This window comes from Acetobacterium bakii (genome assembly GCF_001263355.1).
GTDB classification, from domain to species: Bacteria; Bacillota; Clostridia; order Eubacteriales; family Eubacteriaceae; genus Acetobacterium; species Acetobacterium bakii.
In genome coordinates, this window is sequence record NZ_LGYO01000019.1 from 1 (window position 1) to 43,143 (window position 43,143).

Here is a 43,143-nt window from a genome sequence, read left to right on the forward strand (position 1 = left end):
ATAGTATGAAAATACTATAAAAGGATGAGTTTTTTGTTTTTAAATGGGAAAGTAAATTAATGAATCGAACAATAATTGCTTTGATGTCAGTTTCCACAAACAATTTTGTAACGTCGAGGCGGACATCTCGGAGAGTGTCCGACGGAGAGTGTAAAAATTGTTTAGTATAAACCCACTGCGGGGAAACAAAAAGTATTTTCTAAATCATGGTATAGCCGCCGTCAACGGCGATGGTCTGTCCGATGATGTAGTCACTGCCGGAGGAACAGAGGAAAGAGACGATCCCAAAGAGATCTTCCTCGGTGCCCAGGCGTCCGGCCGGGGTGTTTTTAGTATGTTCGGTCAGAGCGTATTTAGGGAAGTTGGACTTGGCCATATCGGTTTCAATTACTCCCGGTGCAATGGCATTTACCTGAATATTAAGCCGGGCCGCCTCCCGTGCCAGTGCTTTTGTAAAGGCGATCACACCGCCTTTGGCAGCGGAATAGTGGGTGAAGCCGTAACCGCCGACCCGGCCGGCAATGGAAGCGACGTTGATAATCTTGCCGCTTTTCTGTTTTTCCATAACCTTGTAAACCGCATGGGTGGCGATGAAGGTACCGTTGAGGTCAATATCAATGACCTCCTTCCAGTCGGCGAAGGTCATGGCAGAGAAGGTTTTAACCGGAAAAATCCCGGCGTTGTTGATCAGCACATCAATTTTTCCGAAGGTATTCATAACCGTTTCCACCATGGCAATGGCATCTTCTTCTGAGGAAATGTCACAGCGCACCGCTATGGCTTTGGTGGGCAGCTTTGCGGCGGCGGCATCGGCAGTTTCCTGGTTTCGGCCAATAATAACGATGGTGGCTCCTTCATTGCTCAGGTATTCGGCAAAGGAATAGCCGATCCCTCGTGAGGAGCCCGTGATGATGATAACTTTATCCTGATGTAAGCCTGCCATGGAACTAGCCCTCTAATTCGCCGACGATTTGACCAACCAGAGTACGGTCGCCTTCTTCGGCTAGAATTGCGGTGATCTTTCCGTCGGCCGGGGCTTCAATGTAAATGGCAATCTTATCCGTGGCTGCTTCGGCAATGTTGTCGCCTTTTTTTACGGTATCGCCCACGGCAACCATCCATTGACGAATATTTATTTCTTCAGCACCTTCAGCAAATTCAGGTACGATAATTTCATATTTCATGGTAATTCTCCTTAAATTTTATTGATTTCTGCGATTTTTCGTTCGGCGGTTTGGGTTCCGAACATGTCATTAAATGCCAGTATAAAAGCATTTCTTATTTCGATAAGGGGGGGGGGGACGACACCGAATTCTGCCATGGAGGTTACCCCCAGGTCTTCAATGCCGCAGGGAATAATCAGGGAAAAATGGCTGAGGTCAGGATTGACATTAATCGACATCCCGTGGAGGGTTACCCCGTGGGATACTGCAATTCCCAAGGCGGCGATTTTTTTATCCAAGCCTGTTTGGGGATCCAGTACCCAGACACCGCTGCGACCTTTAATGCGTTTTCCAGGGATGCAATAAGTATTCAACAGATTGATCACGATCTGTTCCAGGCAGCGCACATATTGGTGAGCGCCTTTGACATAGCCATCAAAATGAAGAATCGGGGAGATAATCAGCTGGCCATTGCCGTGATAGGAAATATCCCCGCCCCGGCTGACTGATGTGATGTCGATTCCCCTGGCATTTAGTTCTTCCGGTGTGTGCAATAGGTTCTTTTCATGACTGCCGCGGCCCAGGGTGATAATGGGGTGATTCTCCTGGAAGAGCAGGGTATCCTCCCAGACACCGGCCACACAGCCTTGGTGAAGCTTTTCCTGGATTTCAAAGGCCATCTCATATGAAGTTAAGCCAAGATCAATCCAGTTCAGTTTTTTTTTCAAGGCTAATCCTCCAGATGATAGAGTTTCATTTTTCGATAAAGGGTGCTTCGGGATATGCCTAAAAATTCAGCGGCTTTTTTCCGTTCAGAAAAAAGTGCCAATGCTTTTTTAATGGTAATAAGTTCGAGACCCTTTAAGTCGACACTGGATTCCTTCAGGATTGGATCGGTTTGTTTTATTGGCGTTAATTCTTCGTCTAAATTCGGCAAATAGCTGGTGATAAAATACTCGTCAATCCGATTGGTTTCGGTGAAATTCACGGCTTGTTCAATGGCATTTTTAAATTGGCGGACATTTCCCGGCCAATCGTATTCTTGCATGGTAGCAATAGTTGAGGGGTGAAGCGGTTCAATGAATTTTTTGCAATCCGCCGTAATTTCATTGAGAAAAAAGCTTGCCAGCACCGGAATATCTTTCTTTCGATTCCGCAGCGGCGGGATATTTATCTGGAGAACATTGAGTCGATAGTAAAGATCTTCTCGAAATTTCCCTTTTTTCACTTCATCGGCCAGGTTTTTATTGGTTGCCGCAATAATGCGAACGTCAATGGGAATATCGACAGCGCCGCCAATTCTCTGGATGTACCGCTCCTGCAATACTCGCAGCAGAATGGTCTGGGTATTAATGGGCATTTCCCCAATTTCATCGAGAAAGATGGTGCCATGCCGGGCCAATTCAAACTTCCCCATTTTTCCATGCTTGCTTGCCCCGGTAAAGGAGCCTTCTTCATAACCGAACAACACACTTTCGATGAGTGTTTCGGGAATTCCGGCACAGTTGATGGCCACAAAGGGTTTGTCCGACTGATAGGCATTGTGAATCGCTTGGGCAAACATCTCTTTGCCGGTGCCGCTTTCACCCTGTAATAAAACAGTGGCGGTACCTTTGGCGGCGATCTGTGACAGATGCACCGAGCGGAGCAGGTCTGAACTGTCACCAATAATATCATCAAAGGTAAAACGTGTTCCTCTACGACAATTCTTTTCCTGATTAAAATCAGCTTTATTAATATCGGTGAGTTTTGCAACGGCGCCGGCAACCTTACCATCGTCATGGAGAATGAGTTTACTGTTAACAAGACAGTTGATTTTTTTACTTTTGGTTACAACATGTTTTTGTTTTTCCTCAGGCGATGTTGGCGTATTGCCATTGTGATCGAGAATGGTTTCACCGTCCATAATTTCCAGGATGTTTTTTCCATAGGAATCAAAGGTGGTGGTTTTGAGGATTTTGGCGCCCTGGGAATTGATGCCAATAATTTTCCCTTTGACGTCAACGGCTACCACACCATCAGACATGGAATCAATGAGGGTGCTGAGATAATGATTGGTCAAATCAATTTGGCGGTTGGACTCGGCAATACAAAGCTGTCGGGTAATGGCTTTGGCGGCGGCCACAACCATACCCAAGGTATGTGGATAGGCCAGTTCTTTTGGCCCCGTCATATCAAGTGTCCCTAAAAGTTTTCCATTTTCATCGAAAATCGGTGCTGCGGAACAGGTCAGATCATGATAACATTCATAATAATGCTCAGCACCGATGACCTGTATGGGTTGGCGCAGATCAAGGGATAAACCGGTGGCATTGGTTCCAGCCATAGATTCATTCCAGATGCTGCCGCATACCAGATTTTTTGTAAAGGCCTCCTCTAAAATTGACGGATCACAGATGAGTTCAAGAATAACCCCGTTGGGGTCGGCAAGGGTTGTTGAAAAGCCTGATTTATTTACAAATTCCTGTAATTCGACCATAAAGGGAATGCTGACATCCAAAAGAATTTTGTTGCGCTTGAGTCGTTTTTGAAAGTTTTCCTCACTGACAGTGGGGGTTCGGTTTGAATCTCTGGGATCAAGACCGGCTGACTGACAGCGGATCCATGAATCGATAATCGGTTTGCGAATATGAGTGCCAACTGTGCCGGAATTCACGAAATCAGTCCAGGTACTCTTCATTAATTCAAAGTCTGTATGAATTTTCAAAGCCTTCACGCTCCTTTTTTATTTAATTAAAATAGAGAATACCGGTCATAAAAAAAGGTGGTGTCGTCAGTGCATACAGACAATAGGCCAGGGGAATTTCACCCCTGGCATCAATTTGATAAATATTATTTATTTGGGGCAGGGGAAGGTGTAGCAGGCAGCTGCTAATTTTTGCAGGTCGGCATTGAGTTGAGCAAAGATGTAAACAGGCGCACACCCTGGGTAATAGGTAACTGATCGTGCAAGAGCCGCACCTTCTTTAACCTTATCGACAGATGGGAAAAGTTCCCAGCAATCGCCGCAAATAAATATGTCTTTGTCTTTACACAGCTCCGGTTCGAAGTCAGGAACACCACCGGAAATAACAATAACTTCACCATTTTTTTCTAGGAATGTTTTCATATCAATGCCGCTGAGAGCAAAGGAATCAAGAGCCCCACGAACATTTACAAAACATCCGGGACAGGTTTGCTGCATTGCACAGGTTAGTCCATTATACATACCAATAGGGTCGCCGTTGGGACGTTTGAAATGTTTCATGACGGATTCAATGGAATTGCCGACCACATCAATTTTTTCAAGGTCGATTTCACCCAATCCTTCAACTCCGGCACAGCGAATGGCAGGAATTTCCATGGGTTGGAAGCCCATAATGGAGGCGGCAACGGAATCCACAGCAACCGTATCGGTTCCTGCTACAATCAGGTTCATTTCGATGGGGCTGCCAGCGTGAGGTCCCTGACCTTCCATTCCAATTACCGAGTCAACGATGACAAGATCCGCTTTTCGAATTTTGTAGAGATCTGCCATTTTCTGGCCTAAATCAATACGGTGGGCGCCCTGTTGCTGATCATTGGGATGACAGTTGGGAATAATACCATTCCAGTTTTTAAGTCCCAGAGTAACGGTTCCAGCTAAATGAACTTTCATTTTAGGAAGGTTGATAACAACGTCGGCGTCAAGGAACGGTTTGAATACAGTTGCGTGTTTGAATACTACTGCGCCTTCAACTTCCACAGGAACGACTTCAGTTTCATCAAAGTAGATGACTTCATCGGCGCCTCCAAGTTTTGCCGCTTCTTCCATTTTGGAATCCTTAAAGGCCGGTTTTGCACGGCCAACATGCATGCCCAAAGAGGGATTATCGCCAACAACAACCTTGGCTGCTTTGGAGTTTTCTTTAATGTAAGAGACAACAGCTTCAATGGTTCGGGGATCAACAACCGCAAAGCTTTCTGGTGGAGCCTGGAAAGCAAGATTAGGTTTGATTAAGACAATATCACCTTTTTTAATAATAGTATCAAGGGAACCAATAGCCAATTCAACTGCTTCTGCAACAGCAGCTTTAATTTTTTTTACATCTTCTTCATTGCGAACATATTTTCCAGCCATGAATTGAGCGTTACCTTCAGGTTTTTCAACCTTTACAACGGATACTTTTGTTTTACTCATGATAATCTCCTTTTGGTACATTTAAACCACTTATTTATCCAAACACATGGATACTATTATAAATAAGCAATTTTTATGCCAAAAAGAAAATTCCAGAAAAACCTCAAAAAACAGACGTTTATGATCACGAAAAAATAGAAAAATCTGCGTCATGTCTCATATTGGGACAGATTAATGTGTCAATATGAGACATGACACATTAATGTTTGATTACGAACCATCGTATCATGTTGATTCCATTATAATCCAATTAGGGGGTATTCTACCAGAGTATTCTTTGTTATAATTAAAATGCAATAAAATTCGAAAGCAAAGCGAAAACAAAGGAGGAAAAATGCATAATATATTAGTATTAAATGGCAGTCCTAAAAACAATCAAAGCTTTACCATGAAGCTAGTGGAACGTTTTCTGAGTGGGGTTTCGGATATTGCTCAGGATGTGAAAATAGAAACTATCAACCTCAATGAGAAAAATATTAACCCATGTACCGGTTGTTTTGGCTGTTGGACCATAACTCCAGGGCAATGCGTACAGGAGGATGACATGGATGAGCTTCTGCCCATGTATGAAGAAGCCGACATCGTCATTTGGGCCACACCACTTTACCATTATGGGATAACAAGCAGTATGAAAAAATTTATGGAACGTACACTCCCGGTATTTTTACCATTCATTGATCCAGAGGGTGGTGGTATGTACGGACATCCTTATCGAAATCCTGAAAAAATGACCGATAAAAAGCATATACTCATCAGCACCTGTGGATTTCCTTCAGTGGAAAACAATTATGAGGGTGTCGAAAAACAATTTGATAATTTGTTTGGCCTTGGCAAATGGGAAAAAATTCTTTGTGTTGAAGGTGAACTGCTGGGAATATCCCAGTTAGACAATTTTACCGGACCATATCTTGAATTGGTTAAGGTTGCTGGCAGAGAATATATTGATCGGTTAAGTATCTCAGATAGTATAAAAGAAGGCTTGACAAAGCCTTTTGTTGATATTCCCGCATTTTTAGAAGTATCTAATCTAAGTTGGGGTGTTGAGGATATCCGCGAAGCGGAATCAGATGGTGGTCTCATTGCCTGGAGTTTTATGAAACAAATGCGTGCTGCATTTAACCCAAAGATTCGTCCCGGTCTTGATGCGGTTTTACAAATGGATTTTACAGATCTTAAAGAAAGCTATCAACTTGTGATTAATGATGATCAGTGCACACTTTTAAAAAATGACTTTACTCAGGAAACCACCCGGATTACTACCCATTTTACAAATTGGGAAAGGCTTTTAGAAGGTAAAATTGATGCGGCTGAAGCATTAATTGAGAAAAAATATATGGTTGCCGGAGACTTTGATCTGATGAATGCTTTGATGGACGGGTTATTTGGAAATTTAGCCCTGTTCCCGGAAAAACAGAAAAAACTCATCCCCGTTGTCTTTAAAAATACCCCTTATTGGTTTATTTTAACCATGATTCCATGGCTGGCCTGCTTTTTTATCACCGAAAACAATCCTTTTCTCGGGGTCATCGTTCCCTTACTCGTTAGTGGAATCCTATGTTCCATAAAAAAGGGCTCAGAACTCGTTTATTTTGATAAAGCGACACTGTTGTTTTTTTCAGTATTCACCCTGATAACAGTACCCTGGAGCATTGGCTATAACAGTGTTACCATTGCTTTTTCAGCCTTTATGGCATTATTTGTAATTTGGATGGTCTCGGCCTTTAAAACGGTGCCTTTAACCGCGGATTATACTCATTTTTTCAGTGGCAGAAATGCCTTGAAAAATATTTTGTTTCTTAAAACAAATCGCATACTCACCGTCATCTGGGCACTGCTTTTCCTGATTCAAGGAGGCATTGCCCTATGGTTAACGAGTACGGCAATGGAAAGTTATGCAGCAATTCTGCCACAGCTGCTGCTAATCCCCGGAGTTTTCTTTTCAGTGTGGTTTATTAATTGGTACCCTGCTTATTCAGCGAAAACAGAGTAAAAAAGGCCTTGGCCGCTGACAAAACCGTCCTGGGGACAATGGTAAATCGTTGTCGGCTGCATGATCGGACAGGCTTAGGCCTGTTCGCCATGATGCCGACAACTGATGTTACGATTGTCCCCAGGACTTACTTTTGTGTTATTTCTATAGTCTGGAGTATGTTTTACTGGCAAACTCGTCCAGAGGACAACGATAAATAAATATCCGCGACGAGGTTTGTCGACACACGTAAGAAGGCCACGGCCTTTTTTTTATTTTGCCAGAGTACCAAATAGGGGTATAATAGAGGTTCATATAGGAGGAAGAGAAATGTTAACACTTGATAAAATTTACCACGCATCATTCACACTTAAAAAATACATCCGTCCCACGGATTTGATTCATGCCCCGAAAATTCATCCGGGCAGCGACATTTACTTAAAAACTGAAAATTTGCAGATTACTGGGTCCTTCAAGGTTCGGGGTGCCTGTTATAAAATTTCCCAGCTCAGCGAAGCGGAAAAGGCCAAAGGGGTTATTGCCTGTTCTGCCGGAAATCATGCCCAAGGGGTTGCTATGGCCGCTGCTATCAACAATATCAAAGCTCTGATCTGTCTCCCGGATGGGGCGCCCATTTCCAAGGTTGAAGCAACCAAGGCTTATGGTGCCGAGGTCTGTTTGGTTGAAGGAGGATATGACGAGGCTTATGCCAAGGCCCTGGAGCTTCAAAAAGAAAAAGGGTATATATTTATTCATCCTTTTGACGATGAAGATGTTATTGCAGGTCAGGGAACCATTGGCCTGGAACTGCTTGAAAGCCTGCCGGAAATGGACGCTGTCATCGTTCCGGTGGGCGGCGGCGGATTAATTTCGGGGATCGCTTATGTTATAAAATCACTGAAGCCGGAAGTGAAAATTTACGGGGTTCAAGCCTGTGGGGCGCCAAGCATGTATAACTCATTGGCGAGCAATGAAATACAGCGCTTGTCTGAGGTTTCTACTATTGCAGATGGCATTGCGGTAAAGGAACCTGGGAAAAACACCTTTGAACTTTGCTGCAAATATGTTGATGAGATTGTGACTGTCACTGAGGATGAGATTTCAACGGCAATTCTTACTCTTATTGAACAGCAAAAACTTATTGCCGAAGGTGCCGGGGCAGTGGCGGTTGCCGCCGCCATGTTTGGAAAAGTTCCGGTTGCCGGGAAAAAGGTGGTTTGTGTGGTTTCCGGAGGAAACATTGATGTTACTATTTTATCCAGGATTATTAAACGGGGTCTGCTTACCTCGGGGCGAACCTGTTCTCTGAACATTGAACTGCTTGACAAGCCCGGACAACTTAAGAGTGTATCTCAGATTATTGCGGACTTGGGTGGCAACGTCATTTCAATTCATCATGAACGGAGCAATGAAGCATCGAATATCAATGGCTGCTTTTTACGGGTTGAACTTGAAACACGAAACTATGACCATATTGAAGAAATTCGAAATGCTTTGATAAATAAAGGATTTCGCCTGGAATCTTAGTTCATAAAGATCTTATTTTACTGTTTGTTCTCAAGTTGAAAGGGTATAATAAAATTAGAGTTGTATTAAAATATCATTGAGGGGTGAAGAAATGTTAACGGATATTAGCGAAGATTTAAAAAAAATATTTTTGTTCGGTGTTGGAGCGATGGCAATGACCGCTGAGAAATCGAAGGTTCTTATTGAGGAATTAGTGGAAAAGGGCGAGCTGACCGTGGAACAGGGCAAAATTCTGAATGAAGAATTAAAACACAATATTAAAGAAACCATCAAAGAAAATACTGCTGCAAAAAAAGCGGAAGCCAAACCGTTAGTGGACGAAGTTGCGGCGAAATTAGATGATATGAACATCGATGATCTTCAAATTCTTAAAGAAAAAATAGCAATGCTGGAAAAAAACGCAATGTATGAAAAAGAAAGTGCTTCCACCGAAGAGGATCAATAACAGCAATGGTTTTTAGCATGGTTAGAAAGCGCAAAAAAGAAAAGCCAAAAAAAACCAATGGCAAAAGGATGAAAAAAATCCTTTCGATTTTGGTTAAGCAGGACATTACCAAAGGGTTGACCCCAGAGAAATTGCGACTAATCCTCGAAGATCTGGGGCCGACCTTTGTTAAAGTCGGTCAGATTCTTTCCATGCGACAGGATGTTTTGCCCAGAGAATATTGCAAGGAACTGGAAAAGCTCAGGACTCAGGTGAAACCCATGGCCTACGAAACCGTCATCGGTGTGATGGAAAACGAATACTCCAGGTCAATGGCAGATATCTTTCTGGAATTTAATAAAGAGTCCCTGGGATCGGCATCCATTGCCCAGGTTCACGCCGCTGTTTTAAAAGACGGATCCAAGGTCGTGGTTAAGATTCAAAGACCTGGCATTTACGATGTGATGGCCCAGGATATTGTTTTGCTCCAAAGGGCCGTGGGGGTGCTGAATATTGCCAGCGGTATGGGCAATGTAGTGGACTTTCGGATGATTTTGGATGAAATTTGGAATACTGCTAAACTGGAAATGGACTTTCTTAATGAAGCTCAAAATGCCCATCGCTTTTTTAAGCTGAATCAGGATATTAATTATGTGAGCTGCCCGCTGATTTATGATGAATATACCACATCAAAGGTATTAATCATGGAGTACATTGAGGGCATTGAAATTGATCAGACAGAGGCCTTAATTGCAGCCGGCTATGATTTAAAGGAAATTGGTATAAAATTTGCGGAAAACTTCGTCAAACAGGTCATTGATGATGGATTTTTTCAGGCGGATCCTCATCCCGGCAATATTATCATTCGCGATGGACAAATCATCTGGATTGATTTGGGAATGATGGGGACCCTATCTAAACGGGATATGGGCCTTTTCCGACGGAGTGTCAAGGCCATTGCCATTAGTGACATTGAATCCCTGGAAGGGGTTATCTTAGCCATGGGGGTCCATAAAGGACCGCGTATCAATCACGCTAAACTCTATGAAGATATTGATATGATGCTTCAGGAGTATGGCACAGAAGATTTGAGCAATGTAAATATCGGCAGGGTAATGGAAGAAATGATGCGCATTGCCGGGGATAATCATATCGCCATGCCCAGCGGCATCAGTATGTTAAGCCGTGGTGTGATTACCATTGAAGGTGTGATCTCCGTAGTTACTCCGGAAATTAATATTGTCAGTATTATGACAAATCATATGACCGGCCAAGAATTAAAGGATTTTGATTTACAAAAGTTCATTGAAACCAATGGCCGTAGGTTTTTAATCTCAGAAGATAAGTCAATTGACATTCCCGGCCAGATTTCCGATCTGCTCAGGCAGACAAATAAGGGTCAGCTCAAGGTTAATTTAGAGCTGTTGGGATCTGAAGAACCCTTGGGAGAAATTGATAAAATGGTAAATAAAATTGTTACATGTGTGATTACAGCCGCCTTGCTCATCAGCTCTAGTTTTATTGCCACTACAGATATGACCCCGAAAATCCTGGGAATCCCAGCTTTGGGAGTTATCGGTTATTTTGTGGCCATGATTTTAGGTGGCAATCTGATCTATTCGATTTCTAAAAAAAAGAAACAGCGCTGAAAAGTGGTACGGCATGAAGATTTTAAGCAAGTTCTGAAGAAACCTTCTATTTCCCCTATCAACTAATGTATAATAAAGAAAAAACAACATCGGATCGGGGGCATTATGGGCATTGGCATAGATTTAGGCGGGACCACCATTAAAGGTGGGATTGTCAGTTCACAGGGTGATATTTTAGAAGAGTGTTTTAAAATGACTGAAAGTCACCGGGGATACGCGAGCGTACTGGATGATTTAACAGATTTAATTAACTGCCTTCTGGAATTAGCACCAGAGGAAATGGTTGTTGGCATAGGGATTCCCGGAATTTTATCCCAGGATGGCAGCACCGTTTTGTCCTGTCCGAACCTTGAATGGAAAAATGTGGCATTGAAAAAAGACTTGGAAGCCAGGTTAACAGTTAAGGTTCTACTCGTCAATGATGCCACTGCTGCCTGTATTGCCGAGTCCGCTTTTGGGAGTCTTGGCGGTAAGGCCAATGCCATGATGATTACTCTGGGTACCGGGGTTGGCGGCGGTCTTATTCTTAACCATAAGATCATTACCGGAGCCCACGGTGTTGCCAGTGAGGTCGGGCATATGGTTATGGGTAAGAATTTTTATTCCTGTGAATGTGGGAAAAATGGTTGTTTGGAAACTTTTGCATCAGCAACCGCTTTGGTGCGATATTGTGATATGAGACTAAAGCAGGGAGTGCGTTCTTCTCTAGAAAAAGCGAAAATGATGGATGCGAAATTCATTGTAAATGAGGCGAAGTCCGGGGATGCGTTGGCACTGGAGGCCATTGATCGGTTGGCTGAATACCTGGGTATGGCAATTTCCAATATCAGTGATCTGGTGGATCCGGAAATTTACGCAATCGGCGGCGGATTGTCGTATTCGGGAGAATTTCTGCTTGAAAAAATTAGTCTGGCCACAAAAAAATATTTAACCTATCCGGATTTTGCCACACCGGAAATTGTTCTGGCCAGGTTTAGAAATGAAGCCGGAATTATCGGTGCGGCAAATTTAGTTAACTATATTTAGAAAATTAGATTTAAGGAAAATAAAAGTTTTCAATAAAAAGATTGAAATTTATTTGAGAATGAATATAATGAATTTATAAATCAAATTTATTAATAAAGGAGAATTAAAATGCAAAAATACGAATGCGACGTATGTGGCTATGTTTATGATCCTGAGGTAGGTGATCCAGACAATGGTGTGACCCCGGGAACAGCTTTTTCTGATCTTCCCGATGATTGGGTATGCCCAGAATGCGGTGTTGATAAAAGTGCCTTTTCACCACTAGCCTAGTATCAAAAAAAGAGCTTCGGCTCTTTTTTTTTGATTTAACCAGAAAGCTGAAAGAATCGACTAACACGATCATACAAATAATAGCAAGATTATACCTTTTAATAGTGGTTGAAGTGTTATACTCTTAATATAAGAGTTTTATACGTTTACAATATGTCGATTAAAGGAGTAAAAGAAGTGAAAAATGAATTGCATAAGAGAAACTATGGAGCTTTATCAAGCAGGGATCATTTATTACAACTTGTCGACAAGGAAGTGATTATAAAAATACTGGATGCTTTCACAACCGTAACCGGGATGACAGCTAATATTGTTGATGTTGAAGGCCATTCGATTTTTTCAAGAAGAGATGCCCAAAAAAATTGCAAATTTTGTCATATGATCTGGAAAATGGAAAAAGAAAAAGGTATCCATCGTTGTGTGGGATCCTATGCCAGAGCAGGCAAGCAAGCGGCGATTTTTGATGAACCCTATATTTTTAGATGTCCGGCCGGTTTGATCGAATGGGCAGCACCGATTATTATCGATGGAAAGAATTTAGGAACCATCATCTGCGGACAGGTTTTAATGTGGGAACCCGAAGAATTTTTTTGGATAGAACTTGAAGAGATGAACAGCTGTCTCACCGATGATTTCAAGGAATTATTTAAAGCCGCCAAAGAGCTCCAGGTTGTTTCCGGTGATAAAGTCCAAAGTGCCGCTTCATTGCTTTATCTCATTGCAAACTACATTGTAAGAGCCGGATGGGAAAGCATTCATCATAAGAAAGAACTGGAATTACAGCAATTTTTACTCAATGAAGAAATACAGACCCGTAAAAACCTTGAAGAAAAATTAAACAGTCAGAGTTTAAATTTCTTTTTAGAAAAAGAAAAGGCCTTAATCGGTAAAATCAAATTAAATGATTTAAAACAGTGCCGGCAAATATTCAAGGTGATGGTATCGGATATTTTTTCCGAAAGTCATGGAAAAATTCAAATTATTAAAGGACGTATTTTTGAGTTGGTAGTGGTTATGTCCCGGGCTTCCGTGGAAACTGGGGTTGATCCGGAAAAATCCATTAGGCTCAATGCCAATTTCATGCAGGAACTGAATAACGCCTATAGCATCATAGAAATTAATATGGCGGCATCATCGATATTAGAACTGTATTTAGAAGAGATCCGAAACCAGAGTAAATTGAAAAATCGGATCACTATTGAAGGTCTTAAAGGCTTTATCAGGAATAATTATCAAAAAAATATGACCCTTGAGGAGATTGCAGACTCTGTATATTTAAGTCCTTTTTATGTGAGTCATATTTTTAAAGAAAGTCAAAACATGACAGTGATGGAATATATGACAAAAGTAAAGCTTGACGAAGCAAAAAAAATGCTGCATAATCCTCGCTTTAAAATCGAAGAAATTGCATCAAATCTTGGTTACACCGATGGCAGCTATTTTTCAAAAGTTTTTCGTCGAAATGAAGGAATGACGCCAACACAATTCAGACATAGCCTTTAAAAGTATCAGGTGATTAATAAGAGGAGAAATTGATGGATGTTTTAATCAAAGAAATACAAGAAGGCCTAATTGATGGTAATGCAGAGCTTGTCAAAAACAAAACCGAAAAGGCGCTTCTAGAGGGTATAAATTCGGAAATCATCATAAAAAAAGCACTCATTCCAACCATGGATAAAATAGGAAAGGAATTCAGAGCCGGGAATATTTATATACCCGAGGTTTTGATGTCATCTCGGGCCATGCACGCGAGTCTTTATGTTTTGAAGCCTTTGTTAATTGAATCAGAATTATCGAAAAAAAAGGGCTTGGTCGTAATTGGAACGGTTGCCGGTGATTTGCACGATATCGGGAAAAACATGGTATCCATGAGCCTCCAGGGCGATGGTTATGAGGTTGTGGATTTGGGTATTGATGTTCCGGCAGATGATTTTATTTCGGCGATTCTAAGGTATAAACCGGATGTTCTGGCCATGTCGGCACTACTAACCACTACCATCGGCGAGTTTAAAAATGTTATTAAAGCATTGATCAATGAGGGATTACGGGAGAATCTCAACATTGTGGTTGGAGGAGGTCCGGTGACCCAGGATTATGTTGATGAAATTGGGGCAAATGGTTTTGGAAAAGATGTTTTTGGAGCCATCGATATAGTGAATGAACTTTTAGGGAAGAAAGAGGGCTATTTTAATGTTTAAGAACGAGGGAGAGATAAAAAAAGGACGACCGGAAATTATTCTGTTTACGGGATTTCTCGGTTCGGGAAAAACTACGATGCTGATCAAAACCATTGAAATGCTGGCTGAAAAGAAAAGGAAATGCGCTATTATTATCAATGAAATCGGAGATGTGGGTATTGATAATCGTCAGATGCGAAAACTTGGGTATGATGTATTGGATTTGTTCGGCGGTTGTGTCTGCTGTACATTGAAGGTAACCCTGGAAGCTACCATTAATCATCTATTGGAGGATTGTGAGGATCTGGATTATATTCTTTTTGAACCGTCTGGAATGGCAGATCCATCTGCTATGTATCCGGCAATTACAAATTGTGGTTATGATGTGAATGAAATACATAACATCTTTATTTTTGACCCGCTTAGGGTTGATCTCTATGTTAATAGCTTAAACAAGTTGTTTAATGACTCACTGAACCTGGCTGGAATGGTGGTCATTAATAAAATTGACCATGCAGCACCGGGAATGGTTAAGGATGCCATGAAAATGGTAAAGGATACCAGGCCTGGAATTAAATCGTTCCAGATGAATGTAAATGATGGCTTAACACCTGAATTTAATCAGGCGTTAATTAGAGAAAGGCGGCAATAGAATGTATCAGAAAGATTTTATTCCAATTGTTTTAAAAGTTAAATTTAAATCCGAAGAACCAATAGCTATTGAAAAGTGGAAACAACTCATTGGTGATTTATTTCTTGGATATGCACAGCGCATAACAGAAAAAGGCGATTGTTTTATTGGACATATTAAGGCTCTTGCTGATATTTCAGAATTTTCATATATTAAATTCAGCTGTATTAACGCTTTGGCCGGAGTTAATTCAGAATTTCATGGTGAGCTCCAAAGTAATTGTAAAATAAACATGGTAATTAACTCTCTGGTTACGAATATGAGTAATCATGAAAGTCGAAAACTTTTGAACCAGTCCTGGTTATTGACAATCAATCAAGAAGAAAACATCAAAATGCAGATAGAAGATGAAACACCTGATACCCTGGAAGAACACCATCACCATCATGAAAATGAGCCATGTCCAATATGTGAAAACAAACATCATATTCACTAAAACATAAAAACAGTGCTATTTACGAAAATAGCACTGTTTTTATGTCTTATAATATAATAAAAATGTAAAAAGCAATATAATACCTAAAAGTATAAGGATCGTCTAAAGACATAACGCCTCATGCAAGGTATTATAATAGCATAAATATATATTTACTAATCCTGTCAGGATAAAAGAATAAGCATTTTTTTAAAGAAGTGTTTTAATTGGTTTAGAAATAACATTTGAAGGTTATTTCAGATTAAGGGAGATTTTATGGATCTTTTAATATTAACTAGTCTTATGAGAAATCTTGAAGAAGAGGAGATTATGAAACATCTGGACAACTTTGTTGCTGATAATCCAACAAAGGATCAAGGCATTGAAGTCATAAAAGCGTGTCAGAAGGGGACAAAAGAAGTTGGAATGCTATTTGAAAAGGGTGAGTACTTTGCAGGGGATATATTATTTGCAGGGAAGCTCCTGAAAGAGGCAAAAGATAAACTGCATCCAATCATTGGCGATGATGTTGACCGCTTTAAATCCGGATGCATCACTCTTGGTTTTGTGTACGGAGATACACATGACAAAGGGGAAGAGATTTTTGAAAGATTAGTAAAAAGAGCCGGATTTGTGGTGATCAATCCACAATTCAGAGCTTCCTAAGTAAACGATTAGCAATTAATAAATAATTTGGAGGAAAAAAAAATGGTAAAAAAATTTAATCAATTGGCATACAGCAATTTAGATGATTTTGTATACGGTTCCTGTCCAAATCCAGTGACCACAAAAAGTGGCATGGTGATTGGTGGCGGGACAGTTTATCCGGAAATTAACTTTACCCTGCCAGGAATGGATATTAATGATACAACCATTAAAAAGGCCTGTACCATTTATTCCAATATTATTGATGGTGTCTTAAAGCGTGCAGCTGAATTATACGCTCCGGGGGTATTGGTAGAATTTGAAACAGTTCCTGACTTCACCGAAAATCCTAAATACGGGATTGAAGTTAATCGCATTCTTTTGAACAGTATGAAAGAAGCCAGTGAAAAATACGGTTTGAAATCCGCTATTCGAACAACACCAAATGATTTAAGAGAATTTAGCCGTCCACCAATCATGCGCCACGGAAAATATTGGGATACCATGCTTGAACTTTTCGAACAGTGTGCAAAAGATGGCTCCGATTTTATTTCAATTGAATCAACCGGAGGTAAGGAAATTCATGATGGGGCCTTAGTAAAAGCTGACATTCGCACAGCGATTTTTGCTTTGGGCGTGCTTGGAGTTACTGATATGGAATTCCTTTGGAAGCATTTAGTAGGTATTGCCAAAGCCAATAACTGTTATCCAGCTGGTGACTCTGCCTGTGGTTTTGCCAATACCGCCATGGTATTAGCGGAAAAAGGTTTTATTCCCCATGTGTTTGCAGCTGTTATTCGTGTCGCTGCTGTGCCAAGAGGTTTAGTTGCCTTTGAACAGGGCTGTGTTGGCCCAGGCAAAGATTGTGCTTATGAAGGACCATATATTAAAGCCATTACAGGATTACCAATTGGTATGGAAGGTAAATCAGCAGCCGGTGCCCATTTAAGTCCTATCGGTAATATTGCTGCGGCACTTGCCGACACCTGGAGTAACGAATCTATTCAACAGGTTAAACTCTTATCTGAAATGGCTCCTGTTGTAGCCATGGAACAATTGATTTACGATTGTCGTTTGATGAATGCTGCAACCAAAAAAGGCCAGCAGGTCATGTTTAGAGATTTACTGGTTGATTCGGATGCAGCCCTTGACGTTCAGGCTTATGTGTTAAGACCGGATGTTGTTATGAGAATCAGTGCTGAATTAGTAAAAACCCAGGATAATTTCCTGAGAACTAAAATAGCCGCTAAACTTACCGTACAGGAATTAAAGAAAGCTATCAATGAAGGCATTGTAAAAAGTGATCGACGTGATATGAAATGGCTGGATAAAATGGATAAAGCCATTGACAGCATTCCCGATGATGCCGGAGAATTTTACGAACAAATGAAATCAGAGCTGGATATGACTAAATTTATTCCAAGTGAATATGGTTTGAAATAAAATTGTTGGCAAAATTGATGATATAACATTTAAATAAAACCTTTAAATAAAGATATAAAAAAATAGAATTTCAGGAGGCTTATAATGGCAACTTTAAACGATGTTTCCCAATGTGTTTTAGACGGTGAATTAGACGAAGTAAAGGCTTTGGTTCAGCAATTAATTGATGCAGGAATCGATCCGATAACGATTATCAATGATGGTTTAATTGCGGGAATGAATATTGTCGCACCCTTATTTAAAAGCGGTGAAATGTTTGTACCCGAAGTCATGGAATCCGCAGATACCATGAACGAAGGCATGAAACTTTTAAAACCATTAATAACAGATGGAGATATTCCCAGCAAGGGTAAAATAATTATTGGAACCGTTAATGGCGATTTACATGATATCGGTAAAAACCTGTTGATTATGATGATGGAAAGCCGTGGTTATACGGTGGTGGATCTGGGCGTTGATATAAAAGAAGAAGCTTTTGTTGCAGCGGTTAAGGAACATAAACCTGATATTGTGGGGATGTCTTCATTGCTCACAACAACCATGATGAAGATGGATTCTACTATTAAACAACTAACGAAAGAAGGGCTTCGTGATCAGATTAAAATCATTATTGGCGGGGCTCCAATTACCCAGGAATTTGCAGAAGATATCGGCGCAGATGGTTATTCTGAAGATGCTTCCACAGCGGTTGAATTATGTGACCGCATGATGACTGCTTAAATAAATTAAATAGGTAATTGCGAGACTAACATGAGCTTCGCTGCCAGTTTACACGAAACAATTTTTACACTGCACGGCGTACAGTCTGTCGACTGTTCGCCTGCACGTTACAAAATCGTTTGTGAAAACTGACATCAAAGCAATCATTGTTCGATTCTTTTGAATTTGGCGATTACTTATAAATAAATTAAAAGATAGGAGACGCATAATATGCTGACAATTGTAGGTGAATTAATTAACACAAGCCGTGCTGCTGTAAAAGAAGCGGTTCTCAATAAAGATGAGGCTTATATCCGGGAATTAGCCAGTAAACAAGCGAAATCCGGGGCAACTTATATCGATGTTAATTGTGGGAATATGATTAATATTGAGGAAGAAACAATGAAATGGCTGGTGAATATCGTTCAGGATGAAGTCGATATACCCCTATGTATTGATAGCCCTGACGCAGAAGTTCTGGATGTTGGTTTGTCATTATGTAAAAACGGACGTCCGATGATCAATTCCATTTCTGATGAGGACGAAAGATACGCCGCAGTGCTGCCCCTCATTAAAAAATACAATGCCAAGGTTGTGGTTCTCTGTATGGACAGTACCGGCATGCCAAACACTTCCGAAGACCGAATGAAAGTGGTTCGAAATCTTCATGCAAAATTATCTAAAGAGGGTATTGCTGATGAAGATATGTATTTCGATCCCCTGGTTAAGCCAGTGAGCAGCGTGGCAACCGCCGGCGCTGAGGTGCTGAATACCGTTAAAAAAATTAAAGAAGATTTTCCGGATGTTCATTTTATGTGCGGGCTGAGTAATATTTCCTATGGTTTGCCTAACCGCAGCATTCTTAATCGTCTCTTTGTTGTTCAAACGATGACTGTGGGTATGGACGGGTATGTACTGGATCCCACCAATACAAAAATGATGGCTGGGATCATTGCCTCCACCGCCACACTTGGTATGGACAGCTATTGCGGTAAATACATTAAAGCCCATCGTAAGGGTTTGCTTAACTAGAAAAGATCCAGAAAATTTATTCTCCATTTAATATGATCATAAAAGCCGGCAGGTCTGACTGCCGGCTTTAGTTTATTCAGAAAATCGTCCTAGGGACAATAATAAATCGTTTTCGACTGCATGATTGTACAGGCTGGGTCTGTTCGCCATGATACCGACAACTGATGTTACGATTATCCTCAGGACTCACTTTTTGCTTTGCCTGTTCAAAATGAACAAAGCTCTCAATTTCAATTAGTTATCCCTGAATTAAAATCCGAATAATCCGATAGCCCAGAGAATAATTATTGGCATAATAACCGAAGGCAGTAAATTTCCCACCTTGATTTCTTTAATCTTTAATAGATTGATGCCAATGGCTAAAATAAGGATGCCGCCAACCGCGTTCATTTCAACGATCATTTCCGGGGAAAGAAAGGCTTTGATTGATCCCGCCAGAAGACTGATGCTTCCCTGGTACAGAAAAACCGGAATAGCAGAAAAAAGAATCCCAACACCCATGGTTGAGGCAAAAATCATGGAAAAAATACCATCCAAAAGGGATTTGCTGAGGAGAATCCCGTAGGTGCCGGTAAGTCCGTTTTCAATAGCACCCATAATGGCCATGGAGCCGGTACAAAATAAAAGCGAGGCACTGACAAAACCCAGTGACACATTGTTGTCGCTGGGTTTCATTTTTGATGCCAGTGTGTCCCCCAGGCGCTGGAGCTGTTTTTCAATATTAATAACCTCTCCTAAAATAGCCCCAAACAAAAGGCTAACCAGCATAATGAGAATATTCTGGGTTTCCAGAGCCATATTAATGCCGATAATAACGATACCCAGGCCCAAACCCTGGGTAATGGTATCACTGAGGCGTTTGGGAAGGCCTTTTTTAAAAAGAAGTCCGATGAATCCACAAATAATAATAGCGGCTGCATTGATGATTGTTCCTACCACAAGGGTGTCCTCCTAAAAATAATTATTAAGTCCAAGGATTATTGTAACATAGAATTTTCGTCTGAGGGATGTGAATCATTCGTTTAACGCAATTTTAGCGCAAAGATTTTCAGAAAAAAGCCATGACTTATCAGAGTTTTAACATCCATTTAACCTAAATTGTGATAAAATAGAAAGAATAACTGGAGGTGATTTTTATGATTAAACGGTTTTCTGTTATCTATATTGGCTCAAGTAAGTGTGAACTCATCATCGGGCAACGGGGGAAAGGCTACATACATATTTTAGATCGGGCAATGTTTCCCATTAGCTTTGGGACCCAAAGCTTTACAAAAGGGGAAATCAGCTTTAAATCGGTTTACGCTCTATGCCAGATTATCAATGAATATATCACTATGTCGAAAACTTATGATGTCGAAGTCATAAAAATTGTCGGCACTACTGCACTAAGGGAAGCGAAAAATCGCATTTATATTGTGGAACAGATTAAAATCAATACTGGCGGATATGAAGTGGAAATACTCGGAAAAGAGGATGAAACCCATTTGATTTACCGTCATATGTTGTTGAAATGCGAAGATGCATTTGATTTTATTAGTAAAAACACAGGCGATCAGATGATGGCTGCGATTTCAAGTGGGAATGTATCGGTGGCTTTAATGAAAAATGGCACTATTGATTATTTTCAGACGGCTGAATTGGGATATCTTAAGATGAAGGAAATCCTCAAGTCCATTGAGGAAAATACTGAGCGTTTTGAAACACTTCTTTTAGAATATATTTCCATGAATACCCATACCATCAGTGAAAACATTAAACGGCGTAAAATAAAAAAACTATTGGTTTCATCCCACGAGGTAAAAGTGATTGCTCAATTATGTGGGTATAATGAAGAACATGATTATTATGAAATTGAAGCCCGGGAATTTGAAAAAGTATGTAAGGCCGTCGGCAATCTCACCGCCAATCAATTGATGAAAAAGTATCCTTTTCTGCATCAAATGGAGGCTGAAACCTTAAATCATACATTGATTCTTTATCTCAAATTATTGGAAGACACCCAGGTGGTAACCTTTATTCTAACCCCATTGAGTATCGGCGATGCTATTTTGGATTTTGAATTTCAGGTTACCAAGAATCAAAAATTATCAGAGTGGATTGAAAAGGGAAGCTATGATTCAGCAAAAGCAATTGGTCTAAAATACGATGCCAGCGAAGGTCATGGTGAATTTGTGGAAATGATGAGTTTGAAGATTTTTGATTCTCTAAAAAAGCATCATCAGTTAGGCAAACGAGAACGTCAGCTGCTATCCATTCTCAGTTATCTTATTGAGGTAGGGAGCTTTATTGATCTCAAAAATTTTTGGGTGCAAAGCCGTGCCATCATCGAAACAACGGATTTAATCGGTGTGACCCAAAAGGAAAAAGAAATAATGGGAAAAATTGCCGAGGCGGTGAAAACCAATTTCATGGTTGTTGAGGATACCGTTAGTTCAGCTGATGAAACTGAACAATTGCTGATTGCTAAACTGGCAGCCATTTTAAAATTAGCTATTGCATTGGATAAAAGTTATCAGCAGAAAATTCGGACCGTCCGATGTCATTTGAAAGAGGAAAAGCTGTTCATTGAAGTGACCACCGGGAAAAACATTCAATTAGAAGAATATTTTTTCAAAGCAAGTCGGTCGACCATGGAAAAGGTTTATGGCATTAAACCAACACTAAAAATAAAGAGGATTGAAGCATGAAAAATAATATATTTATTAACCGCGAAATCAGCTGGTTGGATTTCAATACCCGAGTTTTGGAAGAGGCCTACGATAAAAATAATCCAGTGATGGACCGTTTGAAATTTCTTTCGATTACCGCATCCAATCTGGATGAGTTTTTCATGGTACGAATAGCCGGAATTATGGATCAGATCAATGTCGGTTATAATAAGAAAAGTCTTGATGGCTTAACGCCCCAGGAACAATTGGCTGAGCTTTCAATACGCACCCAGGATATGATGGCGCGCCAGTATACCTGTCTGTCAAAATCAATTATACCGGAACTGAATCAAAACAAAGTTTTTTTCATGGAATATGAAGAGCTTGGAGACGAAGCCAAAGATTTTGCACTTCATTATTTTATAGAAGCCTGTTACCCGGTTTTGACTCCTCAAGCCATTGATAACAGCCGACCTTTTCCTCTGGTAAAAAACAATCAGGTGTATCTGTGTGTGATTCTCCATGATAATGAAGCAATGAATAAAGAAGAGAAAGAATTTATGGCCATTCTTGAGATTCCCAAGGTTTTGGACAGGATCATTGCCTTGCCCAATACAATGGAGAAAAAAGGTTTTAATTATATTTTCATTGAGGATATTATCAGGCCCTTTGTTCATGAACTCTTTACGGGTTACGAGGTTAAACAGGTCAGTGAATTTCGGATCACAAGAAATGGTGACCTCGATATTGATGAGGATGAAGCGGAAGATCTTCTCATCGAAATTGAGAAATCCATTCAGCAGCGTAAATGGGGCGCAGCCATTAAGCTTGAAGTGACGAAATCCATGGGTAAAAAAATGAGAAAATGGCTGATTAAAGAATTGGAAATTTCCAACGATGAGGTTTTTGAGCTAAAGGGAAACTTGGACCTTACCTGTTTCATGAAATTTCATGGACGGCCAGAATTTGCAGATCTCAGAGATCCCCGCTACACATCGGTGATTTCAGATGATTTTTATGGACGAGAGGATATTTTTGAAATCATCCGGGAAAAAGATCGGCTTTTGCATCATCCATACCAGTCTTTTAAGACTGTCATTGATTTTGTTCGTCTGGCTGCCACTGATCCTGATGTCCTGGCCATCAAACAAACCCTTTATCGGGTGAGTGGGGATTCGCCGATCATTGAAGCACTGATCCAGGCGGCCCAAAATGGGAAACAGGTAACGGTGCTGGTTGAGCTTAAGGCCCGTTTTGATGAGGCCAATAATATTGTTTGGGCCAAGAAGCTGGAGCAGGCTGGTTGTCATGTGATTTATGGATTGGCCGGACTCAAAATTCATTGTAAGATGATCCTGGTGGTGCGCAACGAATCCGATGGAATCAGACGCTATGTTCATTTAGGTACCGGAAATTACAACGATGTCACTGCAAATTTATATACTGATCTGGGAATGTTTACAGCCAAGGAAAGTTATGCTTCGGATGTTTCGACGCTGTTTAATTTGCTTTCGGGTTACAGCCATTATACCCTTTGGAAAAAGATGGAGGTGGCTCCGAAAACCATGCGAAATGCCTTTTATATTGCCATTGACCGTGAAATTGAAAATATTAAGATGGGCGAAAAGGGAAAAATCATTGCCAAAATGAATTCTCTCATTGATGAGGGCATTGTCAATAAGCTTTACGAGGCTTCCCAGGCCGGGGTTGAAATACAATTGATTGTTAGGGGCATGTGTTCACTGGTGCCAGGGATTCCCAAAATCAGCGAAAATATTTCAGTGCACAGTATTGTCGGTACGTTTCTTGAACACAGTCGGATTTATTATTTTTACAATCAGGGCAAGGAAGATATTTTTCTTTCAAGCGCCGACTGGATGGAGCGAAATCTCGATCGCCGAATTGAAACTCTTTTTCCGGTGGAGGATATGGATTTAAAGCAAAAATTAAAGCACATTATTGATATTACATTAAGCGATACCATAAAAACCCGAATTATGACTGAAACCGGCGAATATGTACGGATGGATAAACGGGGTAAGGAATTGTTGTCCTGTCAAAAATATTTTTGCGAAGAGGCTGAAGCGCAGTTTGAGGCTGTCAGGAAAAGAGATTTGTTGAATCAAGGATTATTAAATCAGGATTTTGGAGGAGAGTTATAATGGAAAGACGAAATATAGGTGTTATTGATATTGGATCAAACAGCGTTCATCTGGTGGTGGGTGAATATTATAATAACGAGTATTTTCAGATCATTGATGATGTTAAAGTAAATGTCCGTCTTAGTGAAGGGCTTTCGGAAACAGGGGCTTTGCAACAGGATCGCATGGATTTTGGGTTAGAAACGCTGGGAATGTATCGCAGTATGTGTGACGCCTATGGGCTTCAGAAAGTAATTGCGGTGGCAACTGCAGCAATCAGAAAAGCGACTAATGGAAAAGAATATGTGGCGAGAATCAAAGCAGAAACAGGCTTCGATGTAGTGGTTATTTCAGGGGAGCGAGAAGCCAGTTTAGATTATCTGGGAGCCATTAATACCTTGGATGTGAAGGATGCTCTGCTCATGGATATTGGGGGAGGCAGTGTCGAGTTTGTACTCATCAGAGACCGCAAGAATATTGAAGCCATTAGCCTGCCATTCGGATCCTTTGATCTGGCTGAGCGATTTGATTTAGAGGATGAGATTACCCATAAAAAATTAAACGATTTGGATAAGTATCTTTCAAAAATCATGAGTGAAAATCCCATCTTTTCAAAAGCTCATGGCTTGCCTGTGATTGGGGTTGGTGGGACGATCCGAAATGTGGGCAGAATCCACCGGAATATCATTGATTATCCCCTGGAAATTCCCCATAATTATCGGATGCAGCCAGGCGCTGTGAATCGCGTATGCGATATGGCCGCAGGCATGAATCTGGCGGAACGGTCAAATTTAAAGGGGCTCTCAAAAGGACGGATTGATATTTTTGTGGGATCAAGTCATGCGCTGGCACGGGTAATGAAGCAGATTGAATCACCTGAACTCATTATCAGCAACGCTGGTCTGAGGGATGGAATTATTTTTGAATACTTCGGTTATAACCAGGATAACCTGGTTTACGATATTTTCGAACTATCATTGGTCAATGTTATGCTGAACTTTAACGTCAATATTCCCCATGCCTATCATGTATTGAAGCTTACCGAGACTCTTTTTGAGCAGTTAAAACCTTTGCATGGAATCACCCAGGATGTTCGTAAAATGATTAAAGCGAGTGCCATGCTTCATGATTCTGGGATGAAGCTCCAGTACAGCAATCATCATGAGCATAGCTTTTATATCATATTAAATTCTGGTATCATTGGAATCGGACAGACGGATCTTTTAATGAGTGCTTTTATTGCATTAAATCATCGCACCAATAAAAAAATTAAAATCTCTGAAGAATATGTGGGACTGCTCCAGGAAGACGAACGTCATTTAATTGATCAGCTCAGTCTCTTTTTGCAAATTTCTGAGTATTTAGACCGGAGTATGGACGGGGTTGTTAAGGATGTAAATTGTGTGATTAAAGATAATGAGGTTCAGCTCAATGTTCTAACCACCGGTCATTCGGTATTTGATGATATGATCATCTCAGAGTGTGGAAAAAAATTCAAACGAGTATTTAATAAAACATTAACCATTAAAAATGAAGTTGTTTTATCCATTCGATAAAATAATAGCAAAAAAAAGACCAGTCATCAGATTTATGATGACTGGTCTTTTAAAGTATTACTATTTATTTTTGCGCTGGCTTTTTCCAAGATACGCTTCTTTAATACTTTCATCACTGAGAAGCTCTTTCCCAGTGCCCTGTTTGGTAATTTTTCCGGTTTCCAATACATAAGCGTAATCGGCAATTTTTAGAGCCATATTGGCATTCTGTTCAATCAATAGAATGGTAATTCCTTCTTTGTTCAAGGTTTCAATAATATCAAAAATTCCTTTAACAATTAGTGGTGCCAATCCCAGTGACGGCTCATCCATCATCAGTAGTTTTGGTCGACTCATCATCGCCCGTCCCACCGCCAGCATTTGCTGTTCACCCCCGGAAAGGGTTCCAGCCTGTTGCCAGGAGCGTTCCTCTAAACGGGGAAATAGGCCATAGATGTTTTTGATATCCTCATCCAGACTGTCCTTACGCATATAAGCACCAATCTTAAGATTTTCAAAAACAGTCAGATCAGGAAAAACATGGCGTCCCTCGGGAACGAGTGTAATCCCTTTGCCAACAATTTTAGTGGTATCCATCCCCAGCAGTTCTTCATCATTATAGGTGATGCTCCCGGATTTTGTTTTTACCAGGCCGACAATGGAACGGAGGGTGGTGCTTTTTCCAGCACCATTGGCACCAATCAGGGTGACAATACTGCCATCAGGGACTTCAATATCAATCCCTTTTACAGCTTCAATGCCGCCATAGGAAACTTGCAGGTCTTTAATCTTCAACATCGGCGTCCACCCCCAGATATGCTTCAATTACTTTAGGATCATTTTGGATTTGATCCGGTGTTCCTTTGGCAATGGTGCAGCCAAAATCCAAAACATAAATATGATCAGAAATTTCCATAACCAAATCCATATGATGCTCAATCATAAAAATAGTTAAGCCAAAATCAGTTTTCAATTTCAAAATAAGATCCGTCAATTCATCGGTTTCCTGGGGATTCATACCTGCTGCCGGTTCGTCCAAAAGAAGGAGCTGTGGATCGGTAGCAAGGGCACGGGCAATTTCTAAATGGCGTTGCTGTCCGTAGGGTAGAGAGGATGCTTTTTCATCCTTAAGATCAATGAGGCCCATACGATCCAAAAGTAATTCACAGTCCTGTTTTGCTTTGAGCTCGCCCCTAATTGCCTTTGGCAAGCGAAGGGTGGCAGAAAGAAAATTAAAATCAACATTTTGATGGGTTGCAACCAGAACATTTTCCATTACTGTCAGTTCTTTGAATAGTCGGATATTCTGGAAGGTTCTGGCAATACCAAGATTTGTAATCTTATTTGGTTTTCTTGCGGTGATATCAATTTCATTGGTAACTCCAACACTATCAACCGGTGAAAAAAGAACCTTACCTTTAGTTGGGGCATATACCCCGGTGATGACATTAAATGCTGTTGTTTTGCCAGCACCGTTTGGCCCAATGAGAGCTGCCAATTCACCTTTTTTAATATCAATGTTCAAATCATTAACGGCGACAACACCGCCAAATTGCATGACAACATTTTCAGTTTTTAAAAGACTCATTTATTGTCACCTCCCTGGCTGGCTGATTTTTTGCGGTTAAACTTTGACTTGATGACTTTGATTTTTTTGCCAATAAAATCCCAGGTGAGTTCATTGGTACCCATTAAACCTTTTCGGTAAAAGAGCACAACAACCATGAGCAGGGCTGAGAAAACAACCATTCTCAGCCCTGGTCTGAAAATTGGAAGATCCAGGCCAAAAGCCATAGGCTCATCAAGGAAACGCAGCCATTCCTGTCCCAGGGTAACCACAAAGCTGGCAATAACCGTACCGGAAATACTTCCCAGGCCGCCAAGAACAATGATCAGCAGAAAGTTATAGGTCAGTGTAAAATAGAATTGTTTTGGATCGACAGTTCCCAGCAGAGCGGCAAATAAACCGCCGCCGATACCGGTGAAAAACGCACCGATCATAAAAGACGTCATCTTTGTTTTAAAAAGTCCAACACCCATGGCTTCAGCGGCTATTTCATCCTCGCGAATGGATTTAAAGGCCCGGCCGTAGGATGAGTTAATGAGCAGAATCATCAAAACAATGATGATGATGGCAATACCATAGGTCCACCAGAGACTGGTGATGGTGGGAATGCTTTTGATCCCCAGGGCGCCATTGGTGATGGTTTGGGTATTGGTAAAAACTATTCGGATGATTTCCGAAAATCCCAGGGTTGCAATGGCCAGATAGTCGCCACGAAGACGTAAACAAGGCCCGCCAATGAGAAAGGCAAAGCCCGCAGAGACAAGGCCACCCAATAGGAGTGCAACAATAAAGGGTAATTGAATATTTGCTAAAAGCGGCGTCATTGGTGCCAGGTAAAAAATGGTGGCACGGGCTTCAATGGGAACCGTGAAAATAGCAACGGTATAGGCACCAACCGCCATAAAACCGGCCTGGCCCAATGAAAACTGTCCGGTAAACCCATTAACCAGATTCATGCCCAAACTGATAATGGTATAGATAGCACAGAGATTTAACAGTCTTCGGATATAGGAATCGACGAATTGATCAAGCAAGCCAATGGTGATTAAAACGACTCCTAAAAAAACAATAGTTTTCCAATGTATTTTGATGTAGGCACCAAAACGATGTTGAATATTTTCCATGTTCAGTACCCCCTCTAAACCTTTTCAACTTGTTTCTTACCAAGGAGACCATTGGGAAGAAACAGAAGAATAATAATAAGAATGATAAAAGCAACTGCATCCCGATAGCCGGTAAGGGCAGGGAAAAAGGCAACCATGAGAACTTCGGAAAAACCAAGAATAAGTCCACCGAGAACCGCACCTTTAACATTGCCGATTCCGCCGATTACAGCGGCAATAAAACATTTCAAGCCGATAACAACGCCCATGAGGGGTAACACCGATGGGTATTTCATGCACCATAAAATAGCACCAACCGCAGCAAGGCCTGAGCCAATTGCAAAGGTCGAAGAAATAACCCCATTGATCTTAATACCCATGAGCTTGGCAGTATCATAATCCACAGAAACCGCACGCATGGCCATGCCGACTTTGGTATGATTGATTAGAAAAAGCAAACCGATCATAATAAAGAAGGTGACAATCGGAATCAAAATGGAAACCGGCTGGACTGTCAGTGAGCCAAAATTAATAGGGTTGGTCATTAACGGAAAATTTGGGAAGGCTTGTGGTTTACCCGAAAAAAGATAAGTTGCCAAATTTTCCAAAAGAAAAGAAACCCCGATGGCTGAAATCAGCAGCGATGTTTTAGGTGCATCACGAAGGGGTCGATAGGCGAAGCGCTCGATGCCGACTCCCAGTAATATGGTTAAAACAATTGTTATGAAAAAAGTAACATACCAGGGAAGAAAAAATACGGCAATCCCAAAATATGTAAAATATGCTGCCATCATAAAAATATCGCCGTGGGCAAAATTTATGAGACGTAAAATTCCGTATACCATTGTATAGCCAATGGCGATCAGTGCGTAGAGACTTCCAATGGATAATCCGTTGATAAGCTGTTGCAAGAATGTCTCAAGTGTCATTCCAACTACCATAATTATAACCTCGTTACATCTTTTGAATTGAATTGAGGGCATTTGTTTTCAAATACCCTCAAAGTTTATTTCATTTTATTTTTAGTCGTTGTAAATTATTGAACGGTAACAGAATCAAGGTAAGTGAATTTTCCATCTTTTACTACTTTAATGATTGCTTCAGTTTTTTGAGCATCTCCGTTAGCATCGATGGTAATCATACCAGTTGCACCTTCAAAATCTACAGTAGCAGCCAATGCGTCTCTGATCGCTTTTGGATCAGCTGATCCGGCGCGTTCGATGGCATCAAGGGTCATCATGTATCCGTCATAACCAAGAGCGGTTACAGCTGGAATGTTTTCACGATCGGGATAGGCTTTTTTGTATTCGGCAACAAAAGTTTTGCCTGCTTCGGTTAAAGGATTGGTGTCATCAAAGAATGTTGACATAACAGCGCCTTCTACATCAGCACCGCCGACAGTGATGAATTCATTGGTTTCCCATGTATCTCCGCCAATAAATGGTGCGGTAATACCAAGAGCACGGGCTTGTTTAATGATTAAAGCCGATTCGGTATAGTTACCAGGTGCGAAAATAACATCTGGGTTGGTCGCTTTGATATTTGTTAGAATACCGGTGAAATCTTGGTCGCCGGTGTTGTAATTTCCGGTTGCCACAATCGCGTTGGGATCGCCGGTTAATTTTACAAAGGCATCGGTAAAGAATTTAGCCAAGCCAACAGAATAATCATTTGAAACTTCCTGGATGATAGCAACCTTTTTAGCGTTTAAGTTTTTAGATGCGTAATTGGCCATTACAGTTCCCTGGAAAGGATCTAGGAAACAAACACGGAAATAGTAATCATTTCCGGCGGTAACCTGTGGGTTTGTGGCGGATAGAGCAACAGCAGGAACTTCGTTTGTTTTCACAACGTCACCTGCAGCAATGGAGAGCGAAGATCCCCAGGAGCCTAACACAGCAACGACCTTGTCTTTTTCGATTAATCGGGCTGCAGCGGTTGTGGCTTCAGCTTTGTCTGATTTATTATCAGCAACGACAAGCTCAACTTTTTTTCCTAACACTTCCGGGCGTAATTGGTTAGCCAATTCAATCCCGTCTACTTCAAGCTCACCACCGGCAGCATTGGCACCAGTTAATGGTTCAAATACACCAATTTTGATGACGTCACTGTCTTCTGCAGTAGTCGATGATCCGGAACATCCTGCAACCATGGGAACCACCAGGGCAAGGGACAACAATAATACAAGCATTTTTTTCATGGTAAAAATCCTCCTTTTTCTTTAATATTCCTAATTTTACCTAGGGCCTATTATATCAAAGAATAAGTTTGAATTGCAAGTTTATATTCGCTATCTGGGGGTAAAATGATGAAAAAATACGGACAGGTGTCTTTGATCAGGAAAGATGTCTAGAAAAACAACGTTTTGGATTTTATTTATTTCTTAGTTATGTCAATTGTTAAAAGGTGATAAAATCGAATAGGGTGAATGATTTGCAATAGCATGCCAATTCGGATAAAATACATGCCACAATACTTATTTGCTGTTAAAATGGCAAATAATGTTGTGGCATGTGGGGAAGTCTCTTGTGCTGAGGTTATTTTATTTTGGAGGTCCGATGATAAAGTCTGTTCAAATCTTTCATCCATAGAATGTCAACAGAAGACAGGCCTTCCTTTGTCATTCGAAAGGACCAGTTGCCCCGGGCTGTACCGGGCTGGTTCATTCTAGTATCATCGCCGTATCCGCAGACGTCCTGGATCGGAATAATCACCAGATTGGCGGCGCTTTGCCACAGCGACCTGATGAAACTTCGGCAGGAAGGACTTTGAGGACCCCCAACCTGCCATTGGTCCGGCCAGGTATCCAAATAACCACAGTACTTTAAGGCATAGTTCCGTTGTTCCGGTGTGTAATTAAAAAGGGTGCCCAGAAGGGTATTATTATCATGGGTGCCAGTGTAGGTTACCATATTTGGGGTGTAATTATGGGGAAGGTGGATGTTATTGTTTTTGTCGATAAAGGCAAACTCCATTAGTCGCATGCCCGGAAGCCCGGTGTCGGATAATAGTTGTGCGAGGGCCTCATCTTGAACCCCAAGATCTTCGGCAATGATTCCCGGCTTAGGATGTTTTTCGAAAACTCGATTAAAAAAATCCATGCCGGGTCCTGGTACCCATTGACCTTTTTTGGCTGTGGTTTCAGATGCGGGAACCGACCAATAAGCAGAAAAACCCCGGAAATGGTCAATGCGTACCAGGTCAAATGCCTTTAGGGCAGCCTTTATCCGATCCATCCACCAGGAATAGCCATCGGCTTTCATGGTAGCCCAGTGATAAAGAGGATTTCCCCAGAGTTGTCCATCCGGTGAAAAATAGTCTGGCGGCACACCGGCTACAAAAAGGGGAGTCCCGTCAGCATCCAATTGAAACAGCTCGGAATGACTCCATACATCCGCACTTTCCAGCGCCACATAAATGGGGATATCACCGATAATCTTGATACCTTTTGTGTTGGCATAGGTTTTCAGATCAGACCACTGGCGATAAAATGCATACTGCAGAAAATTGTGATAATCAATTTCTTCGGAATGCTTTTTTATTGCCTGGGAAAGTGCCGCTGGTTTTCGATGAACAAGCTCTTTATTTTTCCATTTTGTCCAATTCATTTCAGAAAAATCCTGGGTGAGGGTGGTGTAAAGAGCAAAATCCGGAAGCCATGACCGGTTTGCTTCCTCGAATTCCCGGATGCTTTTTTTAAGCTCAGGAGTCAGGCGCTGAAAGGCTAATTTAAAAACAGGTTCCTGATTTTTCAGAAGCTCCTGAAAATTCACCCAATATAGAGGATTAGGAGAGCGGTTGCTGACTAACTCATCTTTTGTTAGCAGGCCCCATTCACTGAGAATCTCTAAATCGATAAATTCCGTGTTACCGGCAAAAGCCGAGGTGCTTTTATAAGGAGAGTGACAATTATCCGTCGGGCCTAAGGGCAGTATTTGCCAATAGGCACAATCCATTAAGGCAAGCAGATCAACAAAATCTTTGGCTTCACGGCCTAGGGTACCAATACCATAATCGCCTGGGAGACTGGAAATGTGCATGAGTACACCGCTTGCGCGCTCGGTTAACGGCATTGTAATTACCTCTTTTCTTTCCCCCTCTTTTGAATAGCCGCTAGTATCTCGGCCAGGTCCTCGGTGGAAAAAGCGTATTTCTCACTGCAAAAATCACAGTTAAGCTCCACCGTCTCACCTTCGGCAATCATTTCGCTAAGTTCAGCTTCGCCGATGGCTATAAGCGCCTTGGTGACACGATCTCTCGAACAGTTACAGAAAAAACGGATGACTTCAGTGGTGTTGATTTTTAGATCCAAATCCACAAAAATGTCTTTTAAAATAGTTTCGGGTGTTTTCCCGGCATCTAAAAGTTTTGTCATGGATGATGTATTGGCCAGGGCTTTTTCCAAAGCTTCGATGGTCTCGTCGTCGGTACCCGGCATTAGCTGAATAATAAAGCCCCCAGCCTGTTTTACAGAACCATCCTCATTTAAAAGAACACCCAGAGATACTGATGTTGGAATCTGTTCGGATTTGGCATAATAATAGGTAAGGTCTTCAGCAATTTCGCCGCTAACCAGAGGGGAGTAACCTACATAAGGTTCCTTGAGACCCATATCTTTGATGATCGTCAGCGATCCATCATCGATGGCATCAGAAACGGTCATTGGGTTATCGGGAGTATCTTTTAAATCAGAAACATAGGAATAGCCCTTAATGTTTCCCTGGGAGTCGGCGGTGACCAGTAAGCCTCTGATCGGACCTTCACCATTAATTTTTATAGTCAGCAGCTCATCACGGTTTTTTATCATGGAGCCCATCAGGGATCCGGCGGTGAGAAGCCGTCCCAGGGCTTGGGTAACAACAGGGCTGGTATGGTGAACCGTATGGGCGGTTTCTACAATTGCTTTGGTGCTGGCGGCAAATGCTCGGATCTGGCCATTAGCCGCGGTTGCTTTTACTAAATAATCTGGCATATTTTACCTCTTGTTTCTTTTTTTTGAATTTAGGGAATCCTATGGTATAATAGCTAAGAAGCTTAATTCATTAATTTTTTATTTATGATAGGTTTCGCCCCGGATGATTTTAAAGGAACGATATATTTGTTCTAACAGCATCACTCGAAAGAGTTGATGAGGAAAGGTCATTTCTGAAAAAGATAGACTCCAGTCTGAACGGCGAATGATTTCTGGAGCCAACCCTAATGAACCCCCAATGATGAAGCTGATCTGGCTTTTTCCCTGAATTCCAAAATTTTCAATTTTCCTGGAAAAATCCACAGAATTTATTTGGCTCCCATTGATCTCAAGGGTTGCGAGTATTTCGTCGTCACGTAAATAGGAAAGAATGCGTTTGCCTTCGGATTCGATGGCCTTAGTACGTAAGGCATCCGTTAGTTTTTCAGGAACCTTTTCGTCTTTGACTTCGATAATTTCCAATCGACAATAGGCCCCCAGGCGTTTTGTATACTCCTGGATGGCCATGGTCAGGTATTTTTCTTTAATTTTTCCTACAGTAATAATCCGGATATTCATGAAAATTATAAAACGTAAACAGCAAGTAGACTAATAACGAGGGCGGCAACTAGGACCAGCGCGCCAATCCGATAAATCGGTTTTTTTCCGTGCATGAAATTTTTCCTCCAAACAGATTGAATTTTTACTAATTATAGTTTACAATGAATAGGTCGGAATTGCAAACATTAACGGGGTGTGGCTCAGCTTGGTAGAGCGCATGGTTCGGGACCATGAGGCCGGAGGTTCAAATCCTCTCACTCCGACCATTTTTTAATAAATTTTTTAATAAAGCCAGGATGGCTTTATTTTTTTGTGTAAAATGATTATTAAGCAAGTTTTCAGGAAGCACTAAACGGCAATTGAAATCGAAAAATCGATATAGTATAATGAAAAGAGTTGTTATTTAGAATAACAATAGGAGGAGGATAATTTGGATCAATATAATTTTTGCAACCGTTGGCCGGGAATGATCGGTGAAGGGGATTTCAGCCAGTATGCGGTATTGACAGTTTTGGTGGAGACTGCTCAAGGACCGGCGCTGCTTTTTGAAAAGCGTTCAGCAGGCCTTAAGCGACAGCCGGGAGAAATCTGTTTTCCGGGAGGACAGTTGGAAGCAGATGAAAAACCGATTGAAGGGGCAGTGCGGGAAACAATGGAGGAACTGCTGATCAATCGGGAACAGATTGAAATTCTGGGACCGGGAGATGTTTTTTTGTCACCATTTAATATTATTATACATCCTTTTATTGCCTGGATAAGGGATTACAATTATAGTTACAGCAGGGAAGAAGTATCGGCAGTCTTTACGGTGCCAGTTCGTTTTTTCCAGGAGAATAAGCCCCAAAAATACTTTAATCATCTGGTTTATGAATTATCAAAGGATTTCCCATATGAAAGTATCCCAGGCGGGAAAAATTATCCATGGACCAAGGGCAACTATGCAGTCAATTTTTATAAATATGAAAAAGAGGTCATCTGGGGAATAACGGCGAGTATTGCGGAATCCGTGGTTGAACTGATTAGCAGATACAATCTATTAAAAGGCCAATAAAATTATAAAAATAATGTTTCCAGGATCAAGATCGTTAATATAAAAAACGGAAAATTAGATGGCGGTTAACTTTGAATCCCACAAAAAATAAGTGGGATTATAAAAGCTTCACTTAAACCTTTTTATGGTATAATACAAAAAAATTATGTACAGTTATCCAATTTTATCTGTACACCAACAGAAAGGTTAATGAGCATGATAGAAACATTAAAACATAAAATGACACCTGAGGATATTTTAACCGCTGGGTTTGGTATTGAAAGAGAAGGACTTCGTGTAACAACCGAAGGAAAACTTGCATTAACACCCCATCCGCCTATTTTCGGAGATAAGTTGGAAAATCCCTACATTACCACTGATTTTTCAGAGAGTCAGATAGAAATTGTAACGCCGGTATTTCACTCAGTCAAAGAAACCTATGATTTTCTTGAATCTCTTACTGATATTGTTATTTCTGAGATCAAAGAAAATGATCAATATTTTTGGCCTCAATCGATGCCATGTGATATACCAGAGGATAATGTCATACCAATAGCAGAATATCAGGGAGAGGCTGGCAAGAAAGCAAGGGCTTATCGTGAGAAGCTCATGGCAAAATACGGCGGGAAACGGCAACTAATTTCAGGGATCCATTATAATTATTCCTTTAGTGAGGAGTTATTGGAAACCCTTTGGAAAGAAGCAAAATGCGATCGGCCATTCAAAAACTTCAAAGATAATCTTTATCTTAAAGTAGTCAGGAATTATTTGCGCTTTCGATGGCTAATCATATATCTGATGGGATGTACACCAGCATTGCATGGATCCTATTTAAAAGATTGTTTGGCCTCTATGGATGATGTAGGACAGGACACATTCATTTCAAAAGATGGTATATCTTCACGAAATGGAACTTACAGTGGTTATAAAAATACCATTGATCTCTTTCCTAACTATTCCTCAATGGCTGATTTTATTAAAAGTGTTAACGAATTTATTGATCGAGGAGATATTTCAGAAGCAAAGGAGCTTTATGCTCAAATTCGTTTAAAACCAAAAAACTATGAAAATATTTTAGAATCACTGGAAAGAGATGGCATCCAGTATCTTGAAATTCGAACCATTGATCTGAATGTTTTTGATAAATGCGGAATTGCCGAAATCGATCTTGAATTTTTAAATGTTTTTATGTTGTTTCTTTTGTTGGAAGGCGAAGAATTTTATGAAACCTGGCAACAGGAAGCCTTTCTAAATGAAAAATATGTGGCTGAATATGGACTTAAATCGGATTTAGAACTGTTGGATCATCAGCATTGGACACTGAAATCTGCCTGGGCAGAGGATATTTTGGAGAAAATTGCAGAAATAAATGATTATTTAGGATTAGGTCAGGAAGAGTGTATTAATACAATGCTTCAGCGGGTGAAAAATCCTGATTTAACCTATGCAAAGCGACTAAAAACCATAATGCTCAAAAAAGGGTACATTGAAACAAATTTAGATAAAGCAAAGAAATATGAAGATGCAACACATAGAGATCACTATCTGTTGCAGGGATTTAAAAATTTTGAAATGTCGACTCAAATTTTAATTAAAGAGGCCATCACAAGAGGCGTTAAGGTTACCGTTATGGATCCGGTTGACAATATTATCGCATTGGAGAAAAATGGACATAAAGAATATGTGAAACAGGCCACAAAAACCAGCGCCGACACCTATATCACTGCGTTATTAATGGAGAATAAAGTGGTGTCCAAAATGATCCTTAAAGAAAACGGAGTCCCTGTTCCTGAAGGTGAAGAATTTTTTTCCATGGAGCAGGCCCGACATAAACTTCATAAATATATTGGGAAAAAAGTGGTGACGAAACCGAAATCCACAAACTTTGGTTTAGGCATAAGCATTTTTGACAAAGGTGGTTCAATTGAAGAACTTTTAGAAGGGGCGCGGATTGCATTTCAACATGATACTGCCATTCTTGTGGAAACTTTTGTTCCAGGCTTGGAGTATCGATTTTTAACCATGGGTGAAGAGGTAGTCGCAGTGCTTCATCGCCGTCCGGCAAATGTTGTGGGCGATGGAAGTAGCAACATTGAAGATTTAATAAAAAGCAAGAATCAGCATCAGTACCGAGGCGATGGACTCACCAGTCCACTGAAAAAAATTGAGCTGGATGATCAATCACTGATGTTTTTAAAACAGCAGGGGTTCACTTCAAAGTCAGTGCCGGAAAGTGGAACGATGATTTTTCTTCGGGGTAATTCTAATATTAGTACCGGTGGGGACAGCATTGACTTCACTGAAAAAATGCATTCGCATTTCAGTGAAATTGCTTTATGTGCTGCCAGGGCTTTTAAAGCAAAATTTTGCGGCGTGGATATTATCATTGAAGATTACAAAAATCCGGAGTCACCCTATGGTATTATCGAACTGAATTTCAATCCCATGATTGTTATGCACGCATTTCCATTTGAAGGAAAAGAGCGTCGGCTGGGCTATGATATTCTAAAAACTTTAGGGTTGCTTAAAAAATAAAGGAAAAAGTCGAAAATTCACTTTCTCAAACCGCATACAAGATAGAAAATAAGTCTAGGAGGGTATTTGTATGACATCCGTATCTGCATCATAGCGAACAGGCCATTGTCTGTACGATCATGCAGCAGACAACAAATTATTGAAGACCTCAGAGGCGAAAAATTCGCCTTTTTTTTGTTTGAAATTTACCTTACGATAGAAATCGTTGGAAGAAAACCGATAAATTTTTGCATTTGTATTAAGTTTTCATAATTTAATTGAAATAATGTGAAAAAATGGATATAATGAGTACGGTTACAAATAAATGAAATTTAGGAGGCGTATGTAATGTTTGGTTATATGGGAAAAATATTGCGTATCAATTTGACAACTGGTGTTGTTTCGAAAGAGGATTTAGATTTTGATTTGGCTAAGAAGTATATTGGCGGTCGAGGTTTGGGCACAAAGCTTTACATGGATGAGGTAGATCCACAGGTAGATCCTTTTGCAGCTGAAAACAAGATTGTTTTTATTAATGGACCATTATCAGGAACTGCCACCCCAACCGGCGGACGGTACATGGTTGTTACTAAATCGCCTTTAACTGGGTGTATCGCTTCCTCAAATTCAGGCGGACATTGGGGTGCATACCTGAAATATGCCGGATATGATGCGGTTATCGTTGAAGGAAAAGCGAGCTTGCCTGTCTATATTAATATTGAAGACGACAAAGTTGAAATTTTACCTGCTTTGGATCTTTGGGGCAAGTATGTTTCGGAAACCAGTGCAGCGTTAAGAGAAAAACATCCTGAGTCTAAGGTGTTAACTATTGGACCAGCCGGTGAAAAATTATCTCAAATGGGTTGTATCATGAATGAAGATGACCGAGCAGCCGGCCGATCTGGTGTTGGTGCGGTTATGGGTTCGAAGAACCTGAAAGCGATTACAGTTAATGGAACCAAAAAACCTGAGATTGCAAATCCGGATGGATTAAAAGCTGTCACAAAAGAATGCCGTACATTAATTAAAGAAAATGGCGTTACCGGCGGCGGGCTTCCAACCTACGGAACTGCTGTTCTTGTCAACATCATTAATGAACACGGTGTTTACCCTATGAACAACTTCCAGAGCGGTTATGACCCTGATGCGGAAGCTGTCAGCGGTGAAACCTTAACTGAAAAATACCTCGTCAAACGCAACCCTTGTCATCACTGCCCTATTGGCTGCGGACGCTGGGTAAAAAGCGAGAAACATCCAGACGGCATCGGCGGACCAGAATATGAAACGATTTGGGTATTTGCAGGAGACCTGGGAATTGATGACATGGACATTGTTATTGATGCCAACTTCTGGTGTAATGAATTGGGACTTGATACCATTTCAGCCGGGGCAACCTTGGCAGCTGCCATGGAATTATACCAAAGAGGTTATATCACCGACGAACTGCTGGATGATGATGTGATCTTAAAATTCGGGAATGCTGATTCCGTTATTCACTGGCTCAAGAAAATGGGGAACAGAGAAGGCTTTGGCGATCTATTGGCCAGAGGTTCTTACCGCTTGGCTGATTTCTTCGGGGTACCCGAATATTCAATGTCTGTTAAAAAACAGGACTTGCCTGCCTACGATCCACGTGGGATTCAGGGAATGGGACTTCAGTATGCAACCTCAAACCGTGGCGGTTGCCACGTTCGTGGCTATCTGATTTCACCTGAAATTCTGGGATTACCGGAAAAATTAGATCGATTTGAATTAGCCGGAAAACCTGCCTGGGTTAAAATCTTCCAGGATCTTACCGCAGTCATTGACTCTTTAGGTCTGTGCCTCTTTACTTCCTTTGCTTTGGGAGCAAAAGAATATGCGGATATGATTAATGAAACTTTGGGGACAGAATGGACACCAGAAGATTTGCTTCTGGCTGGTGAACGTATCTGGAATCTTGAAAAACTCTTTAATCTTGAAGCCGGTGTTTCTCCGGAAGAAGATACCTTACCACCACGATTCTTAGAAGAAGAAATGCCTGACGGACCTTCTAAGGGATGGGTTCATAAGCTGGATGTATTACTGCCGCTTTACTATGCAGAACGCGGCTGGGATGCAGATGGTATACCTACTGAAGAACGTTTAGAAGCACTTGGATTGCTATAAAAAGCAGTTGAACAGAAAGGGACGATCTTTGATCGTCCCTTTGACGTTAAGGAGAAATTATGAGTATTAATGTAAAGCTATTTGCGAATTTCAGAGAAGGCAGAGGTAAAGTTGTTCAAATGGATTATACGCCAGGCATGACAGCCCAGGATGTGATTGATCATTTGGGTATAACAGCCCCTGAAATTGCTGCACTCATTGTGGATGGTGTTGATGGTAAAGTCGATACCATGCTTACCGCTGAAGTTAAAAAAGATGGCTATTTAGCAATTTTTCCACCGGTAGCCGGCGGCTGAGATTGAAAAGGTCAGACAAATAAAACCAGTGCCGGTTGGTTAATCCGGCACTGGTTCTTGTAAAGAAGGCGTCTCAAGTCTTTGGGAAAGATTTAAATTTAGATATTTCGGTTACAAATAAATAAAATTTAGAGACGTCATGGGAAAATAAAAAGACCACTCCAGTAGGAATGGTCTTTTTATTTTACACTAAAAAAATGCAAAATTAACAAAGTAATAACCTTGTCAAAGCCCCTTTTCCACACTGGGAGACATAACCGTTTCCAGTTATACCCTACCGGTTTAGATCCATAGACCTGTTAACAGATCCTTAGAAAAACTAAACTTCGGAGTTCTACAATTATTGTACAACATAACAGACTGAAATGCAAACAAAATAATAATATTTAAAAAAAATGATGAAATATAAAAAAACAGCAGGTCCGGATGACCTGCTGTTTTTTTATATTAGGAATGAAAAGAAAAAGGGGAGATGTTCATCTCTTGTTATTATCATAGTCCCTGAACCTTTAGGAAAACTTTGAATCATGTTAAGCTTAAGTTAAATTAAGCATGCTATTGATGACGTTTTGTAAGCTCTTTGTAAATTGAATCTAAATCGACATTTTGATTGTTTAACAGAACCAGAAGATGATAAATCAAATCAGAGGATTCATAAACCAACTCTTGGGGATCGTTATTTTTAGCGGCAATAATAGTTTCGGCAGCCTCTTCACCAATTTTTTTACAAATTTTATCAACGCCTTTTTCAAAAAGGTAATTGGTATAGGAACCCGCAACCGGATTAATTTTTCGATCGGCGATGAGGCTTTGGAGATTTCCAAGAATTTCTATATTACCAGTAGCTAAATCCTCATTACTGACAAGGTTTCGATAAAAACAGGAGGTATTGCCGGTATGGCAGGCCGGACCGGCAGGGATGACTTGAATCAACAGAGTGTCACCATCACAATCATAATCCAGAGTAACAACTGTTTGGATATTGCCGGAGGTTTCTCCTTTAATCCAAAGTTTTTGGCGACTGCGACTGTAGAAAGTCGCTTTTTTAGTTTCGATGGTTAATTTTAATGCTTCCTCGTTCATCCAGGCCATCATCAGAACTTGTCGGGTGGCATAGTCCTGGACGATGGCGGGAACAAGTCCCAGGTCGTTAAATTTTATATTTGTTATGTCCATAATTAACCTTTCTATACCCTTCTTACAGGGATACTTTGTTTGTGTAAATAATTTTTTAAATCGCTGATGAGTATTTCTTTGTAATGGAATACCGAAGCGGCTAAAGCTGCATCGGCGCCGACATTTAATACCGTTGCAAAATCTTCCATTGTCCCGGCACCGCCGGAAGCAATGATGGGAATGGTAAGGTTATTGGATAAAATACGGTTTAATTCAAGATCATAGCCCTGTTTAATACCATCCGTATCAATGGAGTTAATACAGATTTCTCCGGCGCCGAGATTCTGACCCTGTTTTGCCCATTCAATGGCATCAATACCTGTATTATCACGGCCGCCTTTCACGTAAACATCCCAGGAGCCATGCTGGTTGCGTTTGGCATCAATGGAAAGTACCACACATTGAGCTCCGAATTTCAAGGCGGCGTCCCTAATGAGCTGCGGATTTTTTACCGCTGAAGAGTTTACCGAGACCTTATCGGCACCGGCCATGAGTACCCGGCGAAAATCCTCAACCTTGCTGATGCCGCCGCCAATAGTAAAGGGAATGCGAATGGCCTCAGCCACTTTTTCAACAATAGTAATGAAAATATCCCGATCTTCATAGGAGGCTGTGATATCATAAAAAACCAATTCATCAGCACCCTGTTCGGAGTAATAACGACCTAACTCCACAGGATCGGCTACATCCTGGATATTCTGGAATTTTTTCCCTTTAACGACCCTGCCGTTATCCACATCAAGGCAGGGAATAATACGTTTGGTTAGCATGATTTAAGTTCCTCTTTCAACAGTTTTTGAAGATCAATGGTCCCTTCATAAAGTGCCTTTCCGGTGATGGCACCATAAAGTCCCATGGCTTCCAGACGTTTCATGTCGGCAACCGAGGAAACACCGCCGGAAGCGATAATATTCATTTTCAGGTGGTCATTTAAGACACCCAGCATTTCAAAGTTTGGTCCGGTCATCATGCCATCTTTAGAAATATCGGTGTAGACAAGGGTTGTCAGGCCAAGACTTTCTAATTTACTGGCCAGTTCCAAGGCTTCCATATTGCTGCTTTCAACCCAACCTTCGGTACAGACAATACCATTCTTGGCATCGATAGAAACGCAGACTTTTTCATCATAGAGGGATAATAATTTTTCAATAAAATCAAAATCCTTAACAGCCTGGGTACCAATGATGATTCGGGCAACACCGATATCAATGTAATTTTTGGCAATCTCTAAATTTCTGATGCCACCACCCAGTTCCACCGGAATATTAAGGGTTTCAACAATTTCTTTAACCACATTGAGATTCTTGGGTTCACCGTCAAAGGCTCCATCTAAATCCACCAGGTGTAAATATTGGGCACCCTTGGATTCCCACATTTGGGCAACCGCTACGGGATTTTCAAAGTAAATGGTTTCGGCCTCTTTTTTCCCCTGTAAAAGCCGAACACATTTACCGTTTTTCAAATCAATTGCTGGAAAAACAATCATGATAAAATCTCCTTAAAGTTTTTGAGTAGTTGGAGTCCAACCGTTGAGCTTTTTTCGGGATGAAATTGCATCCCCATTACATTGTCCCGCTGGACAATGCCGGGAACCTTAACACTGTACTCCGCATAGGCAACGACATCATCAAAATTAATCGGCTTGGCATAATAGGAATGTACAAAATAAACATAATCTTCAGGACCGATATTTCGAACCAAAGGACTGTCGCGATTAATAATCAGATTGTTCCAGCCCATATGGGGAATTTTTATACCCGGTGCTGAAAACTTAACGATCTCCCCGGGGATATAAGAAAGCCCCGGGAATTCGCCATCTTCATAGCTTTTATCAAATAAAAGCTGCATCCCCAGGCAGATCCCCAAAAGGGGCTTGCCTTTTTTGATATTGGCGTCCAGACAATCGATGAGCTCGAATTTTCTCAGGTTTTCCATGGCATCTGAAAAGGCGCCAACCCCCGGAAGGATAATGGCTTCGGCATCCTCAAGGACTTTTTTATCCCGGGTAATGACACCTTCCAGGCCGACATCACCCAGAGCCGTATAGACATTCTTTAAGTTTCCGACATCATAGTCGACAATTGCGATCAAAGGCGTTCCTCCTTGTTGTTTATAATTTAGGTTGGTAATTGCAAAACTGCCGTGAGCTTGGCTGCCAGTTTAGCACGAAACAATTTCTCCACT

General features: G+C 41.0%; 39 protein-coding genes, 1 tRNA gene and 1 riboswitch. Of the genes, 22 read left to right on the plus strand and 18 right to left on the minus strand.

Translation table 11 applies throughout. The annotated features are described in order from the left end of the window. Positions 1-199: 199 nt before the first annotated feature. The 5 genes from AKG39_RS07875 to AKG39_RS07895 form a co-directional block, all read right to left on the minus strand. Entirely contained in the window at positions 200-943 is a 744-nt protein-coding gene (locus tag AKG39_RS07875; protein WP_050739841.1) for an SDR family NAD(P)-dependent oxidoreductase, read from the minus strand. Positions 944-947: 4 nt separating this feature from the next. Further along, the gene (locus tag AKG39_RS07880; RefSeq protein ID WP_050739842.1) at positions 948-1,184 is read right to left on the minus strand and encodes a lipoyl domain-containing protein; all 237 of its coding nucleotides are present in this window, start codon (positions 1,182-1,184) and stop codon (positions 948-950) included. An 11-nt stretch (positions 1,185-1,195) separates the two neighbouring features. Continuing rightward, positions 1,196-1,891 carry a lipoyl(octanoyl) transferase LipB gene (gene lipB, locus AKG39_RS07885; RefSeq protein WP_050739843.1) on the minus strand — a complete coding sequence of 232 codons (696 nt, stop codon included), beginning with the start codon at positions 1,889-1,891 and terminating at the stop codon, positions 1,196-1,198. 2 nt (positions 1,892-1,893) lie between these two features. After that, positions 1,894-3,870, minus strand: a complete 1,977-nt coding sequence (locus tag AKG39_RS07890; RefSeq protein ID WP_050739844.1) for a sigma-54-dependent Fis family transcriptional regulator — start codon at positions 3,868-3,870, stop codon at positions 1,894-1,896. A 129-nt stretch (positions 3,871-3,999) separates the two neighbouring features. Continuing rightward, the gene (locus AKG39_RS07895; RefSeq protein WP_050739845.1) at positions 4,000-5,322 is read right to left on the minus strand and encodes a DUF362 domain-containing protein; all 1,323 of its coding nucleotides are present in this window, start codon (positions 5,320-5,322) and stop codon (positions 4,000-4,002) included. A gap of 334 nt (positions 5,323-5,656) precedes the next feature. On the opposite strand from AKG39_RS07895, the gene AKG39_RS07900 reads away from it, so the two are divergent. The 14 genes from AKG39_RS07900 to AKG39_RS07960 all read left to right on the plus strand — a co-directional run bounded on the left by AKG39_RS07900 (position 5,657) and on the right by AKG39_RS07960 (position 19,289). Beyond that, the gene (locus tag AKG39_RS07900; RefSeq protein WP_050739846.1) at positions 5,657-7,312 is read left to right on the plus strand and encodes an NAD(P)H-dependent oxidoreductase; all 1,656 of its coding nucleotides are present in this window, start codon (positions 5,657-5,659) and stop codon (positions 7,310-7,312) included. Positions 7,313-7,621: 309 nt separating this feature from the next. Beyond that, complete coding sequence (ilvA, locus tag AKG39_RS07905) at positions 7,622-8,818, plus strand: threonine ammonia-lyase (protein ID WP_050739847.1); 1,197 nt, start codon at positions 7,622-7,624, stop codon at positions 8,816-8,818. 91 nt (positions 8,819-8,909) lie between these two features. Beyond that, positions 8,910-9,263, plus strand: a complete 354-nt coding sequence (locus AKG39_RS07910) for a phasin family protein (RefSeq protein ID WP_050739848.1) — start codon at positions 8,910-8,912, stop codon at positions 9,261-9,263. A gap of 17 nt (positions 9,264-9,280) precedes the next feature. Further along, complete coding sequence (locus AKG39_RS07915; RefSeq protein WP_050739938.1) at positions 9,281-10,891, plus strand: ABC1 kinase family protein; 1,611 nt, start codon at positions 9,281-9,283, stop codon at positions 10,889-10,891. A 105-nt stretch (positions 10,892-10,996) separates the two neighbouring features. Continuing rightward, the gene (locus AKG39_RS07920) at positions 10,997-11,917 is read left to right on the plus strand and encodes an ROK family protein (RefSeq protein WP_050739849.1); all 921 of its coding nucleotides are present in this window, start codon (positions 10,997-10,999) and stop codon (positions 11,915-11,917) included. Positions 11,918-12,025: 108 nt separating this feature from the next. Beyond that, positions 12,026-12,187 (plus strand): rubredoxin, encoded by a 162-nt coding sequence (gene rd, locus AKG39_RS19330; protein ID WP_083439466.1) that lies wholly within the window; start codon positions 12,026-12,028, stop codon positions 12,185-12,187. Between the two features lie 177 nt (positions 12,188-12,364). Continuing rightward, positions 12,365-13,690, plus strand: a complete 1,326-nt coding sequence (locus tag AKG39_RS07925) for a PocR ligand-binding domain-containing protein (protein ID WP_242852573.1) — start codon at positions 12,365-12,367, stop codon at positions 13,688-13,690. A gap of 32 nt (positions 13,691-13,722) precedes the next feature. Further along, entirely contained in the window at positions 13,723-14,385 is a 663-nt protein-coding gene (locus AKG39_RS07930; protein ID WP_050739851.1) for a cobalamin B12-binding domain-containing protein, read from the plus strand. Then, positions 14,378-15,016 (plus strand): GTP-binding protein, encoded by a 639-nt coding sequence (locus AKG39_RS07935; protein ID WP_050739852.1) that lies wholly within the window; start codon positions 14,378-14,380, stop codon positions 15,014-15,016. Before AKG39_RS07930 ends, AKG39_RS07935 begins: the two co-directional genes overlap by 8 nt. Position 15,017: 1 nt before the next feature. Then, positions 15,018-15,491 (plus strand): hypothetical protein, encoded by a 474-nt coding sequence (locus tag AKG39_RS07940; RefSeq protein WP_050739853.1) that lies wholly within the window; start codon positions 15,018-15,020, stop codon positions 15,489-15,491. A 255-nt stretch (positions 15,492-15,746) separates the two neighbouring features. Then, on the plus strand, positions 15,747-16,136 hold the full coding sequence (locus AKG39_RS07945) for a B12-binding domain-containing protein (protein WP_050739854.1): 390 nt from the start codon (positions 15,747-15,749) through the stop codon (positions 16,134-16,136). A 42-nt stretch (positions 16,137-16,178) separates the two neighbouring features. Then, positions 16,179-17,558 carry a methyltransferase MtaB domain-containing protein gene (locus tag AKG39_RS07950; RefSeq protein ID WP_050739855.1) on the plus strand — a complete coding sequence of 460 codons (1,380 nt, stop codon included), beginning with the start codon at positions 16,179-16,181 and terminating at the stop codon, positions 17,556-17,558. 84 nt (positions 17,559-17,642) lie between these two features. Continuing rightward, entirely contained in the window at positions 17,643-18,278 is a 636-nt protein-coding gene (locus tag AKG39_RS07955) for a cobalamin B12-binding domain-containing protein (protein ID WP_050739856.1), read from the plus strand. Positions 18,279-18,491: 213 nt separating this feature from the next. Further along, positions 18,492-19,289, plus strand: a complete 798-nt coding sequence (locus AKG39_RS07960) for a methyltetrahydrofolate cobalamin methyltransferase (RefSeq protein WP_050739939.1) — start codon at positions 18,492-18,494, stop codon at positions 19,287-19,289. 249 nt (positions 19,290-19,538) lie between these two features. Here AKG39_RS07960 and AKG39_RS07965 read toward each other — a convergent pair whose 3' ends face one another. Next, positions 19,539-20,228, minus strand: coding sequence for a DUF554 domain-containing protein (locus AKG39_RS07965; protein ID WP_050739857.1), 690 nt, complete (start codon positions 20,226-20,228; stop codon positions 19,539-19,541). A 197-nt stretch (positions 20,229-20,425) separates the two neighbouring features. On the opposite strand from AKG39_RS07965, the gene AKG39_RS07970 reads away from it, so the two are divergent. From AKG39_RS07970 to AKG39_RS07980, 3 genes are read left to right on the plus strand one after another with little or no spacing between them, the layout of a single operon-like run. After that, entirely contained in the window at positions 20,426-21,976 is a 1,551-nt protein-coding gene (locus tag AKG39_RS07970; protein WP_050739858.1) for a Ppx/GppA phosphatase family protein, read from the plus strand. Beyond that, positions 21,973-24,099: an RNA degradosome polyphosphate kinase gene (locus AKG39_RS07975; RefSeq protein WP_050739859.1), complete on the plus strand. Its 2,127-nt coding sequence runs from the start codon at positions 21,973-21,975 to the stop codon at positions 24,097-24,099. Before AKG39_RS07970 ends, AKG39_RS07975 begins: the two co-directional genes overlap by 4 nt. Beyond that, positions 24,099-25,634, plus strand: a complete 1,536-nt coding sequence (locus tag AKG39_RS07980) for a Ppx/GppA phosphatase family protein (protein ID WP_050739860.1) — start codon at positions 24,099-24,101, stop codon at positions 25,632-25,634. Before AKG39_RS07975 ends, AKG39_RS07980 begins: the two co-directional genes overlap by 1 nt. 60 nt (positions 25,635-25,694) lie before the next feature. Here AKG39_RS07980 and AKG39_RS07985 read toward each other — a convergent pair whose 3' ends face one another. From AKG39_RS07985 to rlmH, 8 genes are all read right to left on the minus strand, one after another. Then, positions 25,695-26,411: an ABC transporter ATP-binding protein gene (locus AKG39_RS07985; protein WP_050739861.1), complete on the minus strand. Its 717-nt coding sequence runs from the start codon at positions 26,409-26,411 to the stop codon at positions 25,695-25,697. Continuing rightward, positions 26,398-27,201 carry an ABC transporter ATP-binding protein gene (locus tag AKG39_RS07990; protein ID WP_050739862.1) on the minus strand — a complete coding sequence of 268 codons (804 nt, stop codon included), beginning with the start codon at positions 27,199-27,201 and terminating at the stop codon, positions 26,398-26,400. The genes AKG39_RS07985 and AKG39_RS07990 overlap by 14 nt, the downstream gene beginning before the upstream one ends. Next, positions 27,198-28,304, minus strand: coding sequence for a branched-chain amino acid ABC transporter permease (locus AKG39_RS07995; protein ID WP_050739863.1), 1,107 nt, complete (start codon positions 28,302-28,304; stop codon positions 27,198-27,200). The genes AKG39_RS07990 and AKG39_RS07995 overlap by 4 nt, the downstream gene beginning before the upstream one ends. A gap of 14 nt (positions 28,305-28,318) precedes the next feature. Further along, positions 28,319-29,212 carry a branched-chain amino acid ABC transporter permease gene (locus AKG39_RS08000; protein ID WP_050739940.1) on the minus strand — a complete coding sequence of 298 codons (894 nt, stop codon included), beginning with the start codon at positions 29,210-29,212 and terminating at the stop codon, positions 28,319-28,321. Positions 29,213-29,319: 107 nt separating this feature from the next. After that, positions 29,320-30,483 (minus strand): ABC transporter substrate-binding protein, encoded by a 1,164-nt coding sequence (locus AKG39_RS08005; RefSeq protein ID WP_050739864.1) that lies wholly within the window; start codon positions 30,481-30,483, stop codon positions 29,320-29,322. Between the two features lie 337 nt (positions 30,484-30,820). Continuing rightward, on the minus strand, positions 30,821-32,356 hold the full coding sequence (gene malQ / locus AKG39_RS08010) for a 4-alpha-glucanotransferase (protein WP_083439467.1): 1,536 nt from the start codon (positions 32,354-32,356) through the stop codon (positions 30,821-30,823). Between the two features lie 5 nt (positions 32,357-32,361). Then, complete coding sequence (gene hslO / locus AKG39_RS08015; RefSeq protein WP_050739865.1) at positions 32,362-33,255, minus strand: Hsp33 family molecular chaperone HslO; 894 nt, start codon at positions 33,253-33,255, stop codon at positions 32,362-32,364. A gap of 78 nt (positions 33,256-33,333) precedes the next feature. Further along, the gene (gene rlmH, locus AKG39_RS08020; protein WP_050739866.1) at positions 33,334-33,813 is read right to left on the minus strand and encodes a 23S rRNA (pseudouridine(1915)-N(3))-methyltransferase RlmH; all 480 of its coding nucleotides are present in this window, start codon (positions 33,811-33,813) and stop codon (positions 33,334-33,336) included. Positions 33,814-33,984: 171 nt separating this feature from the next. Between rlmH and AKG39_RS08025 the strand changes: the two genes are divergently transcribed. The 5 genes from AKG39_RS08025 (at position 33,985) to AKG39_RS08045 (ending at position 39,783) form a co-directional block, all read left to right on the plus strand. Further along, a tRNA-Pro gene (locus AKG39_RS08025) sits at positions 33,985-34,061 on the plus strand. A gap of 164 nt (positions 34,062-34,225) precedes the next feature. Next, positions 34,226-34,846, plus strand: a complete 621-nt coding sequence (locus AKG39_RS08030) for an NUDIX hydrolase (protein WP_050739867.1) — start codon at positions 34,226-34,228, stop codon at positions 34,844-34,846. Between the two features lie 195 nt (positions 34,847-35,041). Beyond that, positions 35,042-37,360 carry a bifunctional glutamate--cysteine ligase GshA/glutathione synthetase GshB gene (gshAB, locus tag AKG39_RS08035; RefSeq protein ID WP_050739942.1) on the plus strand — a complete coding sequence of 773 codons (2,319 nt, stop codon included), beginning with the start codon at positions 35,042-35,044 and terminating at the stop codon, positions 37,358-37,360. 327 nt (positions 37,361-37,687) lie between these two features. Beyond that, the gene (locus tag AKG39_RS08040; RefSeq protein ID WP_050739868.1) at positions 37,688-39,487 is read left to right on the plus strand and encodes an aldehyde ferredoxin oxidoreductase family protein; all 1,800 of its coding nucleotides are present in this window, start codon (positions 37,688-37,690) and stop codon (positions 39,485-39,487) included. Positions 39,488-39,546: 59 nt separating this feature from the next. Then, the gene (locus AKG39_RS08045) at positions 39,547-39,783 is read left to right on the plus strand and encodes a MoaD/ThiS family protein (protein WP_050739869.1); all 237 of its coding nucleotides are present in this window, start codon (positions 39,547-39,549) and stop codon (positions 39,781-39,783) included. 216 nt (positions 39,784-39,999) lie between these two features. Continuing rightward, positions 40,000-40,125: riboswitch (molybdenum cofactor riboswitch) on the minus strand. Positions 40,126-40,338: 213 nt separating this feature from the next. Here AKG39_RS08045 and hisIE read toward each other — a convergent pair. Genes hisIE through hisH form a run of 4 tightly spaced genes read right to left on the minus strand, consistent with a single transcriptional unit; the run spans position 40,339 to position 43,050 of the window. Next, entirely contained in the window at positions 40,339-40,959 is a 621-nt protein-coding gene (gene hisIE / locus AKG39_RS08050) for a bifunctional phosphoribosyl-AMP cyclohydrolase/phosphoribosyl-ATP diphosphatase HisIE (protein ID WP_050739870.1), read from the minus strand. Between the two features lie 11 nt (positions 40,960-40,970). Beyond that, the gene (gene hisF, locus AKG39_RS08055) at positions 40,971-41,729 is read right to left on the minus strand and encodes an imidazole glycerol phosphate synthase subunit HisF (RefSeq protein WP_050739871.1); all 759 of its coding nucleotides are present in this window, start codon (positions 41,727-41,729) and stop codon (positions 40,971-40,973) included. Further along, positions 41,723-42,445: a 1-(5-phosphoribosyl)-5-[(5-phosphoribosylamino)methylideneamino]imidazole-4-carboxamide isomerase gene (hisA, locus tag AKG39_RS08060; RefSeq protein ID WP_050739872.1), complete on the minus strand. Its 723-nt coding sequence runs from the start codon at positions 42,443-42,445 to the stop codon at positions 41,723-41,725. Before hisA ends, hisF begins: the two co-directional genes overlap by 7 nt. After that, positions 42,442-43,050 carry an imidazole glycerol phosphate synthase subunit HisH gene (hisH, locus tag AKG39_RS08065; protein ID WP_050739873.1) on the minus strand — a complete coding sequence of 203 codons (609 nt, stop codon included), beginning with the start codon at positions 43,048-43,050 and terminating at the stop codon, positions 42,442-42,444. Before hisH ends, hisA begins: the two co-directional genes overlap by 4 nt. Positions 43,051-43,143: the final 93 nt, after the last annotated feature.

Bases quoted from the DNA above. Each gene is read 5' to 3' on its own strand.
- AKG39_RS07875 (WP_050739841.1), bottom strand. From the start codon at position 943: ATGGCAGGCTTACATCAGGATAAAGTTATCATCATCACGGGCTCCTCA.
- AKG39_RS07880 (WP_050739842.1), bottom strand. From the start codon at position 1,184: ATGAAATATGAAATTATCGTACCTGAATTTGCTGAAGGTGCTGAAGAA.
- AKG39_RS07895 (WP_050739845.1), bottom strand. From the start codon at position 5,322: ATGAGTAAAACAAAAGTATCCGTTGTAAAGGTTGAAAAACCTGAAGGT.
- AKG39_RS07900 (WP_050739846.1), top strand. From the start codon at position 5,657: ATGCATAATATATTAGTATTAAATGGCAGTCCTAAAAACAATCAAAGC.
- ilvA (WP_050739847.1), top strand. From the start codon at position 7,622: ATGTTAACACTTGATAAAATTTACCACGCATCATTCACACTTAAAAAA.
- AKG39_RS07910 (WP_050739848.1), top strand. From the start codon at position 8,910: ATGTTAACGGATATTAGCGAAGATTTAAAAAAAATATTTTTGTTCGGT.
- AKG39_RS07915 (WP_050739938.1), top strand. From the start codon at position 9,281: ATGGTTAGAAAGCGCAAAAAAGAAAAGCCAAAAAAAACCAATGGCAAA.
- AKG39_RS07920 (WP_050739849.1), top strand. From the start codon at position 10,997: ATGGGCATTGGCATAGATTTAGGCGGGACCACCATTAAAGGTGGGATT.
- rd (WP_083439466.1), top strand. From the start codon at position 12,026: ATGCAAAAATACGAATGCGACGTATGTGGCTATGTTTATGATCCTGAG.
- AKG39_RS07930 (WP_050739851.1), top strand. From the start codon at position 13,723: ATGGATGTTTTAATCAAAGAAATACAAGAAGGCCTAATTGATGGTAAT.
- AKG39_RS07935 (WP_050739852.1), top strand. From the start codon at position 14,378: ATGTTTAAGAACGAGGGAGAGATAAAAAAAGGACGACCGGAAATTATT.
- AKG39_RS07940 (WP_050739853.1), top strand. From the start codon at position 15,018: ATGTATCAGAAAGATTTTATTCCAATTGTTTTAAAAGTTAAATTTAAA.
- AKG39_RS07945 (WP_050739854.1), top strand. From the start codon at position 15,747: ATGGATCTTTTAATATTAACTAGTCTTATGAGAAATCTTGAAGAAGAG.
- AKG39_RS07950 (WP_050739855.1), top strand. From the start codon at position 16,179: ATGGTAAAAAAATTTAATCAATTGGCATACAGCAATTTAGATGATTTT.
- AKG39_RS07955 (WP_050739856.1), top strand. From the start codon at position 17,643: ATGGCAACTTTAAACGATGTTTCCCAATGTGTTTTAGACGGTGAATTA.
- AKG39_RS07970 (WP_050739858.1), top strand. From the start codon at position 20,426: ATGATTAAACGGTTTTCTGTTATCTATATTGGCTCAAGTAAGTGTGAA.
- AKG39_RS07975 (WP_050739859.1), top strand. From the start codon at position 21,973: ATGAAAAATAATATATTTATTAACCGCGAAATCAGCTGGTTGGATTTC.
- AKG39_RS07980 (WP_050739860.1), top strand. From the start codon at position 24,099: ATGGAAAGACGAAATATAGGTGTTATTGATATTGGATCAAACAGCGTT.
- AKG39_RS07985 (WP_050739861.1), bottom strand. From the start codon at position 26,411: ATGTTGAAGATTAAAGACCTGCAAGTTTCCTATGGCGGCATTGAAGCT.
- AKG39_RS07990 (WP_050739862.1), bottom strand. From the start codon at position 27,201: ATGAGTCTTTTAAAAACTGAAAATGTTGTCATGCAATTTGGCGGTGTT.
- AKG39_RS07995 (WP_050739863.1), bottom strand. From the start codon at position 28,304: ATGGAAAATATTCAACATCGTTTTGGTGCCTACATCAAAATACATTGG.
- AKG39_RS08000 (WP_050739940.1), bottom strand. From the start codon at position 29,212: ATGACACTTGAGACATTCTTGCAACAGCTTATCAACGGATTATCCATT.
- AKG39_RS08005 (WP_050739864.1), bottom strand. From the start codon at position 30,483: ATGAAAAAAATGCTTGTATTATTGTTGTCCCTTGCCCTGGTGGTTCCC.
- malQ (WP_083439467.1), bottom strand. From the start codon at position 32,356: ATGCCGTTAACCGAGCGCGCAAGCGGTGTACTCATGCACATTTCCAGT.
- hslO (WP_050739865.1), bottom strand. From the start codon at position 33,255: ATGCCAGATTATTTAGTAAAAGCAACCGCGGCTAATGGCCAGATCCGA.
- rlmH (WP_050739866.1), bottom strand. From the start codon at position 33,813: ATGAATATCCGGATTATTACTGTAGGAAAAATTAAAGAAAAATACCTG.
- gshAB (WP_050739942.1), top strand. From the start codon at position 35,042: ATGATAGAAACATTAAAACATAAAATGACACCTGAGGATATTTTAACC.
- AKG39_RS08040 (WP_050739868.1), top strand. From the start codon at position 37,688: ATGTTTGGTTATATGGGAAAAATATTGCGTATCAATTTGACAACTGGT.
- AKG39_RS08045 (WP_050739869.1), top strand. From the start codon at position 39,547: ATGAGTATTAATGTAAAGCTATTTGCGAATTTCAGAGAAGGCAGAGGT.
- hisIE (WP_050739870.1), bottom strand. From the start codon at position 40,959: ATGGACATAACAAATATAAAATTTAACGACCTGGGACTTGTTCCCGCC.
- hisF (WP_050739871.1), bottom strand. From the start codon at position 41,729: ATGCTAACCAAACGTATTATTCCCTGCCTTGATGTGGATAACGGCAGG.
- hisA (WP_050739872.1), bottom strand. From the start codon at position 42,445: ATGATTGTTTTTCCAGCAATTGATTTGAAAAACGGTAAATGTGTTCGG.